Below are 57,671 nucleotides of genomic sequence, written 5' to 3'. Positions count from 1 at the left end.
CCGAACCTGCCTGTACCGCAGCGGCATAGAACGAGTTGGCCCATCCGGACGCACCCAGGCCCCAGATGTAGGCGACTCCGGTGCCCACCAACAACACTCCCAGTGCCCACGGTTCCCAGCGCACCTGACGTTGCGGTTCCGGCGCTGGCAGCGGCGCGGCGAGTGTCTCTGCAATGGCGGTCATCGATTGGCTCCTACGGATTGTGCGGTGCGAAACACCCAGCGCAGTGCGATGAATCGACTGACTGTGGCAACAAGATTGGCGATGACGAGTACGGCAAGCTCCACGTGCTTGGAAGCATCGGGCGCCATGACGTCGAGCACGAACAACGATCCGCTGGTGAGCAGTAGACCGAACCCGAACACGAGCAGGCCCTGCATCTGGTGACGAGCGGATCCTTCCGACCCTCGGATCCCGAAGGTGAAGGCCCGGTTGGCGGCGGTGTTGAATACCGCGGTCACCAGCAATGCGACGGCGTTGGCCCACTGCGCACCCATGATCGAGTGCAGAGCGAGGTAGAGCAGCGCGTACGCGAGCGTCGAAATGACTCCCACCACGGCAAAGCGTGAGAGCTGCCCGACCATTCCTCGTGGAACTCCGGGAACCAACGGTTCACGTCCGAAACTTGCCCTGAGCTCGGCCAATGGAAGGGAACCGGTAGACAGTGCTCGCCCGACACGGACCACACCTTTGAGGTCGGCAACTGCCGTGGCAATGATGTCCACCCGACTGTCCGGGTCGTCCACCCAGTCGACAGGGACCTCGTGAATCCGCATGCCCGCTCGCTCGGCCAGCACCAGCAATTCGGTATCGAAGAACCACCCGGTGTCCTCCACCAGCGGAAGTAGTTGCCGTGCAACATCGACGCGCATGGCTTTGAATCCGCACTGGGCGTCGGAGAAGCGAGCATGCAGTGCGCTTCGGAGGATGAGGTTGTAGCTACGTGAGATGAACTCACGCTTGGGGCCGCGCACCACGCGGGACGATCGTGCCAGCCGGGAACCGATGGCGATGTCCGAGTGTCCGGAGAGCAACGGAGCAATCAACGGCATCAGGGCGTTGAGGTCGGTCGAGAGGTCGACGTCCATGTACGCGACCACGTCGGCATCGGAGTCGCTCCATACCTGCCGCAGTGCTCGACCACGACCCTTCGCATCCAGGTGGACGACCCGGACGTCGTCGAATTCTTCGGCGAGGGAACGGGCGAGTGCCAACGTGCCGTCGACACTGGCGTTGTCCGCGATGGTAATTCGTGCAGAGAATGGCACCTGCGTGCGTAAATGCCGGCGCAGGCGCCGCACGCACGCCTCGAGGCCTGCCTCTTCGTTGTATACCGGGACGACCACGTCCAGCACTACAGTCGTCGCGGAGACCTCCTCTGCGTCCGTGCTGCCCGCGGTCTGCATGGCTTCTGTCGTCATGCGTCCTAGATTTGTCGGGCCGGCTCCGACGAACCTGCGTCCAGCCTGGGAGTTTCCTGGCAACCGGACGCGGGCTAATCTCGGGGTATGCCTTCAGTCTTCAGTGCCATCATCAACGGGGATCTACCAGGACGTTTCGTGTGGGAGGACGAGGACGTCGTCGCGTTCTTGACCATCGCGCCGGTAACGCAGGGCCACGTGCTTGTGGTTCCGCGAGCCGAGGTCGATCAGTGGCAGGACGTGGATCCTGAACTCTTTGCCAAGGTCACCGCTGTTGCCCGCAACCTCGGCCAAGCCGTGCGGAAGGCGTTCGACGCGCCTCGGTCGGGTCTCCTCATCGCAGGTCTGGAAGTTCCGCATCTTCACGTTCATGTTTTCCCCGCATACGACATGGGGAACTTCGACATCAGTGGCGCCGACACCTCGCCGTCACCCGAATCTCTCGACGAGGCACAGACCAAGCTCAAGTCGGCGCTACGCGACCTCGGCTTCGAGGCAACTGTCTCGACTCGTTGATCGCATACCTTCGACCGAATTTCGCTGGCCGATAACTGGACTCCCCGCCGCAGCCTCCAACGGAGGTTGCGGCGGTCGCATTTGTCGCTCCTACCGACCGTGACCTGCGATTGCACACCGAACAGTCCGTTTCGCGCTGTCGCGCGAGCACGAGATTCGCTGCTACCGTGGGTCGCTGGTCCGGGACCTAGGGCCCTAAAACTGGTTCACGTGTTAACAGTCGGAGGACAAGGGAGCAATGCAGGAACGTGCCAAGATCAGTCGCCGACAGATTCTTCAAGGTGCTGCTGATCGGTTCGAAGTCACGGGGTACGGCAGCACGAGCATGAATGACATCGTGTCCGCGGCGCAGATGACCAAGGGCGCGGTCTATTTTCACTTCTCGTCCAAAGACGAACTGGCTCAGGCGGTGATCGAAGAACAGCACCAGATCTCGATCAGTGCCTTCACCGCAGTTGCAGCCACAGGCGCACCGGCACTGGAACAGCTCGTCATGGTGTGCCACGAGATGGGCCGCCAACTCGTCGCAGAGCCTATTGTTCGTGCGGGAATCCGACTTACCCTCGAGTTGGCCTCTGCCGACGGTTCGCAAGGCCCGTACGTCGCGTGGATCCGCGAGCTTCGAAAACTGGCCGAGGCCGCGAAGCTCGAAGGCGACATCCGCGACGATGTGGAGCCGGAATCGGTGGGTCGCGTGGTGATCTCGGCATTCACCGGCGTTCAACTGGTTTCGAACGTGCTCACCAGACGAAGCGATTTGAACGACCGTATCGACGAATTGTTCACCCTCCTGTTGGCAGGCGTGGTCTCCGACAAGCGACGCAGCGCCGTCGCCGAACTGGTCGGATGTCGCCTCGAAACTTATGCGTCCTGATCCGGAGAACACCCCGACGCCCGGATGATTCGGCGCAACAGCACCGAACCGTGCGCCAACCTTCGTCGATTCGTACAAGACCCCCCGTCGTCGACTCACTATCGTCAGATCCACGAATAACCCAGATACATGGATACCGACGAAAGGGCTTCTCGAATGACCGAAACCGCCACGTACGTTGAGAGCGCACAGCAGGAGATCGCTGCTGTACTCGCCGAAGCGAAGACCGATGCCTACGTCCACGCACGCGACATCGATTCCGGCGAAGAGTTCGGCTACGGCGCGGACGAAGGTGTCATCCTCGCCTCCGTTTTCAAGATTCCTGTTGTGCTTCAGTACGCCCGTGAAGTAGCGGCAGGCACCCTTGATCCGACCGAGCACGCCACGGTGACCTCCGAGTTCCGCTCCGGCGGCATCGGTATCGGCGGCTGCGCCGACGACGTGACTGCAAGCTGGCGAGACCTCGCTCTGCTCATGATGAGCTTCAGCGACAACGCCGCCACGGATTTCTTGTACGAGCGTCTCGGACTCGACAACATCGTCGCAACGCTGCGCGGGCTCGGTTTGGAGAAGACCAACTTGGTCCGTGACTGCCGAGGCCTCTTCAAGACGGTCTACGACGACCTCGGCGTCGACAAGGGCACCTTGCTGGAAATGCCCCCCATCGAAATTCTTCGGACAATTTCCGTCATGGATCCCGCCCGCTCCAATTCCAGTACTCCTCGTGAGATCACAATGTTGCTGGCTGCAATCTGGAGGGACGAAGCCGGCCCCGCATCGGCTTGTGAAGAGGTCCGAACCATCATGAGCAAGCAGGTCTGGCCGCACCGCCTTTCGTCTGGTTTCCCCGACGAGGTCACTGTCGCCGCCAAGACCGGAACGCTGGGACTGGTACGAAACGAAGCCGGCGTCGTGGCGTACCCGGACGGCAAGCGCTACGCCGTCGGTGTCTTCACCAAGTCCCACGAGCTCACCCACCGCGCCCCGAAGATCGACGCCTCCATCGGAACCGTCGGCCGCATCGCTGTCGAAGCACTTCGCAACAACAGCTGATCCGAACCCACTGACAAAGAATGCGGGTCGCGCTGAGAAATCAGTGCGACCCGCATTTTTCGGCTTTCGAGCTAGCGTGGACCGCGCAGACGAAGATGCACCATCAACCGGAAGCGGACGTTGGGGTCGTCGAGATCCAACGCGGCCATACCCTTCAACTTGCTGAGGCGATACCGAAAGGTGTTGGGGTGCACGTGCAATGACGCCGCGGCGTCACCGACATCACCGAACGCGTTGAGCCACGCATCGAGAGTGTCCACGAACGAGGTCGCATGAGCGGCGTCGTGGCTGGCGATCGCCTCGATCGGTCCGAGGTCCGAGAACCCTTCGGCTGCAGCTTCCGACGCGATCTCCAACAGGATGGCATCGACGTGGACGCTACTGAAGGTGGCGACGCTGCCCGACGCTCGTCCCGCCAACAACACTTCGAGGGCATGTTCGGCGTCGCGCTTCGATCGGCTCAGCTGCGCCGGTCTGGTCACGACCCGGCCGATCCCGATGATCGTGTCGCCGGACGCTCCGGTGCGGTCCAGGAAGTCCGAGGCCACACGGAACGCCTGCAACTCGGCTTCGGCCGGGGAATGCCCTCGTACAGACAGCACCGCGTAGCCGGTTCCGTTGACCAAGGCTGCCGCCGACTGCGAGTGGACGGCGCCGAGGTGCATGGCCAGAGCGTCGGTCAGTCGCACCACGTGGGCGGCATCGTCCGGCTTCGACGATCCTTCGAAAGACCTACGACCCAAAGCCATCACGAGTGCGGGGCCGGTCCCGAGGCCGAGGCGATTCATCGCGTCGACCGCACCTGACCCACCGTCGAGAAGGGTTGCGATCAGGTCTGCGCGCAGTCGGCGCTCGGCGTCGGCGCCGCCGCGCAACCGCAACATCTGCAGCGCGATCAACCCGGCTGAATCGCGCAGAGCACGCATCCGGTCGTCGGACATCGGCTCACCGGTTGCCACCCACATGGAGCCGAGGAACTCGTCCCCGGCTCTGATGGACACGGCGATACGACCCATTTTGGTACCGAGGGTCTCGGCCGAGACCCACACCGGATCGTCGCTGCGATAGAGCCGGTCGAAGACCCCGGCCTCTTCGAGCACTCGAATGTACTGGTCAGGAACTTGCCGCTCCAGAACGGTCGCGATACGTGGACCGTCTCCTTCTTCCTGGCGGCCGGAGAAGGCGATGACCCGTGAGCTGCGGTCCTCGATCGTGATCGGCGCATCGAGAAGTGCGCTGACAGCGTTGGCGAAGGCGAACAGATCGCCGGCCGGGCCGCCTCCGCGTGAGTGGATGTGCCCGACTTCGTTTCGGGCCGAGAGCACCGAATGAAGCAGGCTTGTCAGCTGAACCCACGAGACTCCTCGCGCCAAGGCCAACAGCACGACGCCCGAGGCGATGACGGATTCGCGGTCCGCATCGCTGACCTCGGCGGTCACTCGCGCGACCACCACGCGTACTCCGCGCTCGGCCAGGCCGGCCACGGACTCCGCGATACGTTCGCCTCCGGTGACGCCGACGAGCAGCACCATGGAGTCCGGTGTCGAGGGTGAGTCGTCGTCGGGGTCGTGAATGACCACCGAGGCGATCTCCTGGACCGCCTCCGGGTCGCCGACAACCGGATTCAGCACCGTAGTTCCCACGTCTTCGAGAAGCCGCACCAAACTGATGCGAGGTCGTACGGTGCCCACGTCTATCACTCCTTCGTCCGGTGAACGAAGTGTGTCATAGTGATTCGTCAAAGCCGATCCATGCCGATCCATTCGACCGACGTGGTAATTGCTTCGAGCAGGTCGGGGATCGGTTCGACGCCGATGCCCGGTCCTTCCGGAACCTTCACGTAACCGTTGTCGAGTACGAACGGCTCGGTGATGTCTTCGGCGAAGTACCGGTCGGATGCCGATGTATCGCCTGGTAGGGCAAATCCGGGGAGCGCGGCAAGCGCGACGTTGGCGGCCCTGCCGATTCCGGTCTCGAGCATTCCGCCGCACCACACGGCAATTCCGTTGGCCTTGCAGACGTCGTGGATACGACGCGATTCCAGATAACCGCCCACACGTCCCGGTTTGATGTTCACCACGCTGCACGCACCGATTGCCAGCGCGTCGGCGGTGACCTTCGCGGAGGTGATCGACTCGTCGAGGCAGACCGGCGTCCGCATCATCTCGGCCAGCCTGGCGTGGCCGCGCAGTTCCTCTTCGGGAAGCGGCTGCTCGATCAGCAGGAGGTCGAAGTCGTCGAGCCGCTGGAGATGGCGGGCGTCAGCCAGGGTGTACGCGGTGTTCGCGTCGACCTGGAGGAGTACGTCGTCGCCGAACCTCTCGCGGACTGCGCGAACCGGCTCGATGTCCCAGCCCGGTTCGATCTTCAGTTTGATGCGCAGGTATCCGGCATCGAGGAACCCGCCTACCTCCTCTAGCAGCTCATCGATCGAATTCTTGATACCCACCGAGACACCCGCGGGTACGCGATCGACCACCGCGCCCAGGTACGAAGACATGCTCGTCCCGGCAGCCCGTAACTCGGCGTCGAGAAATGCGGTTTCCAGTGCCGCTTTGGCCATGGGGTGCCCGGCGAACTGTTCCATCGTCGCGCTCAGTGCGTGCACGTCGGGATCGGTGAGTTGACCCAGAGACGGAATCAGGAACTTACGAAGGACTTCGGCGGCGCCGTCCGTGTATTCGGAGCAGTAGCGAGGCTCGGACATCGCCACGCACTCGCCCCAGCCCTCCGACTCCGAGGTGACTACCTTGACGAACAACACGTCCTTGGTGGTCTCGGTGCCGAACGAGGTACGGAACGGCGCTTTCAACGGCATTGCCGCCCGGCGTAATTCAACTCCGTCGATCTTCACGATGTAACCTCCGCTGTTGTCCTGCCTGCCTGTGTTCCCGGCGCACGGTCCAGCACGTACTTTCCGGTTCTGGTAACTGCGAGAACCACTCCGTTCTCGGCGAGCACACCACCGAGAGTCTCGCGGACTGCCAGGCGCCAGTCGTTCGCCGCCGCCGGGTCCGACTTACGCAGTGTGTACACGTCATTCGGTGTAGCCACCGTGACGAATCGATTCTTGGTCGACTTCAACACGGGCAGGCCGGCTTCGGAGACGGACAGCAGTTCGCTCGCCCCCAAGGACTCGGGAGTCGGGACTTCTCCCGAACCGGCGACGACGTCGGCAACCTTGCTACTACCGATTTCCCAGTCGATCAGCAATCGGTCGCTGTCTGCGCCGCCGTTGAGACTGTCGTTCATCGGCGCGTAGAAACGCGGCAGATACTGGATCGGGAACGCACCGAGCTTCGAGACGTTGAAGTAGGCATTGCGTGCGACGAGCGGGTCGAAAGTCCACCGCACGTGGAGAATTCCCCGTTCCAGTGCCCACGCACGCTGGAACAGTTTCAACGCGAGGCCGATGTGCCCGTTCTGCACGTTCGGGAGGATCCCCGTGATGTGCGAATGCAACGAACGGTGTTGCGGTTCCTCGAAGAATGCAACCGAGCCGCCGATCAAATCTCCACCACGAAACGCGCCGGCGACGTAGTTACCGGAGTGTGCGAGCGCTTTCATCATGTCCCGATGGACGGGAGGGTTACCGCTCTCCGGCTGCCATACCTTCTCGAACAGACCGAATACCTGTTCCAACTCGGCATGCCCGGTGACGGTTTCGATAGTCACACATGCAAGCAGGGCGGCCTGCTCGGCCTGGCTGATTGCTTGCCGCATCCTTGAAGGCGATACACCTCCGAATGGTTGAACGGTCTTGCGTTGGACATTGTTCGGCGACGTCATAGTCACAGTCCTCCCTCCAGGATTCGAGTCACCAGACCGGCCAACAAGGTGGCGCGCGGGATCATCTGATCTATCTCTACGTGTTCTGTCGCTGCGTGGGCACCACCGCCGACGGCACCGAGGCCGTCCAACGTGGGAGTTCCGACTGCAGCGGTGAAATTTCCGTCCGACGCACCGCCGACTGCGCAGTCGCGCAGCATCCCCAAACCGCTCTCACTGCTGACCTGGTGAGCGAGAAAGTACAGCTTCTCCGAAGACGCTGATTCCAGTGGCCCACGGTTGGGTCCTCCGGATACCGAAATTCGGCTTTCGGCCAGCGCCGGTGTCAGTGCACGGATCGAACGGTCGATGCGTTCCTGTTCCTTCGCGGACCACATTCGAACGTCACACCACAGTTGTGCTTGCGCTGCAACGGTATTGGTGGTCGTGCCGCCACTGATCACGGACGGAACCACCGACGTTCCCGCCGCCGGGTCCGCGAGCTCCACCACGGCCTGAATCTGGTGTGCGAGCTCCACTACAGCGTTCACACCTCGTTCGGGTTCCAGTCCGGCGTGTGCAGCGCGTCCCTCGATGTCGACGCAGTACAGCGACATACCCTTGCGCGCGGTCTTCACTGCGCCGTCGGCTGCGGCTTCGAGGACCAGCACCGCGTCGACCTGACGTGCTTGCTCCTCGATCAGTGCGCGCGAGGTCGGGGAGCCGATTTCCTCGTCGGAATTGAGGAGCACGACCACCCCGTCGAGCGACGGAAGCGATGCGAGCGCGTGGAAGAGCTGGACGATGCCGGCCTTCATGTCGAAGACTCCGGGTCCGGTGGCGATGTTGTCGGTGACAGACCAGGGCAACTCCGCGAGCGTTCCGAGCGGCCAGACGGTGTCGAAATGGCCCAGGAGCATCACCTTCGGCTCCGCGCCGAACGACCAACGCAAGTGCTGGCGCCCGTCGATGCGGATACGTTCGGGGGTGCTTCCGAGGTGGCGTTCGCCGATTTCGGCCACCACGTCCGCACATGCATCGACTGCGCCGAGATCGGAACTGGGCGACTCGGCGGTTACCAACGCCGCCAGGTCTGCCACCATTGATTTCTTGTCCACTCCGACGCTCTCCTGTCACCGACTTGCAACTTCGCAGTCAAGCTTGGTCGAAGCGACCCTGTCGGATCTTGTCCAAGACTCCTGTCCTTCGGGCTCGGATTCGTCGTGTGTCACGAACAGCTGGGTGTCATCAAGCAGGTGTGTCAGGTACCGATCTCTGTTCGGGCGGCAAACAGCTCGGGAAAGAAGCTCAACTCCAGCGCACGTTGCAGGAAGCCGGCACCACCACTCGAACCGCCGGTCCCCTTCTTCATGCCGATCACCCGCAGCACGGTCCGAAGGTGCCGGAACCGCCACAGCTGAAAGCTCTCCTCGAGGTCGACCAACTCCTCGAACGCCTCGTACGCCGTCCAGTGCTGTTCGACGTTCTCGTAGATTACTTTGACCAGCGGAATCAGTTCGTCGTTTCGCACGTAGGGCGCGCTGACGTCTCGTTCGAGAGCCGACGCCGGAACGTCGTACCCCTGCCTGGACAGGTACCGCCAGAACTCGTCGTACAGTGTCGGCTCCCCGAGCAGGGTCTCCAACAATCGATGGGCGGACGGATCCGATTCGAACACCTTCAGCATGCCCGCGTTCTTGTTTCCGAGCACGAATTCCACGGCGCGGTACTGGTACGACTGGAACCCCGATGAGTTGCCGAGAACGCCCCTGAACTCCGCATACTCCGCCGGCGTCAGTGTCGCCAACACCGACCACTGCTCGGTCAAGGTGGCCTGAATATGTTTGACACGTGCGATCCGCTTGAACGCAACCCGAATATCGTCGGCAGCGATCGCTGCTCTGGCCGCCCGAATCTCGTGGAGAAACAGCTTGAGCCACAACTCGCTGGTCTGGTGCTGAATGATGAACAAGAGTTCGTCGTGGTGTTCCGGCTCGCTCACCGGGTGCTGCGAATCCAGGAGGGTATCGAGTCCGAGGTAGGCCCCGTAACTCATCTTCTCGGAAAAATCGGTGACGACGTCGTCTTCGATCTTTCGTGTGCCGTCCGTTGCCGACATCTTCGGTCTCCTTGTCAGAATTTCGCCGGGGTCTGAGGAACGATCATGGCCACCAATGCGGCAGCGCTCGTCGCTCCGACCAGGACTCCGAATGCAGCCATGTACGAGAACTGGTCCACCATCCATCCCATCACGAGCGGGGTGATGAAACCGGCGAACTGACCACAACCGTTGATCAAACCCATTCCGGAACCGAGGAATTCGGCCGGAAGTGCCCGCAACGGCATCGCGAAGATCGACATCGAACACAGACCGCTGATGCCTAGAGCCAACGTCTCGTAGAACGTGAACATCGCGACGGTGTCAGCGGTGGTCATCAGGAACAAAAGGACTGCCGACGTGGCCATACACGGAACCAGAAGGATCCTGGCCCGGTCGTGGAAGTACTTGTCCACCAACCGCCCGCCCACAATCGTGGCCAGCGCCGTGACGATGAAGGGGATTGCGGCAAAGATTCCCGTGTCGATCAGCGAGAGTCCCTTGTCGTTGAGCAGATAACTCGGCACCCAGGTCATCAGCCCGTACGCGGACATGTTGGCCAGGCAGAACAGAATCGCGAACTTCCACACCGACGCGGACTTGAACACCGCGGCGCGAGAGTGCTCGCTCGCCAGAGGTTGCAAGGCTGCCTCGGGATCTTCCGAGATTTCCGTGTCCAGCGGTGCGGGCAGCACCAACCACACCACCGTGCCGATCACTGCGCCGACGATCGCCACCAGCCAGAACGCGTCACGCCACCCCACGGCCATGAGGACCGGCGCGATGATCAGCGGTGCGATGCCGGGGCCGAGGTTGTTGGCGCCGAGCATGAAACCCATCGCGGTCGCCCTGGTTTTCGGACGCGTCCGCTCAGCCAAAGCCTTGAACGACGCCGCTGGAAAGAGCCCCTGGCTGATGCCGAACATCGCACGCATGACCATCAGCGAGACGAGACCCCACGCGAACCCTGTCAACGCTGTGAACACCGACCACAGGATCAAAGCAACGATCAACAGGGGCCTGGGTCCGAAGCGGTCGGCCAACATTCCGCCGGGGACCTGCCCGAGCATGTAGAAGATCGCGAATACCGAGACCACGCCACCCAACTGCGTACTGCTGAGCGAGAATTCGTCGCCGATCATCGGAAGCGCAAGCCCGATCATGACGCGATCCACCATGTCGATCAACCAGATGGTACTGAGCAGCCCCACCGTAACGGTGGTCGTACGACGAATCGACTTGTTGTCCATCATTTTCCGAACCGAACCGTCGCTCGCCCGCGACGGCGCTTCCACTGTGACGCGTTCCGCCTTCATCAAGCCTCCCGAATTGTCTTGTGCCGCATGGACTGGAACATTGAAAAGACTGATGAAGTGTGACAGCGAACACGTCTACCGCATTGGTCCGTTTCACCAATAGCCGAAGCAACGTTTGGTCGGTCGGAACATGTTCTGCCCCAAGAGATGACAAATGCCGCCGGCGCACACGGCGTCGACGGCATTTCGCGATGGAGTCGCTACTTCATCACGTGCGATTGGCGACTGCCACGATCGTCGAGACGCCTGCGGCTGCAAGCCGAGCATTGACAGTGATCAGACCGAGAATGTCGTCGACGCTACCGAGTGTGTGCGAAATCGTACGATCCGAAATCCGTCGCGAGCCGGGAACAGCCTCGGCGAGTTCAGCTCCCGTGGTGGTGGGGTGAACGATCTCGAGGGTCCATTCGTCACGCAGCTCGACCGGCTTCAGTGTGTCGGCCTTACGCACTGCGCGCTCGGCTCCTGCTCGGATCTGCTCGCACGCCAGCGACGGCGGCAGCGAATTGGTTGCCGACCATCCATGTGCCTTCTTGACCTCGACGGTCTCGGTTGTCGGCGAGGCCGCGTCGACCAAGCCGCAGATGATGTCGTCACCCGTCACCAGGCCGACGGGAACGCCCTGGGTGGCAGCGTAGAGGGTGTTGACGTCGGTCTCCGAGACGGACTTGCCGTCGAGGCGGACGTCGGCGAACAAGCTCGAGAACGTGTGCGCCAGGACGCCGGGCCCACCGGCTGGTGCGTGATAGCCGACAAACAGAGCGACGTCGTGATCGGACGTCAGTCCCTCCGCCATGCACTGCATCTTCGGTGTTCCGAAGATCAGACGCGCCCGTGGATCCAGGTCGGCGTGAAGCAGATTGTCCATCGTTCCGTGGCTGTCGTTGACCAGGACGCTCGTCGCACCGGCGTCGAACGCACCGGCGATCGCGGCATTGGTCTCGGCGGTCATGAGCATCTGCGCACGGTGGTAGCCGCCACCGCCGCGGATCGTCTGATCGAGCGTCGCGATACCCGCGATACCCTCCATGTCCACCGAAATATAGACGTGCATTCCTGTCCTCCATCGATCTCAATCGGCTGAATTGATAACTTCGCTTTCACCTTCACACTCGAGCGCATCCGTTTCTTGTCCGCTCGAACGGTGAGTCGGCCTCCATTTGGGACGTTCACACCAGATTCCGATACCCGAGCCGTGAAACCATCGGGACATTCGCCGGGCCAGGCGGTTCGACCAACGACAGGAGTGCAGCGCTGATGCAGGTCCACGACATCGTGTTCACCGGCGGCCGTGTCGTCGATCCCGCATCGGGGACCGACGAGGTTCGGGGCATCGCGATCACCGACGGCAAGGTCTCGGCGTGGGGTCGCGACGCGATCGAAGCCCGGCAGACGATCGACGTGACCGGTCAGGTCATCTGCCCCGGATTCATCGACCTGCACAGCCACGGACAGGAAATCGCCGAGCAGCGACTTCAGGCATTGGACGGAGTCACGACGGCCCTCGAACTGGAAGCCGGCGTCATTCCTGTTGCAAAGGCATATGCCCGGGCCGGCGCCGAGGGCCGCCCGATCAACTACGGCTACGCGACGTCGTGGGCGCACGCCCGAATGATCGAACTCTCAGGGGCCGATCCCGACGGCGACATCAGAACGCTCCTGCACCATCTCGGTTCCCCGAGCTGGCAGGGCGAGCCCACCGCCTCTCAGCGCGCCCACATTCTCGAACTCCTCGAAAACGATCTGGCCGCAGGCGCTCTCGGCATCGGCGTGGTGGTCGGGTACGCGCCGAAATCCGATCCGGTGGAGTACCTACAGGTGGCGGATCTCGCGGCGCGAGCCGGTGTTCCCACCTATACCCATGCGCGCCCTCTCATCTCGGCCGATCCGTCGAGCCCGGTGGATGGTGCCGTCGAAATCGCCCGTGCAGCAGCCGAAACCGGCGCACACATGCACTACTGCCACGTCAACAGCACCTCGGGAATGCACGTCGACCACGCGCTGTCGGTGGTGGCACAGGTTCAGGCAGCCGGATCGCGCGTCACGACGGAGGCGTATCCGTACGGTTCCGGGTCGACGGCCGTCGGAGCTGCATTTCTCGATCCCGACAAGCTGCACCTGATGAATCTGACACCACGGTCGCTGACATTCGTACCCACCGGTGAACGTATCGCGGACCGCAAGCAGCTGGAACATCTTCGGGCCACCGACCCCGGTGGGTTGGTGCTGGTGGAGTTCCTCGACGAGAACGACACCGTGCAGCGCGAATTCCTCGAACGGGCGATGACTTTCGATCGCGCCGCCATCGCGAGCGACGCGATGCCACTGACCTGGCCCGGCCGTTCGCCTGCCGACTCATTGCAGTGGCCACTGCCGGAGAAGGCACTCGGCCACCCCCGCGGCGCAGGCACCTACGCACGTGCGATTCGTACGCTGTACCGCGAGCGTCGGCTGCTGTCGCTGTCGGAGATCATCGCGCGCTGCTCGTTGATCCCTGCGCAGATTCTGGAGGAGTCGGTTCCCTCGATGGCGACGAAAGGCCGGATCAGCCCCGGTAGCGACGCGGACATCCTCGTTTTCGACCCCGAGCGAATCACCGACAACGCCACGTACATCGACGGCACCCGCCCCTCCACCGGTATCAGCCGCGTGCTGGTCGGCGGAGTACCCGTCGTCGAAGACGGTGTCGTGGTCCAGGACGCGTTGCCTGGTCGCCCGGTACGCCGCTCGTAGCCGGATCTCATTCTGACCTGCATAGTTCTGACAGAAAGTCACCACACATGAACACATCGTCTGCAATCAACGGCACAATCGATGCCATGACGGATTTCGCGAACCCCCCGATCGGTTGGCAGCACAAGGCCTTCGGCACCGACCTCGAAGGTCGCGACGGTTCCGACCTCGAGCCGCTGGGGATCTCGGCACTCGACGGCAACCTCCTGCTACCCGTGATGACACTCAACCGTGCAGCGATCGCGCACAATGTCGACCTCATGGCGCAGTTCTGCTCCGACCACGATGTGGATCTGGCGCCTCACGCGAAGACCACGATGAGCCCCGAACTGGTTCGACGGCAACTCGACGCCGGGGCTTGGGCGATGACGGCGGCAACCGTTGCGCAGGCACGCATTCTGCGTGAGTTCGGTGTGGACACCATCATCATCGCCAGCCAGGTTCTCGATCCCGCCGGTATTCGGTGGATCTGCGACGCCCAGGCCACCGACCCCGATTTCTTCGTCGCCACCCTCGTGGACTCGGTCGAGAGCGTCCGCCTGATGGAACAGTTGATCGCGAAAGTCTCACCGGCCAGCCGTATCCGGGTTCTCGTCGAACTCGGCTACGACAGCGGACGCGCGGGCGCTCGCACTGTCGAGCAAGCACTCGACGTCGCACGCGCAGCATCGCAGGCACCTTCGTTGATTCTCACCGGAGTCGAGGGGTTCGAGGGCATGATGCCCGGAGCCTCGGTAGCAGCCCGCCGTATCTCCGTCGATTCGTATCTCAAATCCGCGCGGGTTTTCACGGAAATCTGTGTTGCCGAGAACCTGTTCGAGAACAACTCCGCGAAGGCTCCCCAGCCACTGGTCACTTTCGGCGGCAGTGCGTTTCACGATCTGGTTGTACGCGAGCTGGCCGGCCGGTGGGCACTCGACAACGGTGTGCGCATCGTGCTGCGCAGCGGTTGCTATATCACCCATGATCACGGTCTCTATGCCGAAACTTCGCCGTGGGCTGACGGTCCGCGAACTCTGCAGGGAGCCGCAGAGGTCTGGGGTGTAGTGCTTTCCATACCTGAACCCGGACGGGTGATCCTGGGCTTCGGCCGCCGCGATGTCGGTTCCGACGCAGGCTTTCCCATAGTCCTGTGGCGCCGACGCGACGGATCCAACCGATCAGCGCGAGAGCTGACGATCACCGCACTCAACGACCAGCACGCGTACGTCGACGTTCCGGCTGACTTCGACGTGAAGGTCGGCGATCTGCTCGGTTGCGGAATCTCGCATCCCTGCACCACATTCGACAAGTGGTCACTGATTCCCGAGGTCGATTCGGATTACCGCGTCGTCGGTACGGTGCACACCTACTTCTGAGGGGCCGGTTGCGGTAATCCGGCGTCAGTCGTCCTTCGGGTCACGCGGCAATTCGACGCGGAACGTCGTCCCCTGCCCGAGGGAGGTCTCGACGCTGACGGTTCCGTCGTGCGCTGCAACCAAAGCCGAAACGATGGACAGGCCGAGACCGGCGCCCCCGGTCTCACGGGTGCGAGAGGTGTCGGCGCGGTAGAAACGCTCGAAGATCCGCGCGGCATCCTCGTCACTCAAACCCTGACCGGTATCCGAAACCTCGACCACCGCGGAGTTCTCGGTCGTACCGACACGAACGGTGACCTGCGCATCCGGCGGCGTGTGTTTGATCGCGTTGCCCACCAGATTGGCAACTACCTGACGCAGTCTGGCCTCGTCACCATGCACTTCGGGCAGGCCTGGGCCGCCGGTCATCTGAAGTTCGACAGTTCGATCCGGTGCGATCGCTCGTGCCGCCTGTACCGAATCCGCCGCAACTGCAAGCAGATCCACAGGCTTGTTCTCGAGTGGACGCTGTTCGTCGAGTCTTGCCAGCATGAGCAGATCTTCGACCAGAAGTCCCATCCTCGACGCCTCGCCCTCGATCCGGTTCATCAGCGTTTCCGTATCAGTCATGGCGCCTTGGCGATACAACTCGGCGAACCCACGAATAGTCGTCAAGGGTGTGCGCAACTCGTGGCTCGCGTCGCCGACAAACCTACGCATCTTCTCCTCGGAACGCCGGGCCGATTCCTCCGAAGCCTCGGTCGCGGCAAATGCGTGCTGAATCTGCGCGAGCATTCCGTTGAGCGCCACGGACAGTCGACCGACCTCGGTGCGGTCATCGCGCTCCGGAACACGTCGATGAAGGTCGCCGGCGGCAATGGCAGCGGCAGTTTCCTCCACCTCGACCAGCGGACGGAGGCTCCGACGAACCACGAAATACGCTGCGCCGCCGAGGATCAGCAGGACAACCAGGCCGATGCCGAGTTGCAGGCCGACCAAGTCGTCGACGGTCTGCTCGTTATCCGTCAGTCGCACACCGATAGTCGTGGTCGTGCCGTCGCGGACCGTCGTGAGAACCCGCCAGTTCACGTCCGAACCGTCGCTCGATCCGACGGTGATCGGGCCGTTGGTGGAATCTTTCGACAGGTCGGGTTCGGTCGTCGTCGACTTGTCGTTCAGGATGATCACCCGTCCGTCCGGGGTCACGGTCCGAACGAAGAAGGGGCTGGGTGGGCGGGTGCCCGGGCCGACGTCACTGGGCGGCTGCAGATCTCTGCTGTGCGGCTTTGCCCAACCGTCGACCGCTTCGTACAGCGTTTTGTCGGTTCGCTGGGTCAGTGAGTTCTCGAGAGCAGAAGTGACCGCTACACCCGACGCCAACAGACCCAGCGCGGCCAACACCAGCAAGGCCGCAACCAGGGTGAAGCGCAGCGGCAGTGAATGGAGACGGAAACGACCCCGCTTCGGAAGCTGATCGTTTTCCGCGGCGGCGATCATTGCCGCGGTTCACGCATCACGTAGCCGACCCCACGCAATGTGTGAATCAGCGGTGTCTCCCCCGTGTCCACCTTGCGCCGCAGGTAGGAAACGTAGGACTCGACAACTCCGACCTCCCCACCGAAGTCGTAATTCCAGACGTGGTCGAGAATCCGCGGTTTGCTGAGAACCGTCCCGGCGTTGACCATGAAGTATCGGAGCAGTGTGAACTCGGTGGGCGAGAGTGCAACCAACTCGCCCTTCTTCCAGACCTCGCGGGTGTCGTCGTCGAGTTCGATGTCGGCGAACTTCACCCGCGGCGACTGCTCCGGCGCGACCCCGCGACCGGCGCGGCGCAGGATGACCCGCAACCGCGTCACGACTTCTTCGAGGCTGAACGGCTTGGTCACGTAGTCGTCCGCGCCGAGGGTCAGGCCGCTGATCTTGTCGTCGAGCGAATCCTTCGCCGTCAGAAACAGGACGGGCGCGTCCACACCGTCGGCGCGCAGGCGTCGAAGCAGACCGAAGCCGTCCATCCCGGGCATCATGACGTCGAGAACGATCGCGTCGGGACGGAATGTCCGTGCGACGTCCAGGCCTTGGGCGCCGCTCGAAGCAGTTGCCACCTCGAAACCCTGGAATCGGAGGCTCACGGAGAGCAACTCCACGATGGTGGGTTCGTCGTCGACAACGAGGATGCGGGCTTCGGGGGTCTTGTCGGTCACGAGAACCATCTTCTCCCCTGCCACTGGATTCCCGCTGTATGTTCCCTGGGAGCTTCCTGTGAACGGCCGGGTGCAGGTGAAAAGCTGACAGCAGGATCCCGGCAAGGATCCAGGCTTCGATCGGCTGGCAAGGCACACGTGACATCAGCGGATTCAGCTACTTCAACGCACTGTCGATGGAGACTGTATTCGCGGACGCTGCGGTGTGGGTCGCCGACGCAGTTCAGACAAATTTGGCCGGCTACGACTTCGTTCAGTGGCCGAGTCGAGGACGCCATCTACTGGTTCCTCGACTTCGAGACGGGGAACCGGTGTGGATGGATCCGCACGGCGATGTGACGATCAGTCGTATCGGCGGGTTGTGCAAAAATTCGACGAATTATGCAGCAACGTAGCCCAGTTCAAATCGCTCAGCTCTACGTTTCGGTGGCGTCCGCGCTGGTCGGCGGTGTGGTGGCCGCGTACGCAGTGGCCGAGTCCCGAGTTGACGACTTCTCCTTCTCCGACGCCGGCGTTATCTCGGTGGTGATCACGCCGCAGTGGGCGGGAGCAACTGCCGCGGTGGTTGCGGCCGTCGGCGTAGCGCTACTGCATCGCTGGGGACGTGGCGGTCTCGCGAGTGTCTTCGCTGTAGTCGGCGCCCTCGCCATCGCGCTACCTGCATTCGTCCCCGTCTCCGCCCAGATTTCGGTGACTCTGAACGCAATCGGAGCAGGCGCTTTCCTCGCGGCAGCGGCATTTCCGACGAAGGGTCACCGCGGAGCACAAACCGCTCTCGGACTCGGCGTAACCACGACGACCCTGTACTTCGGCGCAGCGGACTTGTGGCGCGATCGCGTCCCCAGGTGGTCGCTCACACTTCCGGGCGATTCCTACCCCGTGCCGTCCACGGTTCCCGTCTGGATTCTGCTCGCCGCAACTCTTCTCGTGGGTGGAGTCGCCGCACTCGCACGACCGAATCAGGAGCCGGGCGACATCGACGCACGCCTGGTGAAGCTGGGAGTTGTTCTGCCCCTGGTATTCACGGCTCTCTATGTGTGGTTGGGCTCGACGACATCACCTGGGTCATGGGTGATCGCGGTGGTATCGGCGGTTGCCGTTACCGTCGCACTGGCTTGGCGGTTGCCGCCACACGACGGTCGTTTCGTACTCGTCGGACTGGCAGTCAGTGCGGTTTCGGTCAGCTCGATTTCCTTTCCATCCGACTGGACCTGGGCGATGCCCGCGGGAGCTGCTGCCCTGGCGTTGGGCGTCGTCGTCGGCTGGAGAAGACCGATGCCGCAACTCGGGCTGGGACTCCTTGCCGTGACTGCACTCTCGGGATTGCTGGATGCCGCCCCGACCACGGTTGCCTACGTCCTCGTCCTCCCGCTTGCGCTGGGACTGGCCGTCACGTCATGCATGCCTGTTGCCGTCGAAGCAGTCTCGAGCGGGGCGATGCTGCCCGTCGCTTTCACGTTGTTCTCGGTTTCACCGACCTTCTTGGACCCGGGCTCGCGGGAATTCGGGTGGTCTACCGGTGTGCTCGTCGAACACGGACCGGCCGCCGTGAACACGCCGATTCCTCTGACTGTTCTCGCTGCGACGGCGACGATCGTGGTGTCCGTGTCGACCATCCATCTGAAGAGAGTTCGAACGGCGGTGGTGACCTAAATCGCCAGCTGATCGGGTCGGAACGCAGAATTCTGTTGCTATGGTTGGGTGGTCAACGACGACATCCGGACGAGCGCACCGTACCCGGCCAGCGAAAAGACGGTGCCTTGGGAGTTGTTCACCATGGCATGGATCGTGCTCGTCATTTCCGGACTTTTCGAAGCTGTCTGGGCTACCGCACTCGGTAAGTCCGACGGATTCAGCAAGATGTCGCCTACCATCGTCTTCGTCCTCGGCCTGATCGTCAGTATGGCCGGCCTCGCGTATGCAATGCGTACCCTTCCCATCGGGACTTCCTACGCGATCTGGGTCGGCATCGGCGCCGCCCTGACTGTGGGATATGCGATGATCACCGGCGCGGAGTCCACGTCGATCGTCAAGATACTGCTGATCCTGGGCATCGTCGGCTGTGTCGTCGGCCTGAAGGTCCTTCACTGACCGGCGATCCTGGTGAGTGTTTGTGTGTTACCGGTTACAGTTAACGCATGAAACTGCTGGAGATGCTCACGCTTCCCCTACGCGCGGGCATTGCAGCCGCAGAGATCAGTTTGGGAATCGCCGAGCTGACGGTCACGACAGTTCGTATCGCCGTCGGCAATACCGGCGCCGTGACGGCGGGTGCTGCCGGCTTGGCAAGCCCCCGCGGACCCATGCAGATGATCCAGCAGTTGTCATCACTCACCGCTGACGATCGGCCCATCGGGCAGGCCTTGGCCCCCGGTGGGCCACTCGATCGACTTCTCTCCCCCGGCGGTCCGGTCGACAAACTGACTGCACCCGACGGCACTCTCGAACGACTACTCGCTCCCGGCGGACCACTCGAAAGACTTCTTGCCCCCGGCGGACCGCTGGATAGGGTGCTCGCCGAGAACGGCGCATTGGAACGCTTGCTCGCGCCGGACGGTCTCCTCGACCGAATGATGGCGGAGGACGGTCCGCTGGAACGCCTGACAGCGCAAGACGGTGCCGTCGAACGCCTGACTGCCAAGGACGGTGTCATCGATCGCGCACTGGCCGAGAACGGCATCCTCGAAACACTCCTGGCAGAGAACGGCGCCTTCGAACGGCTCATCGCCGAAGGCGGCCCGCTTGACCAGATCGTTGCACTGTCCGACACCTTGACTTCCCTCGCCCCCAACCTCGAGCGGATGAGCGCGAGCATCGAGGTCCTTCAGGAAACCGTCGGAATCCTCAGCGCTGCAGTCGGTCCACTCGGAGAACTTGCCGGCAAACTTCCCAATCGGTGGCTCAAGAGCAAGAGCGACCGCCCAGGGCCGGACCTTCCGATCGAATCGGCATAACAAACGGTTACTCCCCGATTACGCGGTCAGTTGTTGATCACGATGTTGAGGTTGATGATGATTCCGCCGAAAGTCAGGATCGTGTTGGCCAAGCCAACGGTCATTCCACTGTTCAGAGCCGCGATCAGTCCGTTCATCGTCGTATCCCCTTCACTGTCTACGGGTTACGCGTACAAGATTGTGCGCTGGCGCTGACAATAGGCCAAGTTCGTGACCTGCGCGCCATTGCGGAGAAAACTTGTACCCCGGTCGCAGTTTCCACGTTAACTGTTGCAGGACAACATAATTCCAAGATCGGCGCACTACCCGCTAACGGCCGAATCAAACATCACGATTGGGCATACGCAGACCACTTCACATAACCGTCCGCCCCATCAGACACTTGTCCACCGAAACAGAGTGCACAACAGTTAGTCCGGTGCAACAATGAGACGAATCGGACATGCCTGCGACGTGATGGGGAAGGGTGGTTGAGACAATGACGGCGCCGCGCATCGCCAGAGGACACCGCGGCCCTACCGGGGGCCGAAATTCCGCGTCGCAGGACAGCCTGGACGCCGCCTCGGACGCCCTGCAATCGCTGTACGCGCACCTCGATCCACATGCCCAGGCCGAGCAATTTCTCGAACAAGTCTGCAGGCATGCCGTCGATCTCATCGCCGACGCCGACATGGCCGGAATTACCATCGGCGGTTCGGACACGACATTCCGAACCGTCGCCGCCACCCACCAACTTGTTCGCACCGTCGACTCGATCCAATTCCGACTGGACTACGGACCGAGTGTGACGTCGTCACGCACGGGAACCGTTGTCCGCGCACATGCCAGCGAAGCCCACAGCCGGTGGCCTCAATTCGCAAGCGCGGCAAAGGCAGTCGGCGCTGTCAGCTTCTTGTCCATGCCACTGCCTGGCCGGGAACGCCCGCTCGGAACCCTCAATCTCTACAGCCACGACCTCCGAGGTTTCACCGGCGCCGACGTGGCATTGCTCCAACTGTTCGCCGTGACCTCGGCCTACGCGCTGCACAGCTCGCAGCGCCTCGACATCGCCAGAAAGCACGCAATGGACCTCGAGCGAGCACTCGAATCGCGAGGCGTCATCGAACAGGCCAAGGGCATCATCATGGGCACCCACCACGTCGACGCCGACCGAGCCTTCCGCATTCTCATCCAGGACTCGCAGCGCAGCAACGTCAAACTGCGAGTGATCGCCCAGCAGTACATCGACGGCGCGATCGACCCGCGCCAGGCTACGAACAAGCCCGAGACCAACTGAACCGGGCGCCTATCGGCACCTCAGCAAATACAGAGGCACCCACCACATTGGTGAGTGCCTCCTCTTTCGGAGCCTCCTGTCGGGATTGAACCGACGACCTTTCGCTTACAAGGCGAGTGCTCTACCACTGAGCTAAGGAGGCGAAGACCGACGCGTTGCCGCGACTGACTTTGCGGAGCCATCATATCCAAGCCGTCGCGGTGGCCGCGCGCGGGTCACGTTAGATAGCGTGGGCCCCATGCGCAACTCCCACTCCGCCCCCTGATGGCGAAATTCACCGAAGTACTCACACGCCTGACGGGAAACCGGCAAGCCACCGTCGACACGGTCACGTCGGCTCCCGCACCGCTTCAACCGATCGACCTGACAGACGACGCCGTCGTCGCAGAGGTCCTGGACCTCGCGGTTCGGGTGGGCGAAGTCCTCCTCGCATCCGGAACCGCGGCCATGGACACCGCTGAGCAGGTGCAGTTCATCGCCGCCACGTACGGCCTTGCCCAGTGTGACGTCGACGTCACTTACAACTCGATTGTGCTCTCTGCCTATCGCGGCCCGACGCGACCGCCGGCGAGCACGATGCGCATCGTCCACTACCGCTCGATGGACTTCACGCGGCTGGCGGCCGTCGACCGTCTGACACGTCGTATCCGCCGTGAGGCGATCACACCGGACCAAGCGCACGACGCGCTCACAGCCATCACGACGGCGCCGCACCCGTACAACCGATGGACCGCGACCATGGCCTGGGCTGCGATGGCGGCTTCGGTCTCCGTCCTGCTCGGCGGCGGGTTCCTCGTTGCCACAGTCGCGTTTCTGACGACGATGGTCATCGATCGAGTCAACCGCGTACTGAACCGGTTCGGATTACCGTTCTTCTTCCAGCAGGTTGTCGGTGGTCTCATCGCGGCTGCGCCCGCCGCCACGCTCTATACATTTCAGGACCAGCTGGGGATCAGTATCCGGCCGTCGTTGGTCATCGCGGCCGGAGTGGTCGTTCTACTGTCCGGGCTGTCGTTGGTGGGCTCGGTCCAGGACGCGATCATGGGTGCACCCATTACAGCTGTCGCGCGATTCTTCGAAGTGGTGATGATGACGGGCGGCATCATCGCGGGCGTCGCAATCTCGTTGAGAATGACCGGGATGTTGGGTTCGACGCTTCCACCGATCAATGTGGAAGTCTCCACCATCACGCAGTTGCCGATCCTCATGCTCTCCGGTGCGTGTGCGTCGGTGTTCTACGCGCTCGCCTGCTACGCCGAGCGGCGTGCACTCACCGCGGCGTTCCTGGGCGGTGCGGCAGGCAGTGGTGTGTCGATCTTCGTGCAGACACTCGACGTCGGTCCCGTGATCGCCGCCGCAATCGCCGCAACCGTGGTCGGTCTTGCCGGTGGTTTGATGGCTCGCCGCGCACTGACGCCTCCGCTGGTTGTCGCGGTCGCAGGCATCACTCCCCTACTCCCCGGTCTGTCGCTGTACCGAGGCCTGTACGCGCTGCTCAACGACCAGGTACTGATCGGGTTGACTGCCTTGCTGTCGGCGTTCGGTATCGGCTGTGCCCTGGCCGCGGGCGTCACGCTCGGCGAATGGGGAGCGCGCACGCTGCGTCGTCCACGGATTCTGATGCGCGTGGACTCGCTACGTCGCCCGATGGTCCGCAAGCGCAGGCGTCGAGTTCCCGTCACCGAGAAGTAGGCGTCGTTCAAGCAGAAAGAGCTGGGCACCTGACGGTGCCCAGCTCTTTTCTGTTCACTCGGGGGTTCCGAGCGGTGAGAGAATCAGCTCTCGACTGCGTGCTTTCCACCGGCAGCCTGATCGGCTTCCATGGCCTCACGCAGGCTCTTCGGACGCATGTCGGTCCAGTTGGCCTCGACGTATTCGAGGCACGCCTTGCGGCTGTCTTCACCGAACACCACTCGCCAGCCGGCGGGGACCTCGGAAAACGTGGGCCACAGCGAGTGCTGGTCCTCGTCGTTCACCAGCACGTAGAAGCGGCCGTCTTCGTCATCGAAAGGGTTAGTGCTCATCTCGCCTCACTCGTTACGTACGTGTCTTGTGCGCCCAGACTAGCAAGCGCACCAGTTCGGTTCTGGTGGCTCAGCACCGACGCCAGAATCTCCCCCGCCCGCACTGCCACGTTCGACAGCAGCGACGACGTCAATCCGTGAGTCTGTTCTGTCCCACCCTGCAGATAGATACCGCCTGTCACGTCCTCCGTTACAGCCAGTCGATAATCCCGACTGACGTTACGCGGAACGGACGAATCCGGCACGAGTTCACCCAACAAATCGTCCAGAGGTGCCGGGGTGAAACCCGTGGCCAGAATGAGTGCGTCGCACGCCAGCGTGTCGGTCAAGCCGTCGAGATTGCTACGGACAGCCAGTTCGATGCCGGATTCGGTCTCCACGGCACTCGTGATCTCCGAGGCCCGACGCATGAACAGTCGCCGCGGCCCACGAACCATCTCCTGATATTCGGTGGCATACAGCTTGTTGATCAGTTCGATGTCGACGACCGAGTAATTGGTACTGCGGTGCAGATCGAGCAGTCGGCGTCGTTCCGCGGCGTCTGCACCGTGCAGCTGATCGACGGCTTCGGGATCGAAGATGCGGTTCGCGTACGGGCTGTCGTCTGCCGGGCTGTAGCCGTAGCGGGCAAAAACACTGTGAACTTCGGCGTTCGGGTAGTTCGCGTGCAGGTAGTCCACGATCTCCGCGGCACTCTGGCCGGCGCCGAGAACGACGAACCGGTTGTGTACGGGCTCCGGCATTGCTTCGAGATGGAAGAGGAACTGGTGATTGTGGAAGCACCGCGACGAAGGCGTCGCCCACTCCGGGATCCGCTCTTTCAGTCCGGCTCCGACAACGATGTTGCGCGCGATCACCGTTCCACCGTCGGCGGTGCGAACCGCAAAGCGATCGACAACGCCGTCGGAGTTCTTGATGCCCTCGACCCCGTCGACGGTTGTACCGAACTGCACGTCCGCGTCGACTCGTCGAGCTGCCCAGCACAGGTAGTCGTTGAATTCGTGGCGCGTGGGGAAGAAGGTCTGGTGGTTGACGAAGTCGACCAGTCGACCCTGCTCGAACAGATACGAGAAGAAGCTGTATCCGCTCCGTGGATTCCGGAACGTCACCAGGTCCTTCGGAAACGCGATCTGCATGGTGGCACCGTCGAGCAGCATCCCGGGATGCCACGCGAACTGAGACTGCTTTTCGAAGAACCGCGCGTTCACCCGATCAACGGCCGCACAATTTGCATTGTGTTCTTCGACAGCAATGGCCAACGCGAGGTTGGCCGGACCGAACCCGACGCCGACGATGTCGACAATGGCAGGTTCGGCGCTGGAGTCTCTTGGTGATTCACTCATTACAGGTAGTCCATCCCCGACGGAACGACCTGGTACGGCCGCCAATCGATGTCCCGAAGTAAGTAGCAAAGGCTACCCTTAATGAGGTGAGGGTATCAACACTGTGAGCCCCCGTATAGCGGTCGACCCCACGGAGCGATGCGACGTATGTCATAGTTTCGCCCCCTCGCTCGCGTCATCCCCTTCGGCGGCAACTGCAGCCTCGATCACGTCGACCAACTGACCTGCCCATACGCGGACTGCACCCGCATCGACGCGGTCGGCACGGAACCCGAGAGTTGCAAAGACAGGCCCATCGCCCACCGGCTCGTAAAAACTCAACGTCACATCCGCATCGGGCACTCCCACCGGAATCGGTACGAGAGAACCGAAGTCGCCGAGCCCGTCCAAATCGGCCTGTTGATGATGGATCACCATCACCTGAGGCCTCATGGACGCCGGATTACCCAGCGCCTGCTCGACATACACATATGAGACGTCCTGATTGCTCAGCGCTTCCAGATTGTTTTCCCGGATGCGAGCCAGCAATTCTGCAAACGTCGGACTACCGGACGTATCCGTGCGCAGGAGAACAACATTGAAGAACGATCCGATCATCGGTTCGAGACGGGGATCCGACCTGCCCGCAACCAATGAACCGATGGGGAGATCAGTACCCGCGCCGGCCTTCGTGAGAACGCTGGCCAGTGCGGCCTGCAGGACCATGAACATGCTCGTGCCGGTGCGCGCAGCCAGCGCGTCGATTCCGGCGTGCAGACCCGCGTCGATGTCGACGGCGATCACGTCACCTCGAGGCTCCGAGTCACCTTCCGGCAACGGAAGATTCACACTGGTCGGTATTCCGTCGAGCGCATCCCGCCAATATGCAAGTTGCTTCGACGCACGGCTGTCGACGTCTCGGGGGTCTCCCAACAGCTCCTCCGACCACACGGTGTAATCGGCGTACGTCAATGCAAGCTCGTCCCAAACCGGTTGATCTCCCTGCGACCGGGCTGCATAAGCAGAGACCAGATCTCCCAGCAGCGGCACTACGGACCACTCGTCGACGGCGATGTAGTGCATGACGAGAAGCAGTGTCCTAGAGCCGTCTTCACCGAGCACCAGATGAACCCGCAACGGTGATTGCTCACGCAGATCCATCGGAAGTTGAGCCAGTTCGAACACCACTCGACCCACATCGCCGGCGCCGACATCGACCACATCGACAGTCGGACGCACCGATTCTCTTGCCACGACGACGCCGTCGACCTCGACGAAGGTGGTCCGCAGGGGTTCGTGCCGCGAAGTCACATCGTCCAAGGCGTGCCCGAGAATCTCCGGATCGATCTTCGATTTCAGGGTCAGCGCCAGAGCGTGGCTTGCTTGCGGTTGCGCGCCGGACGCGCGGAACAACTCCCATTGACGACGTTGCGGCGCAGACAGACCCATCGTCTCGGGACGTTTCACCGCCGGCGCCAGGATCGGACGCCCACCTTCCGAACGCGCGACGACGGCCGCCAACTCCGCAACACTCGGCGCGTCGAATACGTCTCGAATACTGACGTCCACGCCGAACGCTTCACGAATGCGACCGACCAGTTTCATCGAAGCCATCGAATGGCCGCCGAGTTCGAAGAAACTGTCGTGGACTCCGACACTCGGGAGTTGCAGGATTTCCGCGAACGCAGCCGCAACCGTGGACTCCACTGCCGTGCGAGGAGCAACATCACCCGCCAGCTCCGACCAGTCCGGAGTGGGCAACGACTTGCGGTCGAGCTTTCCGTTGGGCGTCAACGGCAGCGGACCGTCAAGGGCGACAACCATGGTCGGAACCATGTAGTCGGGCAACGACAGTGCCGCGAGGTTCCGCACTGCCGTCGTGTCGACGACGACACCGGGTTCCGGTGACACGTAACCGACCAGGCGCGTGATTTCGCCCTGCCGATCCGCGACGACCGTTGCCTGCTTCACCGAAGGATGGGCACTGAGAGCTCCGATGATTTCGCCCAACTCGATTCGGAAACCGCGGATCTTGACCTGATCGTCGACGCGGCCGAGGAAGTCGATGTTCCCGTCAGAGCGCCACCGCGCGCGGTCCCCGGTGCGATACATGCGATCGCCCGCGGTGAAGGGATCGGCGATGAATCTCTGTGCCGTCAGATCGAATCGGCCCAGATAGCCTCTCGCCAGGCCGCGTCCCGCGATGTACAGCTCCCCGGATACTCCCGGCGGAACCGGACGGAGTTGATCGTCGAGCACGTACGCCTGTTCGTTGGGGTCAGGGATTCCGATGGGCACGGGACCGTTCCAACCGGGTTCCGCCTGCCACAGTGTGTTGTTCACCGTGGCTTCGGTGAGTCCGTACGCGGCAAGCAAATTCAGCCGCTCCGCCCATCGCCCGATCAGCTCCGGTGGCACCGTCTCGGTTCCGACCAACACGGTGCAGCCCTGCGGCACTTCACATCCTGCCGGCAGAGCGGCCAGCAACGAGGGAGGGATGATCGCGTGGGTGACACGATTGCTCGTCATGAAATCGGTCAGCGCCGGACCGGCAACTCGTGCATTCTGCGGCACGATCACCAGGGTGCTGCTCGTGCACAGTGCCATCGCCAGCTCGAATACCGCGACGTCGAAGCCGACCGAAGCGAACTGCATCACCACCGAACCCGGTACCAGTCGCATCCGAACCTCAGCTGTGGCAACAAGACTCGGAATACCGTCGTGGGAGAGGACGGCTCCCTTCGGCTTGCCGGTCGATCCCGAGGTGTAGATGACATAGGCAGCGTGGCTGACGCCAACTGGTGGCCGGGGAGTTTCGACGATCACTGCCTCGTCCAGTTCCGCACGGATCAGCGGATCGTCCAGGAGGATTCGCTCGACGCCGACCACATCCTCGATCCGCGAGCTTTCCTCCGCAGTGGACAGAAGTACCGAGGCGCGGGAATCGGTGAGCATGTACGTGATGCGTTCGCTCGGGTGGCTCAAATCCAGGGGTAGATACGCGGCCCCCAGCTTGAGCACGGCGAGGACCGACGCGACCATTTCCACCGAGCGCGGGACGGCAAGCCCCACCACGTCTTCGACCGACACTCCGCGGCGATACAGCACGCCGGCGATCCGATCACACTGCTCGGAGAGTTCGCGGTACGTGGCCTGCCCCGCCTCGTCGCGCACCGCAACAGCCTCGGGCGTAGCAACGACTCCACGCGCGAAAGCGTCGTAGAACGTCTCTTCCGGCACGTCGACGGCGGTGTCGTTGAACGAGGTGACAACTTGCTCGAGTTCGCCTGGCAAGAAGATGTCGATGTCGCCGATCTCGATGTCGGCCGATTCCACGACTGCCGCGATCACCGATTCCAATCGGTTCGAAATTCGCTGTGCTGTTTCGCGATCGAAGAGGTCGCTGCCGTACTCGAGCCGGACGTCGATGCAGCCTTCGTCGCCGAGGTACTCGGTGAAGTTGAACACCAGATCGAACTTGGCTGTGTACTCCTCGAGTTCGAACGGATCCCCTCCCATCTCCTCCCGGCTGTGATAGCCGACCATGACCTGGAACAGCGGATTACGTGCCAAAGTACGCGACGGATTGAGGCGCTCCACCACCGTTTCAAAGGGAACGTCAGCGTTGGCGAAGGCCTCGAGATCTCCCTCACGAACGCGATCCACCAACTCCCGGAACGTCGGGTTACCCGACGTATCCGTGCGCAGCACAATCGTATTGACGAAGAAGCCGACCAGTTCGTCGAGTCCATGCTCACTACGTCCGGCGACGGGAGCGCCGAGGGGAAGGTCCTCACCCGCTCCGAGCGCAGTCAGCAACGCCGCCGACGCCGCGTGCAGAACCATGAACATCGAACTCCGGCTCTCGCGCGCCAGATCTCGCAGTGCAGCAGTTGTCTCCACGCCCAACCGTGTCACCACTGCACCACCGGAGAAACTCGGTCTGGCCGGTCGACTCCGGTCGGCGGGAAGCAGCAGTTCTTCGGGGGCTCCGTCCAAACTCTTCGCCCAGAAGTCCAACTGCGTGCTCAGGATGCTCGACGGATCGTCGGGGCTGCCCAACAATTCCCGTTGCCACAGAGTGTAATCCGCGTACTGAACCGGAAGCGGTTCGAAAATTGGATCTTCGCCCTGGATCCGAGAGGAGTATGCAGACATCAGATCGCGCAGGAATGGCCGATCGGACCATTCGTCCGTCGTGATGTGATGCAGGACGATCACGACCACTACGGCACCGTCCACCTCGGCACCGTCCACCCGGATCAGACGTGCGCGGATCGGAATCTCGTCAGACAGGTCGAACGGACGACCCACTGCCACGGCAATTTCACCGGCGACACCGGATTCGTCTCGATGAACTGTCTCGACCGGAATCGTCGCCGATTCGAGAATTATCTGCTCCGGCGATCCGTCCACCAACCGGAACACCGTACGCAGGGATTCGTGTCGTTCCACGACGTCGCCGAGCGCCGCGGCGAAGACGTCCGCGTCCAGTGCGCCGTCCAAACGGAGCACGATCGGGAAATTGTAGGCCGCGGAGTTCTCCTCCATCTGTCCGATCAGCCACAATCGCTGTTGAGCGGCAGAAAGAGGAAGGTGGTCCGGCCGCGGCTTCGCTACCAGTACCGGTCGCGTCGATCCCTGCTCGGCCGCAATACGTTCCGCGAGTTCCGCCACCGTCGGCGCTTCGAAGAGATCACGCATGGTCAGACTGTTCGGAATGGCGATCCGAGCTCGACTGATCAGCTTGGTGGCCAGAAGCGAGTGCCCACCGAGGTCGAAGAAGTTGTCGTCGACCCCGATATCGTCCACATCGAGTACGTCGGAGAAGAGGTCGCAGAGGACCTCTTCCGTGTGGTTACGCGGTGCGATCGACTCCCCACTCCGCTCCCCCAGCACCGAATCGGCGGTGGGCAGTGCCTTGACGTCGAGCTTGCCGTTGACGGTCATCGGTAGTGTCTCCACCTCGATCACCACGGCCGGAACCATGTAGTCGGGTAGGAGAACTCGCGCCTGCGCGCGGTAGTCGTGCCCGGCGCCGAGTCGCACGGGTGTCACGTAGCCGACGAGCCTCTTGACTCCACCTGCCCCGACGTCGACCACCACTGCCGCTTGCCGCACATGTTCGTCGGATTCGAGAACGGAGACGATTTCGCTCGGCTCGATGCGGTGACCTCTGATCTTCACCTGATCGTCGGTGCGGCCGAGGAAGTCCAGGTTGCCGTCACCGCGTCGCCGCACGAGATCCCCGGTGCGGTACATACGTCCTCCGGTCCCAGCCGGATCTGCGACGAAGCGCTCGGACGTGAGCGCGAAGCGTCCGAGGTAGCCGCGAGCCAAACCGGCTCCGGCAATGTACAGTTCGCCGGCAACTCCATCGGGGACCGGACGCAGCCAGCCGTCGAGAATATGCGCGGCGGTGTTCCAGATCGGTTTGCCGACGGTCGGGGTGTCACTGTCGAACGTTCCGCCACCGAGCGTGTTGATCGTGTATTCCGTCGGACCGTAGAGGTTGTACCCCACGGTTCCCTCGGTGTCGCGCAGCCTGTTCCACACCGAATCCGGAACGGCTTCACCGCCGAGCAGGACCAACGGCGGGCGGTGGTGTCCCACACCGTCGTCGAGAAGCCCGCTGTCGATCAGGTGCGTCGCGTAGGTCGGTGTCACGTTGACGACGTCGATGTCCAGTGCGTCGCAGTATCCAACGAGTGCCTCGGCATCACGACGCAGATCCTCGTCGCAAATGTGCACCTCGTGGCCTTCCACGAGCCACAGAAGTTCCTCCCACGACATGTCGAAGGCAAAGGACACGGTGTGCGCGATCCGCAGGCGCCGGCCCGCCGCGGCGATCACTGGTTCGAAAATCGCCTCGCGGTGGTTGAACTGCATGTTCGTCAAGCCGCGGTAACCGGTGACCACGCCCTTGGGCTTGCCGGTCGAACCGGAGGTGTAGATGACGTACGCGGGGTGGTCGAGTCGATGCGGTGCCCCCGGAGCGAATGCTCCGAGTTCCGACGCGGAGAGTGCCCGCGCCGAGATCGTCAGTCTCCTTGCTGCTGTATCGGGTTCGTCGATCACGATAGTGCGGACGTCGGCACCTTCGAACCTCGGTGAGGCCGAAACGGTTGTCAGCAACACGACAGGATCCGCGTCGTCGATCATCACGGCCAACCGTTCGGCCGGATGGTCGAGTTCGAGGGGTAGGTAGGCAGCACCCGTGCGCAATACCGCGAAGAGCGCGACGACCATGTCCACCGAACGTGGTAGGCCAAGAGCGACAATCTTTTCCGGGCCGGCGCCGCAATTGATCAGCAACCGCGCCATCCGGTTGATCTCGCCGTCGAGATCGGCGTAGGTCATCCGGCGCTTCCCGAACACGAGTGCCGTGTCGTTCGGTTGCGCCGACGCGACTTCTTCGAACAGGTCGGCAATGGTGCGCTCCGGCAACTCCCGGATCTGCGTCTGCTGCGCTACTGCGGGAACCGGAGACGCAACAACCGATCCCGTCATGTCCTGCGACCAACTCTGCAGCAGGTCGACGAAGTGACCCAGTAGGTCCTCGGCCCGGCGCGCGGTCACCAGACGCGGATGGAACTCGAACTTGACGTTGACGGTGGCACCCGGTGTGACCACGACGGTCAGCGGATAGTGCGTGTGATCGATACTGTCGCTTCCACTCACGTCGTGAGCGGCGTTGAGCGCGTGGACTTGCTTCTCGTCCACGAAGTTCTGCAGGACCATCAGCACGTCGAAGAGTTGACGATGCTCGGAAACACGCTGGATCGATGCCAAACCGAGGTAGTCGAACGGCATCAGCGAAAGTCGATCCGTCTGTGTCCGACGAAGAAGTTCCTCGACGCTCTCGTTCGGATCCAGTTGCAGCCGAACGGGAACGGTGTTGAGGAACATGCCCACCACGGTGTCGATTCCCGGTACCTCCGGCGGCCGTCCGGCAACCGTGGAGCCGAAGACGACGTCCTGTCGACCGGTGGCCGACGCCAGCACGAGGGCCAGCGCTGCATTCAGTACCGTGTTGAACGTGACGCCGGACGCGGCAGCGCGCTCACGCAACGCACGCGAAAGCGTTTCCGACAGAACCGCATCGCGGCGATCCGGAAGCTGAACTTCGACGCCGGGCGCAGGCTCGGCAACAAGCGTCGGCTCCTCGAGTCCTGCGAGCGCTCCGCGCCACCCCTCGTCGGCGGCTGCACCGTCGCGATCGGCCAACCAGGCGAGGTATGTCTCGAACGACCCCTCGGGTTCGCCGAATGCGCTGTCGTCGCCGCCGGTATCGTAAAGCGCCAGAAGCTGACTGACGACAAGGCCGTTGGACCAGCCGTCCCACAGCAGGAACTGCCTGTTGATCACCAGACGATCCTGGCCGCCGGGCAGATGCAGCACACTCATACGCCACAGCGGCGGCGCGGTCAGGTCGAATGGCGTCACTCGGTCTTGGGCGGCGACGGCCTCGGCACGCTCACGAGCAACCGAGTCGTCGAGTTCACGGAGATCGTGGACGACGACCGGAACATCGAGTCCAGCGCTGAAGAACTGCACCGGCTCGTTCAGCCCTTCGCTCACGAAACCCGCTCGCAACGTGGGATTTCGTCGTTGAAGTGTCCGGGCGGCCGCAGCCAACCTGTCGACATCGAGGGTGTGCCCGAAGTCCATCGAGAACTGTGCCGTGTAGATGTCCCCACCACTGCTGCTGTCGCTGCTGCCCGCGTAGCCGGCTTGGAAGTACAGGCCTTCCTGCAACGGTGAGAGTGGGAGGATGCTGCTGACACCTGCCGGACTCGCATCGGCTATCGCGTCGATCTCGGTCTGACTCAGGTCGAGCAACGTCACATCGGACGGGGTCAGAATGGGAGGCCCGGCGTGACGCGCGGCCGCAGCCGCCAGATCGCCGAGGGCCGAAACCCAGCCGTCGGAGAGTGACTGCGCGTCCTCCTCGGACAAATCTTCACTTGCCCAGGCAAACTCGGCGCGGAGCCCCGAATCCACGCTGACGACATTCACGATCAGTCGGTACGGGCCTCCCATGTCTGCGTCGGGATCGGTGGACAAGGCTTCGGATTCCGCTGCCAAGGACCATGCTGTCGATCCAGCTGTCGTCGTTCGTCCGAGATAGTTGAACAGGATCTGAGATTCGGAGCGCCCCGCCAATGTCGATGCCGTGCGGGCATTCACGTATCGCAGCATCCCGTAGCCGATACCGCCGTCCGGAGCCGCCCGCAGGCTCTCCTTCACCTCGCGTAGCGTGTCCACCGGGTCGATTCCGCCGTGCAGTCGCATCGGGGCAATCGTGGTGAACCAGCCGACTGTTCGCGACAGATCGATGCCCGCCACCAACTCCTCCCGGCCGTGCCTTTCCAGATCGACCAGCAATTCGTGCTCACTGCGGCCGGTGGAGCGGCGCCAGCGATCGACGGACATCGTCAGCGCTGCCAACAGAACATCCGTTCCCTCGGCACCCACCATTGCCGCAACCGATCCAAGTGCTGCCTCGGAGATTGCTCCGTCCACCGTGACCGTGCGCCTCGAGCCTCCGGATACGACGGCATCGCCCGCGGCGTCGGGGATCAACTGCGCGCCCGGAGCGGTCACGGTCAGCCAGTGATCGAGTTCGGCGAATCGATGAGCACTGTATGCGTGTTCGGCCACCGTACGGGAGAAGGTACGCAGCGAAGTTCCGACGGCATCCAGTGCGGCGGGCTCTCCGGCTTCGACTGCCACCCAGGCCATCGCGAGATCCTCGAGCAGGGTTCCCCAGGAAACCCCGTCCACGACCAGGTGGTGCGCGACTATCGCGAGTCGGCCCAGACTCTCAGCGCCGCAATCGAACCAGACCACCGAGACCATCCGCCCTGCAGACGGATCCAATCGACTGGTCGCAGTTTCAGAGTGCTCAGTGACGAGTCTTCGCAACTCGGAGTCATCCAGTCCCCGAGCATCAACGCGTTCGACCAGGTTCGCTGCCCGGACACTACCGGGTTCCTCGATCCGCGCCGACCACATCCCGCGGTCATGTCGGATCAAGGTTTGGCGAAGTCCGTCGTGGTGATCGAGCACGGCCTGCAATGCGCCGGTGATCGAACCGAGAGATGTTGCCGGAGAGTGGATCAGAACTGCCTGGTTGAAGCGGTCGGTACCACCCGTCCATTCGGACAAGCGGTGAACCACCGGCAGCGGAACCAGCTCACCCACGCCGATGTCGGCCGTGACGGTGGCATCCGAGGTGGCGACATCACCCACCGCTGCAGCGATCGCAGCGGGAGTGCGCAATTCGAAGATCTGACGCGGGGTCAGCACTACCGAATCACGACGAGCCAGGTTGACCAGTCGGATCGCCAGGATACTGTCGCCGCCGAGAGTGAAGAAATCGTCGCGCACCCCGACACGGGGCAGTCCGAGAACCGTCGCGAAATGCCCGGCGAGGAGGTCTGCAACGCCCGAGGAAACCACTCCCGTCAAGTCGCCCACCTGTGCCGCAAAATCCGGTGCAGGTAGTGCTTTTCGGTCGAGCTTGCCACTCGGGCTCAGCGGCAGCGACTCGAGCCGCACGAAGGCACTTGGCACCATGAACTCCGGTAGCACTGACAACAACTGAGCTCGAACCGCAACATCATCAGCATCTCCGACCAGGTAGGCGACCACCTGTGCGCGGTTGCTCGGACCGTCGGTTCGGACGATCACGGCACTTGCCGTGACTCCGGGGCACAGCGCCAATTGCGCTTCGATTTCGCCGAGTTCGATTCGGAATCCACGAACCTTCACCTGCTCGTCGGCACGGCCGAGGTACTCGAGAACGCCGTCGGCATTCCACCGCACGATGTCACCGGTCCGGTACATCCGCGAGCCGCCGTCGCTGTACGGATTCGCCACGAATCGTTCGGAGGTCAATCCCCCACGTCCGTGGTAACCACGCGCCAGTTGTGGCCCTGCCAGATAGAGCTCACCGGTGGCACCGGCCGGGACGTTCTGCAGGTAGGGATCGAGAACCAACAGGCCGGTGTTGGCGGCAGGTGCGCCGATCGGGACGCTGACGGCGTCTGCCGGAGTTTCCTGCACCGACGGTTGCCAACTGACGTCGACGGCGGCCTCGGTGGGGCCGTAGAGGTTGTCCACCAGAGTATTCGGCAGGATCTCGGCGACCTTGCGTGCAACGTGAACGGGCAGTGCCTCACCGCTGCAGTTGACGATCTCGAGCGAGGAGCACAGTGCTGCTTTCGGCTCCGCGAGAAACACGTCGAGCATCGACGGAACAAAATGCACTCGGGTCACGGAATGTTCGACGATGACGTCGGCCAGATAGCCAGGGTCCTTGTGCCCGTCCGGCTCGGCCATCACGAGAGTTGCCCCCACCAGGAACGGCCAGAAGAATTCGGGAACGGAGACGTCGAAGCTCGACGGGGTCTTCTGCAGCATCCGGTCGGAGACGTCCATCGGACGTATCTGCTGTGCCCAGAGCAATCGGTTGACCACACCCTCGTGGTTGACCACAACGCCTTTGGGGCGACCGGTCGAACCCGAAGTGTAGATCATGTACGCGGCATCCGCGGGCGATCCTGGGACACTCAGCGGATCGGCGGGGAACTGCGCCGACTCCGATACCGTAACCCGCGGAACCGAACCCGAATCGAGTGAAGAGTCTTCCGACACCACGACGCACACAGGATCGGCGTCACCCAGCATGTACGTCAGCCGCTCCGCCGGGTAGCCGGTGTCGAGGGGAACGTATGCTCCCCCGGCCTTTCCGATGCCGAGTATCGCGACCATCAGATCAGGAGAGCGAGGCAAGGCAACCGCTACCAACGATTCGCGTCCGACGCCACGTTCGCGCAGCAGATGCGCAAAACGATCAGCGCGAGAGTGAAGTTCGGCGTAGGTCAACGACTCTTCACGGAAGATCACTGCGGTGGCTTCGGGCGTACGCCCGGCTTGATCCTTCAGCAGCTCGGTCAGCGTTGCGCGCGGCCGATCCAAGGCCGTGCCGACGCTCCCCGGCTGTGCGGGTGCCAGCGCGATCCGGCCGATGACCTGATCGAGATCGCGCGAGAGCTCGGTGAGTACGACTGCGAGAGTTTCGGCCAGCGACGCAGCGGCGTCGCCGTCCACCTGAGCAGCGTCGTACTTGAGCTCCAACGCCAATCGATCGCCGGGGACGACGATCAGGGTCAACGGGTAGGCCGGTCGCTCGTCGAATCGAATTCCCGTCAGTCGCACCGAGTTCGTCGGATCAGCGATTGCCGTGTCACCGAGTGGATAGTTCTCGAACACGACCAGTGATTCGAAGTTCTGCTCCAGTCCGCCGGTCCGCCGCAGTTCCGGTAGCCCCAGGTACTGATGGTCGAGTAGTTCCGATTGTTCCCTCTGCCAACGAGAAAGTGCTTGCGCGGCTGTCTCTGCCGGATCGAACCGCAACCGAGCCGGCACGGTGTTGATGAACAAGCCCACCATGGACTCGATGCCGGGCAGGTCTCCACCACGTCCCGATACGGCCGATCCGAACAGCACGTCTGTTCGGCCGGTCATTCGGCCGAGCACCAGCCCCCAGGCGCCGTGCACGAGCGTGCTCAGCGTCAGGCCATGGGAGCGTCCGTTGATCGCCAGTGCGCGAGTATCACTGTCGGACAGCTCGACTCGGGTGGCACAGACTCCGCTGCTGCCCGCGCTCGGCGCGGGAAGTTCGACCGCGGGCCCGGGAGAGTTCAGCGCTTCCCTCCACACCGCTGCCGAGGCCTCGTGATCGTGGCGGGCCAACCATTCGAGATAGCTGCGGTACGGCGCCGGAGTCGGGAGCACCACGCCGGAGTCGCCAACGCTGTACGACGCCATCAGCTCTCGCAGCATCACCGGAACCGACCATCCGTCTGCGACCGCATGGTGAATCGACTGCAGCAGAAGGTACTTCTCAGAAGAGGCACGGACAAGCGTGTAACGGACGAGCGGCGGTTGCGCCAGGTCGAACCCGCGCGCGCGGTCGGCGGAAAGCAGTTCATCGACATCGGCGCCGGCCACCTCGACTACCGCCATCTCCACGACAGCGCTCGGGTGCACCACCTGCACGACCCGGCCGTCACCCAGGACCGAGAATGCGGTGCGCAGCGCCTCATGCCGATCGACGACGGATTGCAGCGCGCGGCGCAACGCCGCACTGTCCACGGCTCCGGTCAGTTCCACAACCTGTTGCACGACATACTGATCGGCCCCCGGATCGGCAAACGCCGAATGGAAGTAGATCCCTTCCTGCAGCGGAGTGAGTGGGAGAATCTCTTCAGCCTTCGGTAACCCGTCCACGTCTGCCTGAGCGAGCGCCACCAGAGGGTAGTCCGAGGGTGTGGCTCCGCCGAAGGCTGCGAGCCCGGACACGGCCTCGAGCGAGTCCAGCCACAACCGCGCAAACTTGTCGATATCGCTACGCAGGAAGATGTTCGACGCCCAGGTCAGGGTGGCTCGCAGGCGTGGTCCACCGGCGGCGTCCTCGGCTACGACGTCGACAGACAACGCGTGACCCATCGGCATGGACGGATCGGCAGCACCGTCCATCGACACCGGGAACCAGTCCCCCTCCGCTGCGGCAGTGCGTCCCAGATAGTTGAGCACCACCTCCGGCGCTGCGAAACTACGCAACTGATCCGAGCCGCCGAGGTATCGCAATGCTCCGTACCCGAAGCCGGCGTTCGGGACCCGTCGAAGTTGCTCCTTGACGCTCTTGAGAACCCCCGCCAACTCGCCGCTCGCGTCGAGATCCGGAGCGGCTGTACCGATCTCGAGCGCCACCGGGAACACTGTGGTGAACCATCCGACGGTACGAGTCAGGTCGACGTGCGCAGCGCCGTCACCGCGAACGATGTCCTCGTCGCGTCCGTGCCCCTCCAGGTCGATCGTCACCGATCCGGCACCGCTCCAACGGGTCAGCGCCACGGCAAGTGCGGTGACCAGCACTTCGCTCACATCGGCTCCGAACGCCCGTGGGACACTGCCCAACAGCTGATCTGCAAGTTCTGGAGGTAGGGTGATCGACCGCGCCGCAGCGGTGCGCGCGAGGTCAACTGCCGGGTCGAGTGGCCGACGGCCGAGAGATGCCCGTTGTGCGGACGTCACCGAGTCCCAGAACTCGATTTCCGAGTCCAGTCGCCCGGCTCCGACCGCCTCCGAGACGAGTTCGGCGTACCTTCGCACCGACGTGCCGACCGGAGCGAGTGCGGGTTCGTCGCCATTCATCGCTGCGATGCCGGCGCGCGCGAGGTCCTCGAGGATGATGCGCCACGAGACGCCGTCGACCACCGCGTGGTGGATGACCAGCAACAGCCGTCCGGGACCGGTCACAGGGCGGAACAGAACAGCGCTGACCATCGTGCCGTCGGCTGGATTCAGACGGCCGACAGCTCGCTCGGTCTCGGCGACGATCAACGGTCCGCATTCTTCGAGCGGTGCCGGTAGTGCACGGGTCTCGAAGACCACAGCCGCTTCGTTTGTCTCCGGAACAAGCAGCGTTCCTTCGGAAGTCAACGTCCCACGAAGTGCATCGTGGCGCGCCACCAGGGCGTCGAGCGCCGACTCGGCGTGCTCGGAGGTCAAAGCTGACGGGGTCTGAATCAGCGCTCGCTGGTGGAAGGTTCGTACTGCGTCCGACACTCCGAGAACCCTGGCGGCAATCGGCGTCGTGGCTACGTGGCCGATCGGTTGGTCCGCGTGGTCGACGATCTCAGCCACTCGGGAGGACTGGGCACGCGCCATAGCCTCGGCGGTGCGCAGTTGGAACACCTCGCGAGGACTGATCGACAAACCGGCAGCACGAGCCGCGGTCACGAGTGAGATCGCGACGATGCTGTCGCCGCCCAGTGCAAAGAAGTCGTCGGTAACGCCGACCGAATCGAGGCCGACTGCCGACGCGATCAACGTGCAGAACTGTTGTTCGACTTCGTTTCTCGCAGCGACATGTGCACTCAGTTCGGCGAGATCGGGCTCGGGTAGCGCGCGACGGTCGAGTTTGCCGTTTGCCGTGAGCGGAAACTTGTCGAGGACGGTGACGGTGGTCGGGACCATGTAGTCGGGCAGCTTGCTCGCAGCCCACTCGCGAAGCTCACGTGAGTCGATCGCGAGGTTCGTCCCCGACGCTGCGCTCACGTAGGCGGCGAGATACTTTGCACCGGTTGGTGCTTGGCGCACCAGAACTGCCACGTGACGCACTGCGGGGTGCGAAATCACGGCGGCTTCGACATCCTCGAGTTCCAGGCGCATGCCACGGATCTTCACCTGATTGTCCGTGCGTCCGAGGAAGTCGAGGGTGCCGTCGTCGGTCCATCGGGCCAAGTCACCGGTGCGGTACATCCGGGATCCGGCCAGATCACCTGAGACGAAGGGATCCGCGACAAAGCGAGATGCGGTCAGCGCCGACGCGCCGACGTATCCGCGTCCCAGCAGGAAGCCCGCGGCGTAGAGTTCGCCGCCGGTGCCGATCGGAACCGGCTGCAGGTCGCCGTCCAACACGTACAGGCGAGTGTTGGGGTTCGGCCGCCCGATGGAGGTCGCGATTCGTTCCGCGTCCTCTCGGTAGATCACATGGGAGACACCGATGGTCGCTTCTGCCGGCCCGTAGCCGTGATACAGCGTCGTGGACAGTTGGGCACGGAACCGGTCGAAGAGTTCAGGCGTGAGAACCTCACCGCCGCACCACACGTGCTTCAACGAATCGAGCTGATCGGTCTCGTTCGCCAGGTCCAGCAGTATGTCGAGCATGGACGAGACCAGGTAGACGAAAGTGACCGATTCTCCGGCGATCAGGTCGAGCAGGTATTGCGGGTCGCGTTCCCCCTCGGGCTTCGCGATCACCAATCGACCGCCGGAGACGAGCGGGAGCAGGATCTCGTTGATCGAGATGTCGAACGAGAGTGGGGCTTTGAACAAGGAGGCATCGCCGGACCCGAACCCGAGAATCCGCTCCCGCTGCCACAGCAACCTTGCGCAGATTGCCTCGTGGCGGATCATGGCGCCCTTCGGACGTCCGGTCGAACCGGACGTGAAGATGACGTATGCGAGTTGGGCACCGTGAATACGAATGTCGGAGGTCATTGTCTCGGACAGGTCCGAGGGCCCGTCCTCGTACGCCCACGCGGAGAGATCGACCGGAACGGAGTCGTCTACACCGTCCGAGGTGAGCACCAGTGTGGCGCCCGCGTCGGCAAGTACCGATTCGCGGCGTTCGGCAGGCCATGACGGATCCAGCGGAACGAAGGCACCACCGGCACACATGACGGCCAACAACCCCACCACCATCTCGGCGGATCTCGGAAGCCCGATCGCCACAACGGTTTCGGTCGCGACACCGCGAGAGATCAAGTGCGCGGCGAGCTGTGATACCCGACTTTCGAGTTCGCCGTAGGTCAGCCGGACGTCGCCGTCGACCACGGCGACAGCGCCCCGATCGGCAGAGAAGCTGCTGCGCAACAAATCCGGCACCGTCGTGATTGGCTGCGGCTCTGCGGTGTCGTTCCACCCGTGGAGCACGAGTTCTCTCTCCGCGAGCGACATGGGGTCGAGTGCCGAGATCGGAAGCTGCGGCTCGGCTACGAATCGATCGAGGAACTGTTCGATTCTCGCGGTGTGATCGGCCAACTCCCTGTCGAATCCGGCCGGGGCGCGGACGTCGATCTCGATCGGCTCCCCGTCCTGACCACCGCGCACACTCAGATCCAGGTCACTGACTCGACCGGTTACCGAATTACGCACGCGCACCGGGCATCCGCCGAAGGTGAGTGTGTGTTCGAACATCATCGAGTTGATGCCGGGGCCGAAGACCTGACGGTCGGGATCGATCGCCCGAATGTCGCGAGCAAGATCCTCACCTCGGTACCGCCCGTGCTTGAGAATCGAGACCAGGGCGGTGTCGAGACGAGTTGCCAACTGGCCGATGCTTTCCGAGCGTTCTACCCGAATACTCAGCGGCAAAATCGTCGACGCCATCGAAGGAGTGCGACGCATGTCCCGCCCCACCCGAGCGGCCATCGGTACCGAGACGACAACGTCGTGCTGTCCCGTGGTTCGTGCGATGTACGCGATCAGCGCGGCCATGGGCAGGCGAGTTCGTCGAATCCCGGCGTCGGCCGCATAGCGGTAGAGCTGTGCCGCGCGATCAGCGTCGAGCGTGAGTATCGCCGAGATCGGCGGCAGCGAATCATCCACCTGCCCATGCAGAATACGCGTCGCTTCCGGTCCCGATTCAACGCGTTCGACCCAGTACTGACGGTCGGTCTGGAATCGCGGAGAGTTCCGGTAATCCAGATCGGCTGCAACCACGGCGTCGAGTGACCACTGCGGCGCGGCAGTCCCGAGATTCGGATCGTCGTATCGCTCGGCGACGTCGGCGACGATGAGCGAGATGCCGTACCCATCGATCACGCTGTGGTGATAGCGCTGATACCAGATGACTCGGTCGTCAGCGGTCAGCAGAAGCACCTGGCGGAACAGCAGATCGTCCGGACCGAAGACCCGAGCCATGTCGGTGTCCATCCACGACTGCGCAGTCGAATCGGGATCCGCCTCGGCCCGAAGGTCGAGAATTTCCACGTCCCAGCGCGCATCCGGAATCGGCACCTGGATCAGCTGGTTGTCGGCATCGACCTCGAAGTGCACGAACAGCGCTTCGACGCGTCCGACGCTGGCCTCGATCGACGCTGCCGCGCGCTCGACGTCGATCGTGCCGTCGACCTCGACGACAAGTCCGATGTTGTAGACCGGACTGCTCGGATCCACGTTCTGAGCAACCCACACCTCACGCTGAGCGGCCGTCGCCGGGAGCGCTGCGTCCAGATCGGCACCGCCCGATACCGCCGGGTGAGCTACCTGAGAGTGGTCAGACATCAAGAATCCGATCATCGTCGTTCATGCTCATCGAACGACGAACACCCTCGCAAGTTTAGGGTAGGCTACCCAGGAACGTGAAGGTGCGCTCCCGCCCTGGTCAGACCTGTTCCCACGGACCGAATTCGAGCAAAACGTCAATTGCCGTCTTACCGTCCTGCGGCCGAACGACATGTTCGAGGGCATAGACCCTCGATCCCTCCGCAGCGCGAGCGAGATCGGAAATACCGGGCAGAATGGTCGGTTCGGGTGGACCGCCCACACCACGATGGAAGTTCTCGATGGAATGCCCCAAATAGAGGACCCGTCCGCCGGGCGTCAGCCACTCCCCGACGCGCTTCAAGGTTGCGGCCAGATGGTCGACCTCGAGGTGAAGAAAGCTGACCAACACCAGGTCGACCAGCCCTTCCGGCTGCCACTCGGTCGCGTCGCCGACCTGCCAGTCGACAGCCTTGTCCCCGTCACTCGCCCGTGCCAGATCGATCGCCACCGACGAGTAGTCGACCGCAGTCACCGACCAACCTTGCCCAGCCATCCACCGCGCGTGACGGCCGTCGCCGCAGGCCAGATCGATCGCGGTGCCCGGTCTCAGATCGGAAATTCTTGTTGCGACGGTTCCCGCCGGGTCGACTCCCCATGGCTCCGTCACCGCTCGGTATCGCTCGTCCCAGTCGCGTGCGTCCATGATTGCTCTCCCATATCCGTTTCACCGTTTCAGATCGGACGGTGCCCCCAGCAGCATAGAGAACCCTCGAATGTGACAGATCGATACCCCTGGGGGTATACAGGTGACGGACAGGAATACCCCCACCCGTATCAGGAGTGAAGATGTCAGCGACCAGAACAGTCACCGCGGACCCACCCACCCGAGCCGACGGCATACTTGCGCGTCTCGGTCGATCGATGGCGACTCACACCCGCCTCGTCGTCGGCGTCTGGTTGATCGCGTTGATCGCACTCGGCGCCGCAGCACCCAGCGTCTTCACCTCTCTGGCCGGCGCGGGTTGGCAGGCAAACGGATCCGAATCCGTGCAAGTTCGCGAGTTGGCCGAGCAGCATTTCGGTGGAAATTCCTCCGCCGCAGTACAGGTGGTCGTTCACTCGGATTCTCTACCCATCACGGATCCGTCGATGCAGCAAACCCTGGCCGCGGCAACGGAAATCTTTTCCGCGGACCCTCGCTTCGGCGAAGTGATCGCCCCGCAGCCCGGTATGACCATCAGCCCGGACGGACATACCGGCATCATGGTCGCGGGCGCCAACGCGAGTACCGACGAGATGGTCAGCGCGGTAGACGAACTCGGCAAGAAGCTCACGGGCTTGTCCACCGACACGATCGAGGTGTACCCGACGGGTGCGTCGGCGTTGTGGAGCGATTTCAACAAGGCCAATCACGAAGCCATGATCAAAGCCGAAATGATGTCGTGGCCCGTCACTCTCGCGATCATGGTGTTGGCCTTCGGCTCCCTGGTTGCCGCGGGTCTACCACTACTGCTGACGCTTGCGGGCCTGGTCGCTTCGGCGGGTGGGCTTGTAATCCTCAACGAGATCACGCCGATTTCCGTGTGGGCCATGAACTTCGCGATGATGTTCGCTCTCGCGCTGGGCATCGACTACGCACTCTTCCTCGTCGCCAGGTTCCGGGATGCATTGCGAGCCGATCCGGATCCAAGGGCCGCCGTGGCTCAAACCATGGACACCGCCGGCAAGGCTGTGGTCCTTTCCGGCCTCACAGTTCTGGTCAGTTTGTCTGCGGTTCTCATCGTTCCAGCCCCGGCCGTACGCACGATGGCTGTCGGAATCATGCTCGCTGTGATCTTCGTTCTCGCCGCAACACTCACCCTGTTGCCTGCCGTGCTCGGCAGGATCGGCGCGAAGGTCAACGGCGGTTCTCTACCGTATGCAAAGCGCCAGCAGCACCGCTCCCCGATGTTCGCAGGTTGGGCATCATTGCTGCACAAGCACCCGTGGCCATTCGGCTTCGGCGCCTTACTCATCCTGATCGCACTCGTTGTTCCGGTCTTCGGACTGAAGGTGGCAATGCCCTCCATCGCCGTGGTTCCCGAGGACGCCCCGGTTCGCCAGGGCTATGAACTGGTACAGCAGCAATTCGGGGACGGCGCCCCGGGGATGTTGCAGATCGTCACGTCCGCCGACGATGCAGCCGACACCTCACGTCTTACCATGAGCGTTGACGGCGTGGCCATGGTCACGCCAGCGCAACAAGCTGCCGACGGGTCCGATCTTGTTATGCTGCAAGCAGTTCCCACCGTCGACCCGTCAGATCCTGCGATGGAAACCATCCTCGCCGACCTTCGGTCGCAACTGCCGGAATCGGCGCTCGTCGGCGGCGCTCCGGCCGAAAATCTCGACCTTCAGCAGGCACTCGACGACTACCTTCCCATCGTCGTGGTCGTGATTCTGACGCTCGGATTCCTGTTGCTGCTGATCACCCTCCAGGCGCCTTTGATCGCCTTGATCGGCACGCTGGTCAGCCTGCTGTCCACTGGGGCCGCATTCGGAATCGCGAAGCTGATCTTCCAGGACGGCCACGGAGCAGGCCTACTCGGCTTCGATCCCCAGGGGTTTCTCAACGGGTGGGGTCCGGTCTTCTTCTTCGCCATGATCTTTGCGATCGCGATGGACTACACCGTGTTCCTGCTTTCGAGTGCCAAGGAGCACTACGAACGCACAGGCGACCCCGCGATCGCACACATCGACGGCCTCGCGCATTCAGGTCGGGTCATTGCGGCGGCAGCAGCGGTGATGGTTGCGGTCTTCTTCACTTTTGCGCTCGCAGATCCCTTGCCACCCAAGGAAATGGGCATCATTCTCGGCGTAGCTGTCCTCCTGGACGCAGTGCTCGTCCGCTTGGTGCTGCTGCCCGTTCTCCTACGCCTCACCGGCCGGGCAGCCTGGTGGGCGCCGGCATGGCTGCGTCGCGTCCTGCCGAACATCAGCTTCTCGCATGGTTGATCGTGTACCCGACATCACTGTCCTACTGATACCCCCAGGGGTATGATGGGGACAAGAGAAATCAAAGCCGGCGACAGTGACAGCCCACGACGAGGAGTGCGCAATGACAACACCCACAGAACCGATAGCGATCGCAACCAAGGTCACCGGAACCTTCGACGACGTCGTCACCCGCACGCGTGGCGCTCTCGCCGAGCAGGGCTTCGGCATCCTGACCGAGATCGACATGCAGGCAACACTCAAGGCGAAGCTGGACGAGGACATGGAAAAGTACCTGATCCTGGGTGCCTGTAACCCGCCGTTGGCCCATCGGGCAGTTTCGGTGGATCGTCAGATCGGCCTCCTGCTGCCGTGCAACGTCGTCGTCCGCGAAGATACGACTACCGAGAATTCGTTCTTCGTCGAAGCGATGAACCCTGCTCTCATGGTTCAGGTTTCCGGCGAACCCGGCCTCGAGTCCGTGGCAGCCGACGCAGCCGTCAAGTTGCGCGCGGCCGTCGACTCGCTGATCTGACACCGCAGTCGGATCAAACACTGAATCAAGCAGTGACATGCCCCCAGGGGTACCCTTGACCGCAGCACGAACACTCGAGAAGGGGCCACCATGACCGGCGACGAAGAGAGCATTGCGCTCGTATTGAACAGACTGCGTCGTGCCCACGGCCAACTTGCCGGGGTCATCTCGATGATCGAGAACGGCCGCGACTGCAAGGACGTCGTCACGCAACTCGCCGCCGTGTCCAAGGCGCTGGACCGAGCAGGGTTCAAGATCGTCGCTTCCGGGCTGCGTGAATGCCTGAGCGGTGACAGCGCGGAAGGTCAGGAACCGATGACCGAGGCCGAACTCGAGAAGCTGTTCCTGGCACTGGCCTGAAACATGAGAAGGGCCTGACCTGCAGTTAGCAGGTCAGGCCCTTTCTCGCGTGCGGAAAACTACTTCGCCAGGAAGTCGATCAGCACCTTGTTCACGGCCTCCGGACGCTCGAGGTAGCCGTAGTGCCCGGCGTCGGGAATCTCTTCGTACGACGCCGTCGCGATGCAGTCCGCCACCTCGCGGGAGAGGTAGGGCGGGATCATGCGGTCGTCGGCGAAAGCGACGGACAGGCACGGGCGCATGATCGACTTGTACGCACCCCGTCGATCGAAGGCGCGGTCCATACCGAGCTGTGCGCGAACACCCGGTGACGTTGCGCCGCCGGTGAACTCGAAGATATCCATCCAGTCGCGCGCCGAGTGATCGTCTGCCAGCGTGGCCGGCGAAAGGTTCATCACCGCGGTCACTGCGGCACGGTACTTGGCCGGTAGAGCGACGCCACTGTCGAACAACTGGCGCTCGCCCTCGGTCAGGACCTGCTGGAAATGGTCCATCCGGGCGTGGCCGGCGAGGAACACTGCTTTGCGAACCAGATCGGGCCTGGCGAGCGTCAGTTCCTGCGCCACCCGGGCGCCCATCGAGGTGCCGATGACATGGGCCGGACCGCCACCGAGGTGCTCGATCAGTCCGGCGGTGTCTGCGACCATGTCGGGCATCGTGATGCCGCCGAGGCTCTCGCCGGACGGTGCGATTCCGCGGTTGTCGAACGTGCAGACTCGGTAGCCGGCGGCCACCAGCGCCGGAGTCTGGTGCAGATCCCAGACGCGGCCGGGGCTGCCGGTCCCCATGATGAGCACCACCAGATCTCCATCACCCTTGACCTGGTAATTGATGGGGATTCCGTTGATTGTGGCGACCGTCATGTCAGCCTTCCTCCTCGTACGTGTGATCAACAATTTTGGTTGGATAGCCTAAGCTGATGGGCGGTCGTGTGACCGCAACCCCAGCCCATGCTCGTCCAGGAGGACCCCGTTGAGAGTCGCTACGCTCGGATACCAAACCTGGGGCCACCGTACCCTGCAGGCCTTGATCGACTCCGATCACGAGGTCGTGCTGGCAATCACACACCCGAAGAGCGAACACGTCTACGAACAGATGTGGGCGGACTCGGTTGCAGATCTGGCGGCCGAGAACGGTGTACCCGTTCACGTGGCGAACAAGCCTGACGACGCCTTCAAGGCCGCGCTGGCGGAAGCGGCTCCCGACATCATCGTCGCCAACAACTGGCGCACCTGGCTGCCGGCGGAGGTCTTCGACGCACCCAAGTACGGCACCCTCAACATCCACGATTCGCTGCTGCCCAAGTACACGGGCTTCTCCCCGCTCATCTGGGCTCTGATCAACGGCGAAGAAGAAGTCGGGCTCACGGCGCACCTGATGGACGAGGAACTCGATGCGGGCGACATCGTGCTGCAGCGATCGACGACGGTCGGCCCGACCGACACCGTCACCGATCTGTTCCACCGCACGATCGACATGATCGGCCCCATCACACTCGACGCCCTGGATCTGATCGCGTCCGGCCGTACCGACTGGACGCCGCAGGACCGATCGCAGGCCACGTTCTTCCACAAGCGTGCACCGCAGGACAGCCACGTCGACTGGTCCTGGCCCGCCGAGGTCATCGAACGTTTCGTCCGGGCACAGTCCGATCCGTACCCCAACGCTTTCGCCGAGTTCAAGGGCCAGCGCATCCGCATCCTGAAGGCGTCCGTCTCACGCGGGCACTACGGCGGAACCCCCGGCCGAGTGTTCATCCAGGAAGACGACGGCATGGTGATCGTCGCGGGCCCCGACGCGTGGTCGGGCAAGAACAAGGGACTGCGGATCGAGCGCGTCCGACTCGACGACGGCAGCGAGTACACCGCCGCCGAGTTCTTCCCCCACGGCGGCGGGTACCTCACCTGATCGCCGGATCAGACCCCCTCAGTACAAAACCCAGTACAAACCCCTCAGTCGCGACCTTCCCAGGCCGCCCACAGTTGTGCGTAACGCCCGCCCGCGGACACCAGTTCGCGGTGCGGGCCTTCTTCTACGATCTGTCCGTGTTCGAGCACGATCACTCGGTCGGCGCCCGCAGCCTGCGTAAGCCGGTGTGCGACAACCAGAGTGGTGCGGCCCTCCGTAGCGGCGTCGGCAGTCGCTTCCAGTTCCCGCGCTCCGGCGCTGCCCGCCTCCGCTGTTGCCTCGTCCAGTACGGCGACGGCGGGATCGGCCAACACCAGTCTCGCCAAAGCCAACTGCTGCGCCTGCGCCGCTGTCATCTCGTGTCCGCCTTCGCCGACGACGGTCAGCATTCCCTCGTCGAGAGCCTCCACCCACTCGTACGCGCCGACCGTCCGCAGTGCCGCGGCAACGTCCTCGTCCGAGGATTCGGGAGCCGCCAATCTCAGATCCTCGATCAGGGGTCCGGCAAAGACATGGACCTCCTGACTCACGATCGCGATGTGGCGTCGTAGGTCGTCGAGGTCGGCAAGCGGGACACCGCCGATCGACACCCGGCCCGACGTCGGAGTGATCGAACCGGCAGCGATCGCCGCGAGCGTCGTCTTTCCGGCTCCGGTCGAACCGACGAGCGCCACGCGCTCCCCCGCTCGCAGTGTGAGGCTCACTCCGTGGAGAACCTCATGACCACCGTCGTAGCTGTGCCGAATGTCATCCAGACGCAGCGAACCGTCGGCCGGAACGGAACCTGCATCCGTCGAAGGCTCCGTTTCCTCGATCTCGACGACGCCGACCAGTCGCGCGAGGCTGGCGCCCGCCGACTGCACTTCGTCGAAGGTGTAGAGCAGCGAGCCGATCGGGTTGAACAGGCGGTGGAACAGCAGGGCAGCAGTCGTCGTCTGGCCGACTGTCACGACGTCCTCACGGACCAGCAGGAATCCGACGACGAGAATCATGGACAGGCCCACGAATTCGGCGCGGTTACCTCGACCGGCGAACCTCGTGAACAGGCCGAACACTCCGACTGCCAGATCGCGCGCTTTTGCCGACGCCGCATCGATCTGCCCGAGGTGTTCCTTCTCGAGGCTGTACGCGCGGACCGTCTTCGCACCCTGGAGACTGCTGATCAGCGCTTGTGAACGAGCGCCCATCGCTACCCGCTCGGCAGCGTAAACGGGAGCCGATCGTGGCAGGTACCACTTGAGCGCCAGCGCGTACATCGGCAGCGCGACCATTCCGGCCAGACCGAGTCGCCAGTCGAGTCCGAGCATGGTCACCATGCTCAGAGCCACGAGCAGAACCGCCGCGATCATGCCGGGAACCACGTCGGACACGGCCTTGGCGATCACCGACACGTCGTCACCAACTCGTGAGAGCAGATCGCCCTTGCCGACCTTCTCGACGGTCTGGATCGGCAGGCGCAGTGCCCGGTCCACGGTCCGCTCTCGCAGATCCGCCAGGATCGTCTCACCGAGCCGCTTGATCAGATAGGCAGCCACACCGGTGAACACACCGCCCACGATTGCGGCAGCGGCGATGATCACGACCACCCCGACGATCGTCGACGTGGGCGCGTTGTCCCGGACCCGGTCGACCAGGACGCCGAAGACGTAAATCGGCACCAAGGCCATCGCCGACGCCGAAGCCGCGACGATCAGGACCAGCAGGCTCTGCATCCGGTGTTCGGTCAGCGCCGCCCGCAACCACTTCCAGGTCTGGCGACCACTCGCGATCGGCAACAACTCGCGCTCTGTCACCTTCTCGGCGTTCTCCCCGGCCGGCATTTTGGTTGTCATGTCCGTGGCCGTCACCGCAGCACCGCTCCTCGGTAGTTCGCGTCGCCGCGAGAGAGTTCGGAATGTGTGCCGATCGAGGCGATCACTCCGTCGTTCAACACGATCACTCGATCCGTCACGGCCAGCAAGGCTGGGCTGCTGGTGATCAATACCGTCGTGTGGATGCCACCGGCACCCTCGTGCCGCAGTTGTGCGATTCCTTCGGCGATCGACGCCTCGGTCACCGCGTCCACCGCCGTCGTCGGATCGTGCAGGACCATCACGGGTGCCTGTGCCACCAGGGCGCGCGCGAGGGCGACGCGTTGCCGCTGGCCTCCCGACAAACTGGCGCCCCGATCGGTCACTTCGAGGTCGAGACCGTCCGGATGTGCGTCGACGACATCCGCCGCTGCCGACGCCACGAGAGCACTCTGGATGTCGAGAGCAGCGCCATCACCGGCGCCCGCGGTGACGTTCGACGCAAGCGACCCGGAGAACAGATCGGTGATGTGCGGCTCCACCAGCACCGTCCGACGTGCCAATCGCAAGTCCATGTCGGACAGGCTGATTCCGCCAACCCTCACCACTCCGCGATACGCGTCCTGCGCCAGCTGACCGGACAGGACCGCGACAAGAGCGTCGGCGTCCTGCGGCTGGTAAGCCACGACGCCCAGCAGTTCTCCGGCAGGCAGATGCAGGTCGATGCCCTTGAGTGACTTGTACTCGACTCTGTCGAGAGTCAGGTCGGTGCCTTCGAGTTCGGTCTGCGAACCCGCGCCACGCAGTGGCTCCGCGTCCAAGACCAGTGCCAGTCGATCCGACGACGCTCGCGCCACCGCGAAGTATCCGGGAATGGACGCAAGCAATCCGAGCGGTTCGATGATGAACTGCGCAAGCCCCACCACGGTGATCAGTTCACCGACCGTGATCCGGCCCTGCAACGCGAAGTATCCCGCGAAGCCCGCAACACCGACCGCGAGCAACGCACTGATGGTCGCGGCAACGCCGGTGTAGATACCGGTCGCCTTGGCCGTGCCGATCGTCGATGCGAGCGCTTGACGGCTGACCGTGCGGTAGCGCGCCGACGCGGTCTTCTCACCGCCGATACCGCGCAGCGGACGCAATCCGCTGACCAGATCCGTAGCCATCGCCGACGCCCGAGCGATCGACGCCTGCTGACCGGTGGCCCTCGACGTGATGAGAGGCGCCGCCAATTGCAGCAGACCGAGAATGACCGGCGTTCCGATCAGAACGGCCAGCCCCAGCCAGAGGTCGATCCACACCAACGCCACCGCCGACGCCACCGCAGCTGTCAGGGCCGCAGCGGCGCGCGGGACGATGTCCGCGATCCACGAAGTCTGCTCGGCATCGGATGTCGAGACTGTCAGCAATTCACCCGAACGCAGATCGGTGCGCACCCCGCGCGGATCGAGGACGCGGTGCGCCACCTCGAGCCGGAGGCGATGAGCCTCCTGCTGCATCGCGGCGACGATGAAGCGTGCGCCGAAGCGCCAGGCGGCCGTCAGAACGAGAAAGAGAGCCGCGAGACCGACGATGGAGACGATCAGGGCCGTGGTGTCCGAAGTCTCCACCGCACGGTCGATGATCACACCGATGGAGATCGGCACCGCCGTCTCGGTCAGTTGGTGCAGACAGACCAGAACCGTGCCGATGGCGAGCGGGCCACGGTTACGGACGAGGACACGTCGCAAAATCGCAGCACCGCTGTGATTGCCACTATCCGGCTCGTCCGAGTCGACGGTCACACTCGAGGGGGTCGAACTCATGGAACTCCAAGCATCGATGGAAGCGATAAAGTTGAGTACAGAGATAAGTAAGTCGACCCTAATACATGAGCAACTAGCGTCGACACGCCCAGTTCTCATAGAGTCGCGAGTAAGAACCATTGCTTGCGCCGTGCAGGCAAGCACGAGAGGAACATGATGGCTGAGAACACGACCGTCGAAACCGAGATCGCGGACGAGGACCTCGAGCCCGTAGCGGACGAAACTGCTCGTCAGGCACAGCGCGTCGTCGCTGCCTACGCGGAAGATGCCGACGAGTGCAGGATGCTGCTCTCGATGCTCGGTATCTCCCCCGCCGCCAAGCTCGACTGAATCTTTCCCTCACCGACCGAGAAGGAACCACGTGCCTGTCAGTCCGGATTCGACCAGTTCAACCCTTTCTGACAGCGCACCTGCTTCTTCGACCGGTGAAGCCGTGTCCGGGCAGGCTGAGTTCGTTGTCGTAGCGAACCGCCTGCCCGTCGACTTGGAACGGCTTCCCGACGGCACCACCCGCTGGAAGCGAAGCCCCGGCGGACTGGTCACCGCTCTCGAGCCGATCCTGCGCAGCAATCAGGGCGCGTGGGTGGGCTGGGCGGGGGTGGCGGACGCCGAGCTCGACCCCATCGTCGAAGACGGACTCGAGCTCTACCCCGTGCCGCTGAGCGCCGAGGAGATCAACGAGTACTACGAGGGATTCTCCAACGCCACCCTCTGGCCGCTCTATCACGACGTCATCGTCAAACCCGAGTACCACCGCGAATGGTGGAACGCCTACGTCGAGGTGAACCGGCGATTCGCCGAAGCCACCTCCAAGGCAGCGGCACAGGGCGCGACAGTCTGGATCCAGGACTACCAGCTGCAGTTGGTACCGAAGATGCTGCGGATGCTGCGCCCCGACCTGACCATCGGCTTCTTCCTGCACATTCCGTTTCCCCCGGTCGAGCTGTTCATGCAGATGCCGTGGCGCACCGAGATCGTCGAAGGCCTCCTCGGCGCCGACCTCATCGGCTTCCACCTTCCGGGTGGCGCACAGAACTTCCTGTACCTGGCCAGACGCCTTGCCGGGCAACAGACTTCACGCGGAACCGTCGGCGTCCGCTCCAAACTCGGTGTGGTGCAAGTAGGTTTCCGTAGCGTCCGCGTCGGCGCCTTCCCTATCTCCATCGACTCCGGCAAGCTCGACGAGCTCTCGCGCACCAAGGCAATTCGAGACCGCGCCAAGCAGATTCGCAAAGAACTCGGAAACCCCAAGCACATCATGCTGGGCGTCGACCGCCTCGACTACACCAAAGGCATCGACGTCAGGCTCGCTGCGCTCCACGAACTTCTCATGGAGAAGCGCATCGATCCCGCCGACACCGTCATGGTGCAGCTGGCGACCCCGAGCCGCGAACGCGTCGAAAGCTACGTACAGATGCGCGGAGACATCGAGCAGAAGGTCTCCCGGATCAACGGCGAGTTCAGCGAAGTCGGCCGCCCCGTCGTCCATTACATCCATCGGCCGATCCCACGCGACGAACTGGTCGCGTTCTTCGTCGCCGCCGATCTCATGCTCGTCACGCCGCTGCGTGACGGCATGAACCTCGTCGCGAAGGAATACGTCGCCTGCCGCAGTGATCTGGGTGGTGCATTGCTGCTCAGCGAATTCACCGGTGCCGCAGCAGAACTCCGCCAGGCATTCCTGTGCAATCCTCACGACCTCGACGACGTCAAGGATTCGATGGAGAAGGCCCTCAATCAACCGCGCGAGGACGGCCGGCGCCACATGCGTGCGCTACGTCGTCAGGTCCTGACGCACGACGTCGACCGCTGGGCGCGCTCGTTCCTCGACGCGCTCGCACACGGCGGTGCCGCAGGCCCGGCGCTGATCGCCCCGGCCGAAGCACAAGACCACTGAGGACAGTGCACAAAGGCTGGGGCCGCGGAGAGTGAATCTCCGCGGCCCCAGCCTCTTTCGTACCCGGCTCCAGCCTTCGTGTGTTTGATCAGAAGGGTTGGACGTTGTTCACGAGCCAACGTCCGTCCTGCTTCTCCAGACTCATCTTCACGCGACTGCCACTGGCAACGGCTTCGGGCGATTCCGAAGACGTGGTGATCTGATTGAGGAACAGCATCGTCGTCGCGCTGTCCGCCTCCGCGTCGAGAACCGCGGCGCCCTGGACGACGACCTGAACGGTCAGCGACTTTTCCTTGGCTCCCGGAATGATCACCGATTCGATCAGATTGGTGAACGTGCCTTGAAAATCGCCCGTCAACCCGTCTGTAGCTGCATGCAACTGCTGGTCGACGTTGTTGTAGTCGTACTGGAACATCGCTACCGCCTGATCGGAAGAGGCCTGTGCCACTTCGTCTCTGGTCTGATCGATCGCTGCGGTGTCACGCGTTCCGTCCGGACCGAAGTAGAGATACGCCGACACTGCCGCCAACGCGATGGCCACTGCACTGATGACGCACAGGATGATGGCGAGCGGTGAGGCGCGCTTCGGCTTCGGCGAAACTTGCTTGGACGTCTCGGGGTTCACTTCTGGGGTCATGGCACAAACTCCACATTCGAGGCAAGCAACTGCCCGTCGACGTCGCACATGGTGATTCGGAGTCGGTAGTTGCGTTCGGCGGGCGCTTCGTCGCCGTTCTTCTGCATCGCACGCACCGCGACAAGAGAAGTCCCGCAATCACCGTCCGACTTCTCGAACCCGGCTTCGAGCACCTCGCCGTCGGTTTGAACTCCGGCCTGCCCGAGGACGTTGACAAACGAATCCTTGCGTCCGTCGAACTGCGACTTGAACTCGTCGGTGGTGCCGGCGAGAAACTTGTCGAGGTCGGCAGCCGCCGTATCCGCGTGCAGTGTCGTCAGATTCAGTGCGGTGGTCCGGGCACCGGCCACGTAGCGGGCTCGGTCCTCGTCGGCATTGGACGCCTTGTTCCGGTCGACGAGAAGAAACACCGTCAGGGCCGCAAGAGCAACAGCGATCACCGAAGCAATGGCGATCCCGACTACCAACCCGGCCTTGGGCTTCGAACGAACAGGGGTGTCCACAGATGTTTCTGCGGGGGTTTCGGCGGTACCGGTCGGCTCAGCCTTGGTCGCGACCTGATCACCGCTGACGACCTTCTCAGGTGGAGTATCGGGCTTGCCCAAAGCAACTGGCGCCGCCGCCTTCTGCTCAGCCACCTTCTGCTCAGCCACCTTCTGCTCAGCCGGCTTCTGCTCGGCTGGCTTCTGTTCGGCCGACTTCTTTTCGGTGGGCACTACTACCGCGGCAGCGTCTGCATCCGCACCCGTGGGTCCGGCGCTGCGAGACGCGCGACGGCGCACCCGCTGCCCGGCCTGTGGATCTTCGTCTGTCATCAACCCTGCTGACCCTTCATGAACTGTTCGAGACTGACGTCGCCGCCACCGAGGTTCGGTTGCGAGTACGTCCTTCCGTCCGGCCCGATGTACGTGCCTGTAATCGGATCGTACCGACGAGCCGAGACCGAAGGCGTCGACGTGTACGAGCTCGGGGTCGCGGTAATCGGTTCCGGAGGCCCGGATTGCGGGTTCGTGCCCATCGGTACGTAGCCGGAACGGCACTGTTCGACCGTCGGCGCACGACGTCCCGGATACTCCTCGCAGGGAAGGTTTCTCGCGCCGCGCACGGCGATCGGCGAATCCTGGGCAACCTGGCAGAAGAGATCCGACGGCGTCTCGATCGGTGATTCGTCCTTCGGACTGCGCCACTGCTCTGCGGGCAGGAATCCTGTAGTGCACGGCGGCGGGTCGTTGACCTCCATGTGGAAGTCCACCAGTGCACCATCCGCAGCCGGGCCGGAGCCTGCCACCGTGACCAGCGCTGCGGCCAGCGGCGGGTAGATGACCAGAATCTGCTCGATCGCGTTGTTGTAGATCACGCCGACCTGTCCGACGGACACGAGGTTCGCCAGAAGAATCGGCAATGTCGGCTGCATGTCTTGCAGAAGAGCATTCGCCTCCGCCGCTGCGGCCGGACCCTTCTGGATGACGGCACGCAGATCAGGGTCGCTGGCGCGGAGCTGGTCGGTGAACGTCACCAGATTGCTTGTCCAGGAACGGATGGCGTCGCTGCTGACCACCTGGGTGTCCAGGAGTGGACCGGCCTGCTCGATCAGGGTCTTGGTTGCGTCGGAGTTGTTGTTCGCCTCCTCGACGAACAGCCGAGCTGAGTCGATCAGCTTCTGCAGATCCGGGCCGGCACCGTTGAACGCCTTGAAGGATTCGTCGATGACGGTCTTGAGCTTGGTGTCGGAAATGCTCTGCAGCAACACATCTGCCTGATCGAGCATCGCGCCGACATCCTGCGGAATGCTGGTTCGGTCTTCGGGAATCACCGATCCGTTTTCCAGATGCCCGTCGACCACGATCGCTCCGGAGCTGTCGGTGTGCGGAATCAGATCGACGAACTGCTCGCCGATCGCCGACACACTCTTGACCGCAGCGTCGACGTCCGAGGGCACCTTGACGCCGCTCTCGAGAGACAGACGCGCATTCACGCCCGTTTCCGACAACTCCACCGCGTTCACGACGCCGATGGTCTGACCGCGGTAGGTGACGTTCGAGTTCTTGTACAGCCCACCGGTGGCGGGCAATTCGACGGTGACGTCGTATCGGCCGATACCGACCATAGCGGGAACACGCACGTACTGAGTGGCCATCACTATCAAACCGACGACCGTCAAGACGGCGAAGATGATGAGCTGGATGCGGACGAACTTTGTGAGCATCATGGTGCCGGTGCCCCCTGAGGAAGTCCTGGAATGTTGATCGGCGGAAGTCCCGGAATCTGAATGGTATTCGGATCCGCTGCCGGAGCCTGTCCGGCAGGGGCCTGTGCGGGCGGTGCGGCAGGCTTGAGCGGATCGCTCAACGGGTTGCCTGTCTGTCCGGCCAGCCCAGCCTGCTTACCCAACACGCCTTCTGGTCCGGAGAGTGTTCCGGCCAACGGAGTTCCGGTGAGGAAGTTCGCGTCCAGTCGGGGCAGCGAGATGTCGATGGTCATGGCCAGGTTGGCGTAGTCACCGCGAATGACGTTGTCGATTCCGTTCTGTGGGAACGGGAACGTCAAGAGGACTCCGAGAACCTGCGTGAGAGCGTTGCCCGAATCCGCCAACGCTTTCAGAGTCGGCGACAACGCGCGAACGTTGGTCGCGAAATCGTCACCGCTCTCCTGGATGACGCGACTGGCCACCTCGCTGAGACCACCGAGGGAGGTCAAGGCGTTGGTGATGTCCTGACGCTGAGCGACAAGAACCTCGAGTGCCGGCGGAATACCTTCGAGCGCTTTGTTCAGGGTGTCGTGCTGGGCCTGGACCGTCGAGGACAGTCGATCGAGTCCCTCCATCGCCGAAACGATGTCGCCCCGTTGCTTGTCCAGACTGCCGACCAGCTGATCGAGCTGAGGCAGGAGGTCGCGAACCGAATCTTCACGCCCACCGAGAGCAGCGTTGAGTTCCTTCGTGATGTCCTGAACCTGAGCGAGACCGCCGCCGTTGAGAACAACCGACAGCGACGACAGCGTCTGTTCCGTCGTCGGGTAAGCGCCCGCCCGCTCGATCGGAATCAGGTCACCGGCTTCGAGTCGGCCCTCGGGCTCCTCCCCTACCGGCGGCGCCAACTCGATGTGCTGAGAGCCGAGCAAGCTGGTCTGACCGATTTTTGCCGTCGCGTTGGCCGGCAACTGAACCTCGGGATTCAGCGACACCGTCACCAGAGCGTGCCAGCCTTGAACCTCGATGTTCGAAACGCTTCCCACTGCCACGTCATCCACCCGGACGGGCGAATTCTGCGACAGTGTAGTCACGTTCGGCATCTCGATCTGAACCTCGTATGCGCCTTCGCCCCGGCCTTGAGTGCCTGGCATCGGCACCGAGTTGAGACCGTTCCATTCACAACCGCTGGCGCCGAGAGCCACTGCCGTGGCCAACACGGCAACCGTGGTCTTGCGAGCTACCCGCATCAGTTCCCTCCGCCCATGTTGAAGAGTTCGGCGAGATCCTTGGGAACACTCGTCATGGGAGCACCCGACATCGGTCCTGCGACGGTTTCCGGCTGATTCTGACTTGCCGCTTCCAATCCCGGCTCGGTGTAGACGATCTGATCCGGGAAAGCCTGCACGCCCGCGACCGGGTTGAACAGGAATCCGGGGTAGTTGCCGATCATCGTGCTGAGCACCGGCCCGAGGTACTGCTTACACAGGTCGGCACTGTTCTGGGAGTTACCACTCTCGATACCTTCGATGGAACCACAGATCCACTGGATCGGATTCTTGAAGTTACTCAGTGCAATTGCGCCGGTCATACTGCCCTGAGCCGGCTTGTAGATCTGATAGAAGTTGGCAAGCGACGTCGGTCCGGAGTGCAGAACCTGCTCGATCTCCGGGCGCTTGTCAGTCAGTACCTGAGTGGCATCGGCGAGACGCGCAACCGATTCGCTCAGTCCCTCGCTGTTGTCCTTGACGAACCGCTGGACGTCGCCGACGGCCAGGTCGAGATCACTGAGGGCGGTACCCAACTCGTCGGAGCTGCTTGCGAGAACGCTTG

The 57,671-nt window shown here is 63.0% G+C and carries 40 protein-coding genes, 1 tRNA gene and 1 riboswitch (2 of these 42 running past the window's edge); of the genes, 17 read left to right on the top strand and 24 right to left on the bottom strand.

What is annotated here, in order from left to right; translation table 11 throughout:
• Together P0M12_RS17210 and P0M12_RS17205 are read right to left on the bottom strand one after the other, a co-directional pair.
• On the bottom strand, window positions 1–184 hold the 5' end (the start) of the coding sequence (locus P0M12_RS17210; protein ID WP_277376608.1) for a glycosyltransferase family 39 protein. Its footprint begins 1,964 nt before the window's first position; the window shows 184 of its 2,148 coding nt (coding positions 1–184); its start codon is at window positions 182–184; the stop codon falls past the left edge of the window.
• The gene (locus P0M12_RS17205; RefSeq protein ID WP_230359881.1) at window positions 181–1,407 is read right to left on the bottom strand and encodes a glycosyltransferase; all 1,227 of its coding nucleotides are present in this window, start codon (window positions 1,405–1,407) and stop codon (window positions 181–183) included. The genes P0M12_RS17210 and P0M12_RS17205 overlap by 4 nt, the downstream gene beginning before the upstream one ends.
• Window positions 1,408–1,509: 102 nt before the next feature.
• Between P0M12_RS17205 and P0M12_RS17200 the strand changes: the two genes are divergently transcribed.
• From P0M12_RS17200 to P0M12_RS17190, 3 genes are all read left to right on the top strand, one after another.
• Window positions 1,510–1,938 carry an HIT family protein gene (locus tag P0M12_RS17200; RefSeq protein WP_042449536.1) on the top strand — a complete coding sequence of 143 codons (429 nt, stop codon included), beginning with the start codon at window positions 1,510–1,512 and terminating at the stop codon, window positions 1,936–1,938.
• A gap of 238 nt (window positions 1,939–2,176) precedes the next feature.
• Window positions 2,177–2,812 carry a ScbR family autoregulator-binding transcription factor gene (locus tag P0M12_RS17195; RefSeq protein WP_007734383.1) on the top strand — a complete coding sequence of 212 codons (636 nt, stop codon included), beginning with the start codon at window positions 2,177–2,179 and terminating at the stop codon, window positions 2,810–2,812.
• A gap of 156 nt (window positions 2,813–2,968) precedes the next feature.
• The gene (locus tag P0M12_RS17190) at window positions 2,969–3,865 is read left to right on the top strand and encodes a serine hydrolase (protein ID WP_054188096.1); all 897 of its coding nucleotides are present in this window, start codon (window positions 2,969–2,971) and stop codon (window positions 3,863–3,865) included.
• Window positions 3,866–3,936: 71 nt separating this feature from the next.
• Here P0M12_RS17190 and P0M12_RS17185 read toward each other — a convergent pair whose 3' ends face one another.
• The 7 genes from P0M12_RS17185 to P0M12_RS17155 form a co-directional block, all read right to left on the bottom strand.
• Window positions 3,937–5,556: a helix-turn-helix domain-containing protein gene (locus P0M12_RS17185; protein WP_058039306.1), complete on the bottom strand. Its 1,620-nt coding sequence runs from the start codon at window positions 5,554–5,556 to the stop codon at window positions 3,937–3,939.
• A gap of 47 nt (window positions 5,557–5,603) precedes the next feature.
• A complete protein-coding gene (menC, locus tag P0M12_RS17180; RefSeq protein WP_277376606.1) occupies window positions 5,604–6,719 on the bottom strand; it encodes an o-succinylbenzoate synthase in 1,116 nt (371 codons plus the stop codon).
• Window positions 6,716–7,588, bottom strand: a complete 873-nt coding sequence (locus tag P0M12_RS17175; RefSeq protein WP_042449804.1) for a GNAT family N-acetyltransferase — start codon at window positions 7,586–7,588, stop codon at window positions 6,716–6,718. The genes menC and P0M12_RS17175 overlap by 4 nt, the downstream gene beginning before the upstream one ends.
• 68 nt (window positions 7,589–7,656) lie before the next feature.
• On the bottom strand, window positions 7,657–8,751 hold the full coding sequence (locus P0M12_RS17170) for a M20 family metallopeptidase (RefSeq protein ID WP_007734375.1): 1,095 nt from the start codon (window positions 8,749–8,751) through the stop codon (window positions 7,657–7,659).
• Between the two features lie 143 nt (window positions 8,752–8,894).
• A complete protein-coding gene (locus P0M12_RS17165) occupies window positions 8,895–9,752 on the bottom strand; it encodes a tryptophan 2,3-dioxygenase family protein (RefSeq protein ID WP_162114308.1) in 858 nt (285 codons plus the stop codon).
• A 14-nt stretch (window positions 9,753–9,766) separates the two neighbouring features.
• Window positions 9,767–11,047 carry an MFS transporter gene (locus P0M12_RS17160; protein WP_007734373.1) on the bottom strand — a complete coding sequence of 427 codons (1,281 nt, stop codon included), beginning with the start codon at window positions 11,045–11,047 and terminating at the stop codon, window positions 9,767–9,769.
• 208 nt (window positions 11,048–11,255) lie between these two features.
• On the bottom strand, window positions 11,256–12,101 hold the full coding sequence (locus P0M12_RS17155) for a M55 family metallopeptidase (RefSeq protein ID WP_007734371.1): 846 nt from the start codon (window positions 12,099–12,101) through the stop codon (window positions 11,256–11,258).
• A 203-nt stretch (window positions 12,102–12,304) separates the two neighbouring features.
• Here P0M12_RS17155 and P0M12_RS17150 point away from each other — a divergent pair, with 203 nt between their 5' ends.
• Window positions 12,305–13,780 (top strand): amidohydrolase family protein, encoded by a 1,476-nt coding sequence (locus tag P0M12_RS17150; protein WP_058039182.1) that lies wholly within the window; start codon window positions 12,305–12,307, stop codon window positions 13,778–13,780.
• A 47-nt stretch (window positions 13,781–13,827) separates the two neighbouring features.
• Entirely contained in the window at window positions 13,828–15,138 is a 1,311-nt protein-coding gene (locus P0M12_RS17145) for an alanine racemase (protein WP_270008385.1), read from the top strand.
• A 24-nt stretch (window positions 15,139–15,162) separates the two neighbouring features.
• Here P0M12_RS17145 and P0M12_RS17140 read toward each other — a convergent pair whose 3' ends face one another.
• Both P0M12_RS17140 and P0M12_RS17135 read right to left on the bottom strand, forming a co-directional pair.
• Entirely contained in the window at window positions 15,163–16,614 is a 1,452-nt protein-coding gene (locus P0M12_RS17140; RefSeq protein ID WP_003945873.1) for a HAMP domain-containing sensor histidine kinase, read from the bottom strand.
• Window positions 16,611–17,327, bottom strand: coding sequence for a response regulator transcription factor (locus P0M12_RS17135; protein ID WP_007734368.1), 717 nt, complete (start codon window positions 17,325–17,327; stop codon window positions 16,611–16,613). The genes P0M12_RS17140 and P0M12_RS17135 overlap by 4 nt, the downstream gene beginning before the upstream one ends.
• A 167-nt stretch (window positions 17,328–17,494) precedes the next feature.
• Between P0M12_RS17135 and P0M12_RS17130 the strand changes: the two genes are divergently transcribed.
• The 5 genes from P0M12_RS17130 to P0M12_RS17110 all read left to right on the top strand — a co-directional run bounded on the left by P0M12_RS17130 (window position 17,495) and on the right by P0M12_RS17110 (window position 21,548).
• The gene (locus P0M12_RS17130) at window positions 17,495–17,713 is read left to right on the top strand and encodes a hypothetical protein (protein WP_277376605.1); all 219 of its coding nucleotides are present in this window, start codon (window positions 17,495–17,497) and stop codon (window positions 17,711–17,713) included.
• Window positions 17,700–18,971: a hypothetical protein gene (locus P0M12_RS17125; RefSeq protein ID WP_277376604.1), complete on the top strand. Its 1,272-nt coding sequence runs from the start codon at window positions 17,700–17,702 to the stop codon at window positions 18,969–18,971. The genes P0M12_RS17130 and P0M12_RS17125 overlap by 14 nt, the downstream gene beginning before the upstream one ends.
• Before the next feature lie 43 nt (window positions 18,972–19,014).
• A riboswitch (guanidine-III (ykkC-III) riboswitch) is annotated at window positions 19,015–19,080 on the top strand.
• 14 nt (window positions 19,081–19,094) lie between these two features.
• The gene (locus P0M12_RS17120; RefSeq protein ID WP_007734365.1) at window positions 19,095–19,409 is read left to right on the top strand and encodes a multidrug efflux SMR transporter; all 315 of its coding nucleotides are present in this window, start codon (window positions 19,095–19,097) and stop codon (window positions 19,407–19,409) included.
• Window positions 19,410–19,456: 47 nt separating this feature from the next.
• Complete coding sequence (locus P0M12_RS17115) at window positions 19,457–20,272, top strand: hypothetical protein (RefSeq protein ID WP_003945831.1); 816 nt, start codon at window positions 19,457–19,459, stop codon at window positions 20,270–20,272.
• Window positions 20,273–20,750: 478 nt separating this feature from the next.
• Window positions 20,751–21,548, top strand: a complete 798-nt coding sequence (locus P0M12_RS17110) for a GAF and ANTAR domain-containing protein (RefSeq protein ID WP_003945473.1) — start codon at window positions 20,751–20,753, stop codon at window positions 21,546–21,548.
• Between the two features lie 70 nt (window positions 21,549–21,618).
• Here P0M12_RS17110 and P0M12_RS17105 read toward each other — a convergent pair.
• Window positions 21,619–21,690 (bottom strand) — tRNA-Thr (locus P0M12_RS17105).
• A gap of 122 nt (window positions 21,691–21,812) precedes the next feature.
• Here P0M12_RS17105 and P0M12_RS17100 point away from each other — a divergent pair.
• On the top strand, window positions 21,813–23,240 hold the full coding sequence (locus P0M12_RS17100; protein ID WP_007734361.1) for a threonine/serine exporter family protein: 1,428 nt from the start codon (window positions 21,813–21,815) through the stop codon (window positions 23,238–23,240).
• Window positions 23,241–23,323: 83 nt separating this feature from the next.
• Here P0M12_RS17100 and P0M12_RS17095 read toward each other — a convergent pair whose 3' ends face one another.
• The 4 genes from P0M12_RS17095 to P0M12_RS17080 all read right to left on the bottom strand — a co-directional run bounded on the left by P0M12_RS17095 (window position 23,324) and on the right by P0M12_RS17080 (window position 42,445).
• On the bottom strand, window positions 23,324–23,572 hold the full coding sequence (locus P0M12_RS17095) for an MbtH family protein (RefSeq protein WP_003945538.1): 249 nt from the start codon (window positions 23,570–23,572) through the stop codon (window positions 23,324–23,326).
• Window positions 23,569–24,915 carry a SidA/IucD/PvdA family monooxygenase gene (locus P0M12_RS17090; RefSeq protein WP_125050332.1) on the bottom strand — a complete coding sequence of 449 codons (1,347 nt, stop codon included), beginning with the start codon at window positions 24,913–24,915 and terminating at the stop codon, window positions 23,569–23,571. The genes P0M12_RS17095 and P0M12_RS17090 overlap by 4 nt, the downstream gene beginning before the upstream one ends.
• 150 nt (window positions 24,916–25,065) lie before the next feature.
• On the bottom strand, window positions 25,066–41,760 hold the full coding sequence (locus P0M12_RS17085; protein ID WP_277376603.1) for a non-ribosomal peptide synthetase: 16,695 nt from the start codon (window positions 41,758–41,760) through the stop codon (window positions 25,066–25,068).
• A gap of 100 nt (window positions 41,761–41,860) precedes the next feature.
• Window positions 41,861–42,445 (bottom strand): class I SAM-dependent methyltransferase, encoded by a 585-nt coding sequence (locus P0M12_RS17080; RefSeq protein ID WP_003945672.1) that lies wholly within the window; start codon window positions 42,443–42,445, stop codon window positions 41,861–41,863.
• 143 nt (window positions 42,446–42,588) lie between these two features.
• Here P0M12_RS17080 and P0M12_RS17075 point away from each other — a divergent pair, with 143 nt between their 5' ends.
• The 3 genes from P0M12_RS17075 (at window position 42,589) to P0M12_RS17065 (ending at window position 45,610) form a co-directional block, all read left to right on the top strand.
• The gene (locus P0M12_RS17075) at window positions 42,589–44,736 is read left to right on the top strand and encodes an MMPL family transporter (RefSeq protein WP_277376602.1); all 2,148 of its coding nucleotides are present in this window, start codon (window positions 42,589–42,591) and stop codon (window positions 44,734–44,736) included.
• 103 nt (window positions 44,737–44,839) lie between these two features.
• Window positions 44,840–45,250 (top strand): DUF302 domain-containing protein, encoded by a 411-nt coding sequence (locus tag P0M12_RS17070; protein ID WP_003945447.1) that lies wholly within the window; start codon window positions 44,840–44,842, stop codon window positions 45,248–45,250.
• Window positions 45,251–45,340: 90 nt separating this feature from the next.
• Window positions 45,341–45,610 (top strand): metal-sensitive transcriptional regulator, encoded by a 270-nt coding sequence (locus tag P0M12_RS17065; protein ID WP_007734349.1) that lies wholly within the window; start codon window positions 45,341–45,343, stop codon window positions 45,608–45,610.
• A 59-nt stretch (window positions 45,611–45,669) separates the two neighbouring features.
• Here P0M12_RS17065 and P0M12_RS17060 read toward each other — a convergent pair whose 3' ends face one another.
• Window positions 45,670–46,473: an alpha/beta hydrolase gene (locus tag P0M12_RS17060; RefSeq protein WP_003945829.1), complete on the bottom strand. Its 804-nt coding sequence runs from the start codon at window positions 46,471–46,473 to the stop codon at window positions 45,670–45,672.
• A gap of 109 nt (window positions 46,474–46,582) precedes the next feature.
• Between P0M12_RS17060 and P0M12_RS17055 the strand changes: the two genes are divergently transcribed.
• A complete protein-coding gene (locus tag P0M12_RS17055) occupies window positions 46,583–47,518 on the top strand; it encodes a methionyl-tRNA formyltransferase (protein ID WP_007734348.1) in 936 nt (311 codons plus the stop codon).
• A gap of 44 nt (window positions 47,519–47,562) precedes the next feature.
• On the opposite strand, the gene P0M12_RS17050 is transcribed toward P0M12_RS17055, so the two are convergent.
• A complete protein-coding gene (locus tag P0M12_RS17050; protein ID WP_042920544.1) occupies window positions 47,563–49,338 on the bottom strand; it encodes an ABC transporter ATP-binding protein in 1,776 nt (591 codons plus the stop codon).
• A gap of 23 nt (window positions 49,339–49,361) precedes the next feature.
• Window positions 49,362–51,116: an ABC transporter ATP-binding protein gene (locus tag P0M12_RS17045; RefSeq protein ID WP_277376601.1), complete on the bottom strand. Its 1,755-nt coding sequence runs from the start codon at window positions 51,114–51,116 to the stop codon at window positions 49,362–49,364.
• A 156-nt stretch (window positions 51,117–51,272) separates the two neighbouring features.
• Between P0M12_RS17045 and P0M12_RS17040 the strand changes: the two genes are divergently transcribed.
• Both P0M12_RS17040 and P0M12_RS17035 read left to right on the top strand, forming a co-directional pair.
• Window positions 51,273–51,446, top strand: coding sequence for a hypothetical protein (locus P0M12_RS17040; RefSeq protein WP_164490548.1), 174 nt, complete (start codon window positions 51,273–51,275; stop codon window positions 51,444–51,446).
• Window positions 51,447–51,549: 103 nt separating this feature from the next.
• Window positions 51,550–53,013 carry a trehalose-6-phosphate synthase gene (locus tag P0M12_RS17035; RefSeq protein WP_085989962.1) on the top strand — a complete coding sequence of 488 codons (1,464 nt, stop codon included), beginning with the start codon at window positions 51,550–51,552 and terminating at the stop codon, window positions 53,011–53,013.
• A gap of 88 nt (window positions 53,014–53,101) precedes the next feature.
• On the opposite strand, the gene P0M12_RS17030 is transcribed toward P0M12_RS17035, so the two are convergent.
• The 5 genes in view from P0M12_RS17030 to P0M12_RS17010 are tightly spaced (each overlapping or abutting the next) and all read right to left on the bottom strand, a layout consistent with a single transcriptional unit that may run on beyond the window.
• Complete coding sequence (locus tag P0M12_RS17030) at window positions 53,102–53,650, bottom strand: hypothetical protein (RefSeq protein ID WP_007734345.1); 549 nt, start codon at window positions 53,648–53,650, stop codon at window positions 53,102–53,104.
• A complete protein-coding gene (locus P0M12_RS17025) occupies window positions 53,647–54,465 on the bottom strand; it encodes a hypothetical protein (RefSeq protein WP_277376600.1) in 819 nt (272 codons plus the stop codon). Before P0M12_RS17025 ends, P0M12_RS17030 begins: the two co-directional genes overlap by 4 nt.
• Window positions 54,465–55,859 (bottom strand): MlaD family protein, encoded by a 1,395-nt coding sequence (locus tag P0M12_RS17020; RefSeq protein WP_037132261.1) that lies wholly within the window; start codon window positions 55,857–55,859, stop codon window positions 54,465–54,467. The genes P0M12_RS17025 and P0M12_RS17020 overlap by 1 nt, the downstream gene beginning before the upstream one ends.
• On the bottom strand, window positions 55,856–57,088 hold the full coding sequence (locus P0M12_RS17015) for an MCE family protein (protein WP_277376599.1): 1,233 nt from the start codon (window positions 57,086–57,088) through the stop codon (window positions 55,856–55,858). Before P0M12_RS17015 ends, P0M12_RS17020 begins: the two co-directional genes overlap by 4 nt.
• On the bottom strand, window positions 57,088–57,671 hold the 3' portion of the coding sequence (locus P0M12_RS17010; protein WP_003945764.1) for an MCE family protein. Its footprint extends 709 nt past the window's final position; the window shows 584 of its 1,293 coding nt (coding positions 710–1,293); the start codon falls outside the window, past its right edge; the stop codon is at window positions 57,088–57,090. Before P0M12_RS17010 ends, P0M12_RS17015 begins: the two co-directional genes overlap by 1 nt.

It is taken from the genome of Rhodococcus sp. RCBS9 (genome assembly GCF_029457415.1).
Lineage (GTDB): Bacteria > Actinomycetota > Actinomycetes > Mycobacteriales > Mycobacteriaceae > Rhodococcus_F > Rhodococcus_F qingshengii.
This window is presented reverse-complemented; position numbering and strand designations above follow the sequence as displayed.

Coding starts and splice junctions, on each gene's coding strand:
- P0M12_RS17165 (WP_162114308.1), bottom strand. CDS start 9,752: ATGTCGGCAACGGACGGCACACGAAAGATCGAAGACGACGTCGTCACC.
- P0M12_RS17115 (WP_003945831.1), top strand. CDS start 19,457: ATGAAACTGCTGGAGATGCTCACGCTTCCCCTACGCGCGGGCATTGCA.
- P0M12_RS17050 (WP_042920544.1), bottom strand. CDS start 49,338: ATGCCGGCCGGGGAGAACGCCGAGAAGGTGACAGAGCGCGAGTTGTTG.
- P0M12_RS17135 (WP_007734368.1), bottom strand. CDS start 17,327: ATGGTTCTCGTGACCGACAAGACCCCCGAAGCCCGCATCCTCGTTGTC.
- P0M12_RS17100 (WP_007734361.1), top strand. CDS start 21,813: ATGGCGAAATTCACCGAAGTACTCACACGCCTGACGGGAAACCGGCAA.
- P0M12_RS17205 (WP_230359881.1), bottom strand. CDS start 1,407: ATGCAGACCGCGGGCAGCACGGACGCAGAGGAGGTCTCCGCGACGACT.
- P0M12_RS17155 (WP_007734371.1), bottom strand. CDS start 12,101: ATGCACGTCTATATTTCGGTGGACATGGAGGGTATCGCGGGTATCGCG.
- P0M12_RS17110 (WP_003945473.1), top strand. CDS start 20,751: ATGACGGCGCCGCGCATCGCCAGAGGACACCGCGGCCCTACCGGGGGC.
- P0M12_RS17025 (WP_277376600.1), bottom strand. CDS start 54,465: ATGACAGACGAAGATCCACAGGCCGGGCAGCGGGTGCGCCGTCGCGCG.
- P0M12_RS17175 (WP_042449804.1), bottom strand. CDS start 7,588: ATGCGGCAAGCAATCAGCCAGGCCGAGCAGGCCGCCCTGCTTGCATGT.
- P0M12_RS17060 (WP_003945829.1), bottom strand. CDS start 46,473: ATGACGGTCGCCACAATCAACGGAATCCCCATCAATTACCAGGTCAAG.
- P0M12_RS17065 (WP_007734349.1), top strand. CDS start 45,341: ATGACCGGCGACGAAGAGAGCATTGCGCTCGTATTGAACAGACTGCGT.
- P0M12_RS17120 (WP_007734365.1), top strand. CDS start 19,095: ATGGCATGGATCGTGCTCGTCATTTCCGGACTTTTCGAAGCTGTCTGG.
- P0M12_RS17075 (WP_277376602.1), top strand. CDS start 42,589: ATGTCAGCGACCAGAACAGTCACCGCGGACCCACCCACCCGAGCCGAC.
- P0M12_RS17190 (WP_054188096.1), top strand. CDS start 2,969: ATGACCGAAACCGCCACGTACGTTGAGAGCGCACAGCAGGAGATCGCT.
- P0M12_RS17140 (WP_003945873.1), bottom strand. CDS start 16,614: ATGATCGCCGCCGCGGAAAACGATCAGCTTCCGAAGCGGGGTCGTTTC.
- P0M12_RS17095 (WP_003945538.1), bottom strand. CDS start 23,572: ATGAGCACTAACCCTTTCGATGACGAAGACGGCCGCTTCTACGTGCTG.
- P0M12_RS17045 (WP_277376601.1), bottom strand. CDS start 51,116: ATGAGTTCGACCCCCTCGAGTGTGACCGTCGACTCGGACGAGCCGGAT.
- P0M12_RS17070 (WP_003945447.1), top strand. CDS start 44,840: ATGACAACACCCACAGAACCGATAGCGATCGCAACCAAGGTCACCGGA.
- P0M12_RS17020 (WP_037132261.1), bottom strand. CDS start 55,859: ATGATGCTCACAAAGTTCGTCCGCATCCAGCTCATCATCTTCGCCGTC.
- P0M12_RS17130 (WP_277376605.1), top strand. CDS start 17,495: ATGGAGACTGTATTCGCGGACGCTGCGGTGTGGGTCGCCGACGCAGTT.
- P0M12_RS17040 (WP_164490548.1), top strand. CDS start 51,273: ATGGCTGAGAACACGACCGTCGAAACCGAGATCGCGGACGAGGACCTC.
- P0M12_RS17195 (WP_007734383.1), top strand. CDS start 2,177: ATGCAGGAACGTGCCAAGATCAGTCGCCGACAGATTCTTCAAGGTGCT.
- P0M12_RS17150 (WP_058039182.1), top strand. CDS start 12,305: ATGCAGGTCCACGACATCGTGTTCACCGGCGGCCGTGTCGTCGATCCC.
- P0M12_RS17145 (WP_270008385.1), top strand. CDS start 13,828: ATGAACACATCGTCTGCAATCAACGGCACAATCGATGCCATGACGGAT.
- P0M12_RS17125 (WP_277376604.1), top strand. CDS start 17,700: ATGCAGCAACGTAGCCCAGTTCAAATCGCTCAGCTCTACGTTTCGGTG.
- P0M12_RS17090 (WP_125050332.1), bottom strand. CDS start 24,915: ATGAGTGAATCACCAAGAGACTCCAGCGCCGAACCTGCCATTGTCGAC.
- P0M12_RS17085 (WP_277376603.1), bottom strand. CDS start 41,760: ATGTCTGACCACTCTCAGGTAGCTCACCCGGCGGTATCGGGCGGTGCC.
- P0M12_RS17160 (WP_007734373.1), bottom strand. CDS start 11,047: ATGAAGGCGGAACGCGTCACAGTGGAAGCGCCGTCGCGGGCGAGCGAC.
- P0M12_RS17200 (WP_042449536.1), top strand. CDS start 1,510: ATGCCTTCAGTCTTCAGTGCCATCATCAACGGGGATCTACCAGGACGT.
- P0M12_RS17080 (WP_003945672.1), bottom strand. CDS start 42,445: ATGGACGCACGCGACTGGGACGAGCGATACCGAGCGGTGACGGAGCCA.
- P0M12_RS17030 (WP_007734345.1), bottom strand. CDS start 53,650: ATGACCCCAGAAGTGAACCCCGAGACGTCCAAGCAAGTTTCGCCGAAG.
- P0M12_RS17015 (WP_277376599.1), bottom strand. CDS start 57,088: ATGCGGGTAGCTCGCAAGACCACGGTTGCCGTGTTGGCCACGGCAGTG.